The following is a 56810-nucleotide window of genomic DNA, read 5'->3' as shown; positions in this document are numbered from 1 at the left end:
ACCCTGCGGCGAGCGCAGGGTGTCCGGTACGCCGAAGTAGGCCCGGAAGTACAGGCTGGCGGAGTCGAGCAGCATCAGTCGCGGTGCGGTCACGTCACAGATCATGCCGCACCGCGACGACAGGAGGGCGACTTCAGTGCTCGTGCGGTCCGGCGCGGTGGACCGGGCCGTGGGCGTCGGCGCAGTGCTCGGCGTCGACGGCGGGATCGCCGGGGCCGGCGATCTGGAGCAGCGCGCCCGCCTCGTCCTCGCCGACGTGGTCGACCTGGAGCGTGCTGTGGGTGATCCCGTACTCGCCGGCCAGCCGCCCCTGGAGCCGGCGCCGGACCGCGTGGCAGTCGCCGCCGGGGGTGACCAGGATGTGCGCGGACAGGGCGGGCTGGCCCGAGGTGATCTCCCAGATGTGCAGGTCGTGGATCTCCTCGACCAGCGGCTCGGTGACCATCCGGTCGGCCACCGCGTCCGGGTCGATCCCGGCCGGGGCGGCCTCCAGGAAGATCCGCCCGGAGTCCCGGACCAGCGCGATGCCGGCCTTGAGCATCAGCGCGACGACGATCAGCGAGGCGATCGCGTCGGCCCGGGCGAAGCCGGTGGTCACCACGACCAGGCCGGCGACGGCGGTGGCGATGAAGGCGTACAGGTCGGTCAGCACGTGCTGGAACGCGCCCTCGACGTTCAGCGAGCTGCGGTTGGCCTTGGACATGCACCAGGTGGCCGCGAGGTTGACCACGATCCCGATCAGCGCGGTGACCAGCACCAGCGAGCCGGTGACCTCCGGCGGCTCGAACAGCCGGGTGATCGCCTCGTAGCCCAGCCAGGCGGACAGCACCAGCAGGGTCACCCCGTTGGCCTGCGCGGAGAGGATCTCGGCGCGCTTGAGGCCGTAGGTGTAGCCGCCCCTGGCCGGGCGGGCGGCGAGCCGCATGGCGATCAGGGCGAGCACGATCGAGGCGGCGTCGGTGAGCATGTGCGCCGCGTCCGAGATCAGTGCCAGGGACTGCGCGGCGAAGCCGACCACGACCTCGCCGGCCATGAAGACGACGATCAGGGCGAGGGCGCTGAGCAGCCAGCGGCGGTCCGCGTCGGCGGAGACCCCGTGCGAGTGGCCGCCGTGCCCGTGCCCGCCGTGTCCGCCGGACCCGTGCGAGTGCTTGTGGTCATGCTCATGATCGTCGTGCGATTGCTCGTGCCCGGCCATGGAAGTCCTCTCTGGGCGCACGGGTGGGAAAGGGGGCGCGTAACGACCGGCCCGCAACCGAAGTGAACCGCAGAATCGACAAAGATCCAAAGGTTGTACTGGTGACCGTTGTCGTTCCCGTTCGGACGGCCGTACCCGATGCAGCCCGCAGCCGCCCGGCGGGCCGAACTCCCGTGCCCCCGCGCCCAGTTGAGCTATCCCAGCGCCAGTGCTTCGAGCGCCGCCGCGGTGGCCGCCCGGACCAGCGCCCGCATCAGCCGCAGGTCGTCCCCCTGCTCCGGGTGCCACTGCACCCCGAGCGCGAAGCCGGGGCCCTCCACCGCCTCCACCGTCCCGTCCGGCGCGTGGGCGCTCACCCGCAGGCCCGCCCCCACCCGGCCGACGGCCTGGTGGTGGAAGGTCGGCACCTCCAGCTCGTGCTCCGGCAGCAGCCCGCCCAGCAGCGTCCCCGGCACCGGCCGTACCGGGTGCGAGCCGTAGCACCCGGGCGATCCGCCGTGCACGTCCACCGGCACCACGTCCGGCAGGTGCTGCACCAGCGTCCCGCCGCACACCACGTTCAGGATCTGCATCCCCCGGCAGACCGCCAGCAGCGGCATCCCCGTCGTCAGCGCCGCCCGCAGCAGCGCGACCTCCCAGGCGTCCCGCTCGGGGGAGTCCAGCTCGGCCGCCGGATGGGCAGGCTCCCCGTAGTACGCCGGGTCGAGGTCGGGACCGCCCGCGATCACCAGGGCGTCCAGCCGGGCCAGCACCTCGGGCGCGCGCTCGGGGGCGTCCGGCGGCAGCAGCACCGCGATCCCGCCGGAGTCCCGGACCTGCGCCGTGTACCGCTCGGGCAGCAGGGCCACCCGGCGGCCCCGCCAGTCGCTCCAACTCGCGTCCACCAGGTAGGTGCTGACGCCGATCAAAGGCCTGCGATCCATGGCGCGCATTCTCCCCCCGAACCACCTGATCAACCGTCAGCCACGCGCGTCGGCGCGCCATACCCGCCCGCCCTCTTCCGCCCCGCGAGTCGCAGGCCGTACGGTTCGCTGTGACCGCTTGATCTCGAAGAGTGATCGAGGAGGAGGGTTCCGCCGTGCCCGAGAACGCCGCGTCCCGGAAGGCAGCAGCGGGTTCGCCGCCCCGGCCTCCGCTGAGTCTGGACGGGTTGCGCACCCTGGTCGACGCCGGTGAGGTGCACACCGTCGCGCTCGCCTTCACCGACATGCAGGGCCGTCTCCAGGGCAAGCGCTTCGCCGCCCGGTTCTTCCTCGACGAGGTCGCCGAGCACGGCGCCGAGGCCTGCGACTACCTGCTCGCCGTCGACGTCGACCTGAACACCGTGGACGGCTACGCCTTCTCCTCCTGGGCCACCGGCTACGGCGACCTCGCCATGCGCCCCGACCTCGGCACCCTGCGGCTGACCCCCTGGCAGCCCGGCACCGCCCAGGTCACCGCCGACCTCGCCCGGCACGGCGGCCACCCGGTGGACGCCGCCCCGCGCCAGCTGCTGCGCCGCCAGATCGCCCGGCTCGCCGAGAACGGCCTGGCCGCCGACATCGGCACCGAACTGGAGTTCCTGGTCTTCCGCGACACCTACGAGCAGGCCTGGCTGGGCGGCTACCGCGGCCTGACCCCGGCGAACCTCTACAACGTGGACTACTCGATGCTGGGCACGGCCAGGGTCGAACCGCTGCTGTCCCGGATCCGCACCGAGATGGCCGGCGCCGGCCTGGTGGTGGAGTCCGCCAAGGGCGAGTGCAACCTCGGCCAGCACGAGATCGCCTTCCGCTACACCGACGCCCTCACCACCTGCGACCAGCACAGCGTCTACAAGACCGGCGCGAAGGAGATCGCCGCCCAACTCGGCTGCGCCCTCACCTTCATGGCCAAGTACGACGAGCGCGAGGGCAACAGCTGCCACATCCACCTCTCGCTGCGCGACGCCGTCGGCGCCCCCGCCTTCGCCGACCGGGACGGCCGGATGACCGACACCATGCGGCACTTCCTGGCCGGCCAGCTGCTCGCGCTGCGCGAGTTCAGCGTGCTGTACGCGCCGAACATCAACTCCTACAAGCGCTACCGCCCAGGCTCCTTCGCCCCGACCGCCGTCGCCTGGGGCCGGGACAACCGCACCTGCGCCTACCGGGTGGTCGGCCACGGCCCCGGCCTGCGGATGGAGAACCGGGTGCCGGGCGGTGACGTCAACCCGTACCTCGCGGTGGCCGGGATGATCGCGGCCGGCCTGCACGGGCTGCAGCGCAAGCTGGAACTGCCCGCGCCCTGCCTCGGCAACGCCTACGCGGTCGACGAGTACGCGCGGGTGCCCGGGTCGCTGCGCGAGGCGGCCGTGCTCTGGGAGGACAGCGAACTGGCCCGCGAGGCCTTCGGCGACGACGTGGTCGAGCACTACCTGAACATGGCCAGGGTCGAACAGGCCGCCTACGACGGGGCGGTCACCGACTGGGAGCGCTACCGATCCTTCGAACGGATGTGACGCATGACCGACGGACGTGAGCCATGACCGAGCCGACCGCGAGCACCGCGCCCGAGGGCGCCGCGAGCGCCGTCCCCGCGAGCACCGTCCGCAACCCCGCCACCGGCGAGGTGATCGCCACCGTCCCCGACACCGCCCCCGACCAGCTGGCCACGGCCGTCCAGCAGGCGCTGAAGGCCCAGACCGGCTGGGCCGCGCTCGCCCCCGGCGAACGCGCCCGGCTGCTGCGCCGGTTCGCCGACCAGGTCGAGGTGCACGTCCCCGAACTGGCCGCCCTGGAGGTGGGCGAGGCCGGCCACACCGTGGCCAACGCCCGCTGGGAGGCCGGCAACGTCCGGGACCTGCTGGAGTACGCGGCCGGGGGAGTGGAGCGGCTCACCGGCCGGCAGATCCCGGTGGCCGGCGGCCTGGACGTCACCTGCCACGAGCCGATCGGCGTGGTCGGGGTGATCGCGCCGTGGAACTTCCCGATGCCGATCGCCGCCTGGGGCTTCGCCCCCGCCCTCGCGGCCGGCAACGCCGTCCTGCTCAAGCCCGCCGAGGCGACCCCGCTGACCGCCCTGCGGCTGGCCGAACTCGCCCTCGCCGCCGGCCTGCCCGAGGGCCTGTTCCAGGTCGTCCCGGGCGCGGGCGCCACCACCGGACGGGCCCTGGTGGACCACCCGGCCGTCCGCAAGATCGTCTTCACCGGCTCGACCGTGGTCGGCAAGGAGGTCGCCGCCCGCTGCGCCGCCCGCGCCAAGCGGGTCACCCTGGAACTCGGCGGCAAGAGCCCCAACATCGTCTTCGCCGACGCCGACCTGGCCCGCGCCGCCGACCCGATGTCCTTCGCCGACAACAGCGGCCAGGACTGCTGCGCCCGCAGCCGGATCCTGGTCCAGCGCGAGGTGTACGAGGACTTCCTCGCCCTGCTGCTGCCCGCCGTCGAGGCCCTGCGCACCGGCGACCCGACCGACCCGGACACCCAGCTCGGCCCGCTGATCTCGGCCGCCCAGGTCCGCCGGGTGGCCTCCTACCTCACCCCCGAACTGCCGGTGCTGGCCCGCGGCGAGGTCCCGGACGGGCCCGGCTACTGGTACCCGCCCACGGTGATCGCCCCCGAGGACCCGCAGGTCCCGGCCGTCGCCGAGGAGATCTTCGGCCCGGTCGCCGCCGTCCTGCCGTTCACCGACGAGGCCGACGCGCTGCGGCTGGCCAACGCCACCCGCTACGGCCTGTCCGGCTCGATCTGGACCAGGGACGTCGGCCGCGCGCTGCGCCTGGCCCGGGGCGTCCGGGCGGGCAACCTGTCGGTCAACTCGCACTCCTCGGTGCGCTACTGGACGCCCTTCGGCGGCTTCGGCGAGTCCGGGGTGGGCCGCGAGCTGGGCCCGGACGCGCTGCGCCACTTCACCGAGACCAAGAACGTCTTCATCCACAGCGAGGAGTGACAGCCCGATGAGCGAGAAGCACGCCGCGCAGGACGGCATCGTCTGCCGCCGCCTGGTCGGCCGCACCGCCGTGGTCACCGGCGCGGGCAGCGGGATCGGCCTGGCCTCGGCCCGCAGGCTCGCCTCGGAGGGGGCGAAGGTGGTCTGCGCCGACCTGGACGAGGAGACCGGGAAGGCCGCCGCCAAGGAGGTCGGCGGGCTGTTCGTGCACACCGACGTCACCGACCCTTACATGGTCGAGGCGCTGTTCGACGAGGCGTACGAGACCTTCGGCAGCGTGGACGTCGCCTTCAACAACGCGGGCATCTCACCGCCCGAGGACGACTCGATCCTGACCACCGGACTGGACGCCTGGCGCAGGGTCCAGGAGGTCAACCTGACCTCGGTCTACCTGTGCTGCAAGGCCGCGCTGCCGTACATGCGCCGGCACGGGCGGGGCTCGATCATCAACACCGCCAGCTTCGTGGCCAGGATGGGCGCGGCCACCTCGCAGATCTCGTACACCGCCTCCAAGGGCGGGGTGCTGGCGATGTCGCGCGAGCTGGGCGTGCAGTTCGCCCGGGAGGGGATCCGGGTCAACGCGCTCTCGCCCGGGCCGGTGGACACCCCGCTGCTGCGCGAACTGTTCGCCGCGGACCCGGAGCGGGCCGCCCGCCGGCTGGTGCACATCCCGCTCGGCCGGTTCGCCAGGGCCGAGGAGATCGCCGCCGCGGTGGCCTTCCTGGCGAGCGACGACTCCTCGTTCGTCACGGCGAGCGAGTTCCTGGTGGACGGCGGCATCTCCGGGGCGTACGTGACCCCGCTGTAGGGCCCGCCGCGAGGCCGGCGGAGGCGCCCGCAGCGGGTTCTCACCGGAATCTCATCGAAAACTGCGGGAATACCCTGCCGCGCTGATTTCGCGTTTATCCGGATGCCTTTAGATTCTTTGTCGTGAGTGAGCAGATTCCCGCCGGGTGGTACCCGGACCCGAAGGACACCACCGGCGACCCGAGGCCGCAGCGGTGGTGGGACGGCAGGGGCTGGACGGCCGACACCAGGCCCGCCCCCTCGGACGCCCCGGCGCCGGACGCCCGGACGTCGGCGCCGGCCACCCCGGGGGCGGAGCCGACGGCCGCCGCGGACCAGGCGCCCGGTACGGCCGAGCAGCCCAGGGTGCTGGAGGGCGAGGTGCTGGAGAACGGCCCGACCGTCCGCTACCCGGAGCCGCTGCCGTTCGGCACCGCCTACGGCTCGCCCGCGCCGCCGCCGCGCAAGGCCTGGCGCAAGCCCTCCAAGCTCGTGCTGGCGACCGCCGTCGCCGCGCTGCTCGGCCTGGGCGCCGGCTCCGGCGTCACCTACCTCGCGATGGACGGCCACGGGGACCACCCGCAGCGCTCCGCCCGCCCGGCCCCGCAGGGCGGCGGCTACGGGCCGTGGGGCGGCTTCCCGGGCTTCGGCGACCCCGGCAACGGGGACGGCGGCAGTAACGGCGGCAGCGGGGACAGCAAGGGCGGCAGCGGGGGGAACGGCAACGGCGGAAACGGAAGCGGCGGCAGCGGGGGCGGCAAGACCCGCCCGAGCGCCGACAAGGCGGTCGACGTGGTGAACCGCCTCACCGTGCCGGCCCCGTCCGGCTGGGAGGCCGGCACCACCAGCGACGGCTACGCCCTGCTCACCGTCGGCTCCTACACCTGCGCGGGCGGCGAGGGCGACTGCTCCCTCGGCGGCGTGAACACCGGCCGCATCGCCGGCGGCGGCACCGACGCCCAGTCGGCGGCCAAGGCCGACGTCGTCGCGGCGGCCAAGACCTCGTACGGCGACATCACCGGGCACGAGGAGCTCAAGTCGGAGGCCGTGAAGGTCAACGGCCAGGACGGCTACCTGGTCCGCTGGAAGGTGGACGCGCCCAAGGGCAACAACGGCTACGTGCAGAGCGTGGTCTTCCCGTCGGCCGACGGCAAGTCGCTGGTCTCGGTGCGTTTCGGCTTCGACATCGCCGACAAGGCGCCGGACGTCGCGGTGATGGACACCATCGTCAAGGGCATCACCGACTACAAGGGCAAGCTGCCGAGCATCCCGGGGCTGCCCGGGACCGGCTCGGGCTCCGGCGGCGCCGGGGGCACCACCACCTGAGCTCGCGCTCACCCGAGCCCCGCGCTCCTCACACGGCGGCGGGGCCCCCCCGCGGGGGGGGGGCGGGGGGGGGGGGCCCGGGGGCGGGGGGGGGGGGGGGGCCGGGGCCCCCCCCCCCCGCCGCCCCCCCCCCCCCGCCCCCCGCCCCCCCCCCGGGGCGGCCCCCCCCCGGGGGGGCCCCCGGGGGGGGGCCCCCCCCGCCGTTCGCTGTCGCGGGTGGTGCCGCGGGAACCGGACCGGACGGGGGTGTGGCCGGCCCGGTCCCGCGTCCGGCGTCAGGAGTCGTGTCGAACAGCCTCGACGCGACGGCGCCGGAGCACCATGCCGGCCCAGCCGACGCCGATCGCGGCGGCGCCGGCGAGCAGCAGCGGACCGGTGGACGAGGTGCCGCCCACGGCCGCGGAGGCGGTCGGGACCACCTGGCCGGCCGGGGAGTCGGGGTCCCCGCCGTGGCCGTGGTGGGCGACCGTGGACTTGGACGCGTCGGCGGCGATCTGGGCGTCGCTGGGCGCGGCCGGGGCCTGGGCGGCGAGCGCGGACACGGCGGTGGTGGAGGCGCCGAAGTCGACGTCGGAGCAGGCGTAGAAGGCCTCCGGGCTGTCGCTGCGCTGCCACACCGTGTACAGGACCTGGCGGCCGGTGCGCTGCGGCAGGGTGCCGGAGTAGGAGTAGGAGCCGTTGACGGCGTTGCGGTCGACCTGAACCTTGGCCACCGGGGTCGCGTCGAGGTCCGACCACTTGAGCGGCTTGGTCGGGTCGTAGCCCGGCTTGGTGATGTAGACGGTCTGGGTGCCGACGTGCGGCGCGGTGGTGCGGAACTGGAAGGTGAAGGCGCCGGCCTTCACCGCGGTGGCCGGCCAGTCGGTGCGCGGCCAGTCCAGCGCGGCGTACTTGTCGCGGTTGGCCGAGCAGAGCTTGCCGTCCGGGATCACCGCCTGGTGGTTGCCGTTGGCGTTGGCGATGTTGACCTCGTTCCAGTCGTAGAGCGGCTGGGTGCCGCTCGCGGCGACGAGGTCCTTGCAGATCTGGGACACCGGGTGCTCGGGGCCCTCGGCGTAGCAGGCGGCGACCCGGCTCACGGGGTTGGTCATCGTGCCGTGGGCGCTGGCGGTGCCGGCGGTGGCACCGGCCACCGCGAGGACCGCGGCGCCGATCACGCCGACGGACAGGGCACTTCGCTTGATGGACATGGGGTGGGGACTCCTTGACCGTCGTTCCGGGCGTGCGTGGGGGAACGGGCACGCCTGCCCGTTCGGGAGCCGCCGGCCCGGCGCGCGGCCCCCGGCCAGAGCGTAGGATTGGTCTGGACCAGATGGCAATAGCCGCGCGTGCTGTGCTTGTTGACGCACTGTAGGCCCCGGAACAGCGCAAAGGCCCGATGGACGGCAGTGGTTAGCCGTTCCATCGGGCCCAGTTAAGGCTCCGGAAAGGTCAGCTCCCGATGTCGCGGGCCGTGATGGTGCCGGCCTGGATCACGATGCCGCCGCTGACCGTCATGTCCTTGAGCTCGTTGTGCACCACGTTCGGCCGCTCGGCCGGCTTCGGGGCGAACTCGTCGAGGACGGCCTGGAGTTCGGCGACCACGGCCGGGTCGTTGGCCAGCAGCCGGCGCAGCTTCGGCTCCCACTCGCCCTGCACGCTCCGGGCGGCGGACTCGCCGTCGCCCTCCCGCGCCGCGACCAGCTCGGCCCGGGCCTCGTCCAGCTCCTCGGAGACCGAGTCCGCCCTGCGGCCGAACAGCGCGGCGACCCGCGGCCTGACCCGGTCCCAGGCCGAGGTGACCATGAGGCCGGCCAGCGCGGTCGCACCCCTCGTCGCAATCTCCGTGATCTCGGCGTCCATGCCGCTCCCCTCGTCACTGCCGCGGTGTCGGGCACCACGCTAGGGCAGCGGCGGACGAAGCGTCAGAGGAACGTCCTCCCCTCACCCCGGTACGTCGGCACGGTCCGGACGATCCGGTCGCCCTCGACCAGGTGCAGCTCGGCGAAGCGTTCGCACAGCTCGCCCGCCTTGGCGTGCCGGAACCAGACCCGGTCGCCGATCAGCAGGTCGTCCGCGGCCGGGCCGAGCAGCGGGGTCTGCACCTCCCCGGCGCCCTCCATCGGGTCGTAACGCAGCCCGGCCGGCAGGTAGGGGACCGGCGAGCGGTCCGGGCCGGCCGCGCCGGAGGCCGGGTAGCCGCCGCCGAGCACCGTCACCACGCCGAGGCCGGGGCGGCGCACCACGGGCTGGCCGAACAGCGCGGCCGGGCGGCCGCGGAAGGAGCGGTAGTTGTCGAACAGCTGCGGGAGGTACAGCCCGGAGCCGGCCGCCACCTCGGTGACGGCGCGCTCGGCCACGGTGGACTCCACGCTGCCGGTGCCGCCGCCGTTGACGAACTCCAGGTCGGCCACCTGCCGCAGCCGCCGGACCGTCGCCGCCCGCCGCTCGGCCAGCTCGGTCCTCGCCCTGGCCTGCATCAGCCGGATCAGCTGCGAGCGCACCGGCCGTCCCGGCACCCGGTCGCCGACCCCGGCGACGTGCCCCTCGTACGCCATCAGGCCGACCACCCGGAAGCCCCGGCGGCGCTGGACGAGTTCGGCGAAGGCGCCGAGGCCCTCGGGGGTGCGCAGCGGTGAGCGCCGGGCGCCCACCCGGATCCTGCCGCCGAGCAGGTGCAGCGAGGTGTCCAGCTCCAGGCAGACCCGGACCTCGGCGTCGCCGCCCCGGGCCCCGTCGATCAGGTCCAGCTGGGCAGGGTCGTCCAGCACGACGGTGATCTCGCGGGCGGCCTCCGGGTCGGCGGTCAGCTCGGCGAAGCCGGCCCGGTCGGCGGAGGGGTAGGCGAGCAGGACGTCGCGGACGCCGGTGCGGGCCAGCCAGAGCGACTCGTCCAGGGTGAAGCTCATCACCCCGAGGAAGCCGTCCACGGCCAGGGCCCGCTCCAGCAGCGCCCGGCAGCGGACCGACTTGCTGGCCAGCCGGATCGGCTTGCCGCCCGCCCGGCGGACCAGGTCGGCGGCGTTCGCGTCGAACGCGGCGAGGTCCACGACGGCCACCGGACCGTCCAGGTGGGCGGTGGCGCGGTCGTACCGGAGGCGGTCGGAGACCGGGGCGGGCGCGGTCGCGGGCGCGTCGAGGATCACCATGCGCGCAGGGTGCCACACCGCGCTACCGGGGGGTAGGCCCCGCGTGCAGGGAACCGGGGCCGCTCGCGCCCGGTGGCATAGGGTCGGGCGGGTGGACCGCAAAGACTTCTCCAACCCGGCGTTCGTCGGCAAGAGCATCCCGAATCCCGGCTTCTCCGACGACGACGGCACCGCCGACCCGGCGCTCGTCGAGGCGCTCGCCCGCTGGTCGCAGGACCGCGCGGCCGAGCCGGCGGTGCTGGCGGCGCTGACCCCCACCCGGCTGATGGTCCCGATCGTCGCGATCCTCGGCGAGGTCGAGGTGGACGAGCACGGGCACCGGCACGACAAGACCAGCGACATGGCCGTCCCGGTCCTGGAGGCCCCGGACGGGCGCCGCGCGCTGCCGGCCTTCACGTCGCTGGAGGCGCTCGCCCGCTGGCGCGCCGACGCCCGGCCGGCGCCGACGGCGGCCCCGCAGGCCGCGATGGTCGCCTTCTCGGAGCGCGCCGACACCCTGCTGATCGACCCGGCGGGGCCGGTGCCCTTCCAGCTGGGCGGTGCCCGGCTGCGGGCGCTCGCGGAGAACCGCGCGTTCGTGCCGCCGGTCCTGGACCCGGAGGTGCGCGAGGCAGTCCGCGGGCTGCTGGCGGCCGAGCCGCAGGTGGTCAGCGGGCTGCTGGCGGGCTCGGAGGACTCGGACGGGGTGCTCGCGGTGGTGTTCGACCCGGCGCTGGACCAGGCCGGGCTACAGGCGGCCGCGCAGCGGGTCGGGCAGGCGGTGGCCGCCGACCCGGTGCTGCGGGTGCGGCTGGACCGGGGGCTGGACCTCGCGGTGCTGCCGGCGAACGCGGAGCTGCCGGGGGAGCGGCTCTACCAGCGGTAGACGGGAACGGGAGTACCTACTGGCCTAGTAGGTACTCCCGTCCGGAGCCGGCCTCAGGAGTAGACCGGCCCGGTGAACTTCTCGCCCGGTCCGGTGCCCGGCGCGTCCGGGACGATGGAGGCCTCGCGGAACGCGAGCTGGAGCGAGCGCAGCCCGTCGCGCAGCGGGGCGGCGTGGAAGTTGCTGACCTCGGGGGCGCCGGCGGTGACCAGCCCGGCCAGCGCGGTGATCAGCTTGCGGGCCTCGTCCAGGTCCTTGTCCTTCTCGCCGCCCTCGGCGAGACCGCACTTGACGGCGGCGGCGCTCATCAGGTGCACCGCCACGGTGGTGATCACCTCGACGGCCGGGACCTCGGCGATGTCGCGGGTGAGGTCGTCGAAGCCGATCGCGTCGTCGTCCGCGCCGGGGTTCTGGGTGGGCTCGCTGCTCAAGGGGGGCTCGTTCCATCGTGTCGATCGGTCCGTACCCATGGAGCGTACAAGGGGTCCATCCGCACCGGGACACGGCCGTATCCGCGCCGGGAGACGGTCGTGTCCGCGGCCGCGGGGCGGGGCGGAATAGCGTTCGACAGCGTGACCCTGTAAGCTTCGAGACTGACCGGCCGGGATCCCGTATGGGCACCTGGCCAGCAAGTGGAGGCTCCACCGAGGAGGCCCGAGAGGGCAACCGCGAAAGTCTCCCACCTGGTCGGCCTCAGGGTCGACGGGTCCCGGTCCGCGACGGGCGCCTCTGGCGCCGAGTCGCCGCAGCGCCCCTCACCGGGCGTCGCCCCCGGTTGTGTGGAGCCCCGCTTGTACCGAGCGGGGCTTTTTTCGTGTGGCGGTGTACGTACCGGACAGCGCAGCACGAATGAAGCCCCGCCCAGTGGTCGAGTCCACTACGTGCGACCGCCGTCCGACGGCCGCATCGCAGAAGGTGCAACCGAGGAGGCCCCATCAGCACCGAGCCCCGCATCAACGACCGGATTCGCGTCCCCGAGGTGCGACTCGTCGGTCCCAGCGGCGAGCAGGTCGGCATCGTGCCGCTTGCCAAGGCGCTGGAGCTCGCGCAGGAGTACGACCTCGACCTGGTCGAGGTCGCGGCGACCGCCCGGCCGCCGGTGTGCAAGCTCATGGACTACGGCAAGTTCAAGTACGAGTCGGCCATGAAGGCCCGTGAGGCGCGCAAGAACCAGGCGCACACGGTCATCAAGGAGATGAAGCTCCGGCCGAAGATCGACCCGCACGACTATGACACCAAGAAGGGTCACGTCGTTCGGTTCCTCAAGCAGGGCGACAAGGTCAAGATCACGATCATGTTCCGCGGTCGTGAGCAGTCCCGCCCCGAGCTGGGCTTCCGTCTGCTTCAGCGGCTTGCCGACGACGTCCAGGACCTGGGCTTCGTGGAGTCCTCGCCCAAGCAGGACGGCCGCAACATGATCATGGTCCTTGGCCCGCACAAGAAGAAGACCGAGGCGATGGCCGAGGCCCGCGCCCTCGCGGACGCCCGCAAGGCCGAGCGTCAGGGCCGCGTCGCCGGCTCCGACGCCCCTGCGGACGCCGAGGAGGACGACGCCCTGGACGCTGCGATCGAGGCGGATGACGCCCTGGACGCCGCGGCCGAGGCGGACGACGCCGTGACCGAGGCGCAGGACGCCCCGGCCGAGGCGCCGGCCGACGAGGCCGACGCTCCGGTCGAGCAGCCGGCCGCCTCCCAGGGCGCCTGAGCCTTCACCGGCCAGGAGGCCCGGGAGACCGGCCCACAGGGTGACGGGGCGTCCCGCCCGGTCACCGCAGATCCATCCAGTTCGCGCCCGCGTGGCAGCAGCCGCGCGGGCGTGGACGGGACCGACGAGGAGATACGGCGAAATGCCGAAGCAGAAGACGCACAGTGGCGCCAGCAAGCGCTTCAAGATCAGTGGCTCTGGCAAGGTGCTGCGCGAGCGCGCCGGCCGCCGCCACCTCCTGGAGCGCAAGCCCTCGACGCTGACCCGCAAGCTGGCCGGGACCGTCGTGGCCGCCCCCGGTGACGCCAAGAAGATCAAGAAGCTTCTCGGCAAGTGATCGCCCTCCCGCCCGGTGCGAGCCGTCGGCGGGGCAGCTGATCCTTCCCGACCCATTCGAATGACGGACCACGTGAAGTAGTCCGTGGTCCAACCCAAGGAGTAATCAAGTGGCACGCGTCAAGCGGGCAGTCAACGCCCACAAGAAGCGCCGGGTCATCCTGGAGCGCGCCAGCGGCTACCGTGGCCAGCGCTCGCGCCTGTACCGCAAGGCCAAGGAGCAGGTCACCCACTCGCTGGTCTACAACTTCAACGACCGCAAGAAGCGCAAGGGCGACTTCCGTCAGCTGTGGATCCAGCGCATCAACGCTGCGGCCCGTGCCAACGGCATCACCTACAACCGCTTCGTGCAGGGCCTGAAGGCCGCCAGCGTCGAGATCGACCGCAAGATGCTGGCCGACCTGGCCGTCAACGACCCGGGTGCGTTCGCCTCCCTGGTCGAGGTCGCCCAGAAGGCGCTGCCGGCCGACGTGAACGCCCCGAAGGCCGCCGCGGACGCCGCCTGATCTTCCGAGATCGGTTGAGCTCTCACCGGACCCGCAGGCTCTCCTGCGGGTCCGGTTCTGCGTTCTTCCCTCCTCCTCCAGCCTCCGTCAGCTCCAGCCTCCGTCAGCGCCTCCAGAGAACCGAGACCATGCCGAGCACCGAGACCCCCCTGCTCACCTCCCTGCGCTCGCCGCGCGTCGTCGCCGCCCGCCGGCTCGCCAAGCGGAACCAGCGCACCAAGGAGCGCCGCTTCCTGGCCGAGGGCCCGCAGGCCGTCCGGGAGGCCGTCTCCTTCGGCCGGCTGCCGGGGACGGCCGAGCACGCCGTGGTCGAGGTGTACGTGGGCCTGGAGGCCGCCGAGCGGCACGCGGACATCGTCGAGGCCGTCCTGGCCGAGGGGCTGCCGGTGCTGACCGCCACCGACGAGGTGATCGCCGGGATCTGCGACACCGTGACCCCGCAGGGCATCGTGGCGCTCTGCCGCTTCATCGACACTCCGTTCGACGAGGTGCTCAAGGCCCGCCCCAAGCTGGTCGCGATCCTCGCCCACGTGCGCGACCCCGGGAACGCCGGGACGGTGCTGCGCACCGCCGACGCCGCCGGCGCGGACGCCGTGGTGCTCACCGACGCCTCGGTGGACCTCTACAACCCGAAGGCCGTCCGGGCCTCCGTGGGCAGCCTGTTCCACCTGCCGGTGGCGGTCGGCGTGCCGGTCGAGGAGGCCGTCGGCAGGCTGCGCGAGGCCGGTGTCAGGGTGCTCGCCGCGGACGGCGCGGGCGAGCGCGACCTGGACCGGGAGCTGGACGAGGGCACCCTGGGCGCGCCCGGCGCATGGGTGTTCGGCAACGAGGCGTGGGGGCTTCCGGAGGAGACCCGCGCGCTCGCCGACGAGGTCGTGCGCGTCCCGATCCACGGTCACGCCGAGAGCCTCAACCTGGCCACCGCGGCGGCCGTCTGCCTGTACGCCTCGGCGCGTGCGCAGCGTTCGCCCGGCGGCTGCCGCGCGCAGGCCTGACGTACCCGGGGAGGTCGCGGGTGCTCCGCGCCGACCCCGCCTCCGCCAGGCGGCGCACGCGCCCCGGCCGCCCCGGTCCGATCGGACAGGATCCACCCCGCAAGCCCTACTGCGGGCGCCTGGGAGGCGCTAGGGTCTGCCTCTGTGGGGGGAACGGCACGGTGGGTAATCGGGGAGGCAACCCATGGTCGGCAGCGGACCCGAGCTCGACCCGGACGACCTACCGGACGGCCTGGTGGTCGCCGACGCGCTGGGCCGGGTGGTCTGCTTCAACCGGGCCGCGGCCCGGCTCACCGGCGTGCTCCCGAAGGCCGCGCTCGGCGGCGCCCTGGAGGACGTCCTCCCGCTGGAGGACCTGGACGGCCGCCGCTGGTGGCAGCTGACCGACCCGTACGGCGGACTGGCCATCCGCACCCGCCAGCCGGAGCGCAACCTGCTGCTGCCCGGAGGGCGTGAGGTGCTGGTCTCCGCCCGGTACGTCCGCGGCGCGCCCGGCGGGCCGCTGGAGCGCCTGGTGATCGCCCTGCGCGGCACCGAGGCCCGGCGCCGCACCGAGCGCAGCCACGCCGAGCTCATCGCCACCGTGGCGCACGAGCTGCGCTCCCCGCTGACCAGCGTCAAGGGCTTCACGGCGACGCTGCTGGCCAAGTGGGAGCGGTTCACCGACGGGCAGAAGCGGCTGATGCTGGAGACCGTGGACGCCGACGCCGACCGGGTCACCCGGCTGATCGCCGAGCTGCTGGACATCTCCCGGATCGACGCGGGCCGGCTGGAACTGCGCAAGCAGGTGGTCGACCTGGCGGCGGCGGTGCGCCGGCACGTCGAGCGCAAGGTCGCCACCGGCATCCCCGAGGAGCGCTTCGACATCCGGATCGGCGAGCCGCTGACGGTGCTGTGGGCCGACCCGGACAAGGTCGACCAGGTGCTCGCCAACCTGCTGGAAAACGCGGTGCGGCACGGCGAGGGAACTGTCACGATCGAGGTGGCACCGGCCAAGGAGGTCGTCGAGGCGCCCCTCTGGGAGCGCAACGGCACCCCGCCCCGCATCGTGGAAGGCACAGCGGTCACCGTGAGCGACGAAGGCAGTGGCATCCCCGAGGACTCGATGCCGCGCGTCTTCACGCGCTTCTGGCGCGGCTCCAAGCGCGGTGGCACGGGCCTGGGCCTCTACATCGTCAAGGGCATCGTGGAGGCCCACGGCGGCTCGATCCGCGTCGACCGCGCGCCCGGTGGCGGCGCCCGGTTCCGATTTATCCTGCCCGCCGGCGTGCCCGACTTCATGCTCTGAAGGAGCATGAACGACAAGCAGAGCATGTTGTAGGTCGGGGCCGGGCGGGCTTCACGGCAGCCGCGCTACGCGCTGCGACTACACTCGACCTTTGGCGTTGCGCAACGCCCTGCGCGGCTGAGCCGCGGACACCACTCCCGTGAGCCTCCGGCGAACGGCGACCGGCTGCCCGTGCCCCGGCCCCGCCGGGCGTGACGTGAAGGCGACCCCACACCTGAGCACGGACGAGCAGGAGCACGGGAAAGATAGAGATGTCGGCACCCAACAAGTCGTACGACCCGGTCGAGGTCGAGGCACTCAAGCCCGAGGTGGTGGAGCAGGCGCGGGACGAGGCGATCGCCGCGTTCGCCGCCGCCGGCTCCCTGGACGAGCTGAAGCAGGCCAAGGTCGCCCACACCGGCGACCGCTCGGCGCTCTCGCTCGCCAACCGCGAGATCGGCGCCCTCCCCCCGCACGCCAAGGCCGCAGCGGGCAAGCTGATCGGCCAGGCCCGCGGGGCCGTCAACCAGGCCCTCGCCAAGCGGCAGGCCGAACTGGAGGCGGAGCGCGACGCCCGCGTGCTGGTCGAGGAGGCGGTGGACGTCACGCTGCCGTACGACCGCGCCCCGCGCGGCGCCCGGCACCCGCTGACCACCATGGCCGAGCGCATCGAGGACACCTTCGTCGCGATGGGCTACCAGGTGGCCGAGGGCCCCGAGGTCGAGGCCGAGTGGCTGAACTTCGACGCCCTCAACCTGGGCCCGGACCACCCGGCCCGCTCGATGCAGGACACCTTCTTCGTCCAGGCCCCGGACGGCTCCGCCGACTCCGGCGTGGTGCTGCGCACCCAGACCTCCCCGGTCCAGGCCCGCACCATGCTCGACCGCGAGCCCCCCGTCTACGTGGTCTGCCCGGGCCGGGTCTACCGGACGGACGAGCTGGACGCCACCCACACCCCGGTCTTCCGGCAGGTCGAGGGCCTCGCGGTGGACGAGGGCATCACCTTCGCCGACCTCAAGGGCACCATCGAGGTGCTGGTCGAGAAGCTGATCGGCGGCGGCCTGGAACTGCGCTGGCGCCCGTCCTACTTCCCGTTCACCGAGCCGAGCGCGGAGATCGACCTCCAGTGCTTCGTGTGCCGCGGTGCGAGCGTCGGCAACCCGGACCGGCCGTGCCGCACCTGCTCCTCCGAGGGCTGGATCGAGCTCGGCGGCTGCGGCGTGGTCAACCCACGGGTGCTGGTCGCCTGCGGTGTCGACCCCAACCGCTACAGCGGGTTCGCCTTCGGCCTGGGCCTGGAGCGGATCCTGATGAATCGTCACAACGTCGCCGACATGCGCGACATGGTCGAGGGTGACGTCCGCTTCACCCTCCCGTTCGGGATGGAGATCTGATGCGCGTCCCGCTTTCCTGGCTGCGCGAGTACGTCGACCTGCCGGCCGGTGAGACGGGCCGTGACGTCGCGGAGCGCCTGGTCAGGGCCGGCCTGGAGGTCGAGACCGTTGAGCAGCTCGGCACGGACCTCAAGGGCCCGCTGGTGGTCGGCGAGGTGCTCTCCATCGAGGAGCTGGCCGGCTTCAAGAAGCCGATCCGGCACTGCTTCGTCAACGTCGGCGACGCCAACGGCACCGGTGAGCCGCAGGAGATCGTCTGCGGCGCGACCAACTTCGCCGTCGGCGACAAGGTCGTGGTCGTGCTCCCGGGTGCGGTGCTGCCCGGCCCGTTCCCGATCGCGGCCCGCAAGACCTACGGCCACACCTCGGCCGGCATGATCTGCTCCGCCCGCGAGCTGGGCATGGGTGACGACCACGACGGCATCATCGTGCTCCCGCCGGAGTTCGAGCCCGGCACCGACGCCATCGAGCTGCTCCAGCTCGTCGACGAGGTGCTCGACATCGCCGTCACCCCGGACCGCGGCTACTGCCTGTCCATGCGCGGCGTGGCCCGCGAGGCCGCCGCCGCGTACGGGCTGCCGCTGGCCGACCCGGCGCTGCTCGACGTGCCGCCGGCGAACTCCTTCGGCTACCTGGTGAAGGTCAACGACCAGACCGGCTGCGACCGCTTCGTGGCCCGTACGGTCATCGGCGTCGACCCGAACGCCAAGTCCCCGATCTGGCTCCAGCGCAGGCTCCAGAAGTCGGGCATCCGGCCGATCTCGCTGACCGTCGACATCACCAACTACGTGATGCTGGAGGTCGGCCAGCCGCTGCACGCCTACGACAAGCAGCGGGTGGACGGCCCGATCACGGTCCGCCGGGCGGAGCAGGGCGAGACCCTCACCACCCTCGACGGCGTGGAGCGCAAGCTCTCCGCCGAGGACCTGCTGATCTGCGACAACAGCGGCCCGATCGGCCTGGCCGGCGTGATGGGCGGCGCCTCCACCGAGATCCTCGACCCGGCCGCCGGCCCGGGTACCACCGAGGTGATCATCGAGGCGGCGCACTTCGACGCGGTCGCCATCGCCCGCAGCGCCAAGCGGCACAAGCTGCCCTCCGAGGCGTCCAAGCGCTTCGAGCGCGGCGTCGACCCGGACGCCTCCCGCGCCGCCGCGCAGCGCGCCGTCGACCTGCTGGTCCTGATCGCCGGCGGCACCGCCGAGGCCGGGGTCACCGACATCGCGGCCCCGCACCCGGTGCGGACCATCACCATCGCCGCCGACCTGCCCGACCGGGTGGCCGGCACCGGGTACGGCCGCGAGACCGTCACCCGGCGTCTCCAGGAGATCGGCTGTTCGGTCTCCGGTGCCGACGTCCTGGAGGTCACCCCGCCGACCTGGCGTCCCGACCTCACCGACCCGTACGACCTCGCCGAGGAGGTCATCCGGCTGGAGGGCTACGACAACGTCCCCGCCCGGATGCCCGACGTGCCCCCGGGCAAGGGCCTGACCGAGGCCCAGCGGGTGAACCGCCGGATCGGCGTCGCGGTGGCCGGGGCCGGCTACGTCGAGGTCAACAACTACCCGTTCATCGGCGAGGCCGCCTTCGAGGCGCTCGGCCTGGAGGCGGACGACCGGCGCCGTCGCACGGTGAAGCTGGTCAACCCGCTGAACGACGAGGAGCCGGCGCTGCGCACCACGCTGCTGCCGGGCCTGCTCGGCGCGCTGCGCCGCAACGTCGGCCGGGGCAACACCGACCTGGCGGTCTTCGAGACCGGCACGGTCTTCCTGCCCAAGGACGAGCTGTCCGTGGCCCCGCGTCCGGCCGTCGACCACCGGCCCAGCGACGAGGAGCTCGCCGAGCTGGACGCCGCGCTGCCGGACCAGCCGCGCCGGATCGCCGTCGCCCTCGCGGGCGAGCGGCTGCCGTCGGGCTGGTGGGGCAAGGGCGCCCAGGCCTTCTGGGCGGACGCCGTCGAGGCGGCCCGTACGGTGGCCCGCGCGGCCGGCGTCGAGCTGACCGTCCGCCAGGGGCAGCTGGCTCCCTGGCACCCGGGCCGCTGCGCCGAGCTGCTGGTGGCCGGCACCGACCGGGTGGTCGGCCACGCCGGTGAGCTGCACCCGCGGGTGGTCAAGGCGCTCGGGCTGCCGGCCCGCACCGCCGCGATGGAGATCGACATCGACCTGCTCACCGCCGACGGCGCGGCCCGGGTCAACGGCCCGACCGTCTCCGGCTTCCCGGTGGCGACCCAGGACGTCGCGCTGATCGTCGACACCGCCGTCCCGGCCGCCGACGTCGAGGCCGCGCTGCGCTCCGGCGCGGGCGAACTGCTGGAGGCCATCCGGCTGTTCGACGTGTTCACCGGCGAGCAGGTCGGCGAGGGCAAGAAGTCGCTGGCCTACGCGCTGCGCTTCCGCGCGGTCGACCGCACCCTGACCGCCGACGAGGCCACCGCCGCCCGCGAGGCGGCCGTCGCCGAGGCCGTCGCCCGCACCGGCGCGGTGCTGCGCGGCGCCTGACGCGGCAGCGGCTGACGAAGGGCCCCGCCCCGGACCACGAGTCCGGGGCGGGGCCCTTCGTCTTTCCCGGGGTTGACGGATCATCAGTCCGTCGCTTATCTCTTTACCTATGGAAGTAGATAAAGAAGCGGACCAGCCCTCCCCGATCGAGTTCCGCCTGGACCCGGCCTCCGGCGTCCCGACCTACCTGCAACTCGTGCAGCAGGTCGAACAGGCGCTGCGGATGGGCTGGTTGACCGAGGGGGACCGGCTGCCCAGGGTGCGCGAGGCGGTGGCCGCACTGGCGATCAACCCGAACACGGTGCTCAAGGCGTACCGCGAGCTGGAGCACCGCGGCCTCGCGGTCGGCCGCCGGGGCCAGGGCACCTTCGTACGGGGCCTGCCGGCCGGGGTGGTGCCGCTGCGCGAACGGGCCGCGCTGCGCCGGGGGCTGCTGGACTGGATGCGCTCGGCGCGGACCGCCGGGCTGGACGAGGAGGGGATGGCCGCGGTGTTCGAGGACGCGCTGCGCGACCTGCGCGAGGGCCGGGACGGGGTGGTGGCCTGATGGCCGTGGACACGGTGATCGACTGTGCCGGGCTCGGCAAGCGCTACCGCCGCTCCTGGGCGCTGCGGGACTGCCGGCTCGCCGTGCCCGCCGGGCACGTGGTGGCCCTGGTCGGCCCGAACGGCGCCGGCAAGACCACGCTGCTCGGCCTCGCCGCGGGGCTGGCCCTGCCCAGCGAGGGCGCGCTGACCGTCCTCGGCGACCAGGCGCCCGGCTCGCCGCGCGCGTTGGACCGGATCGGCTTCGTCGCCCAGAACGCCGCACTCTATCCGGGCCTGCCCGTCCGCGACCTGCTGGCGATGGGGCGCCACCTCAACCGCCGCTGGGACGGGGGCCGGGCCCGCGCCCACCTGGAGGGCCTCGGCATTCCGCTGGACCGCAGGTACGGCCGCCTCTCCGGCGGGCAGCAGGCCCAGGTGTCGCTCGCCCTGGCCCTCGCCAAGCGCCCCGAACTCCTGCTGCTGGACGAGCCCCTGGCGGCCCTGGACCCGCTCGCCCGGCACGACTTCATGGCCGTGCTGCTGACCGCGGTGGCCGAGGACGGCATGTCGGTGGTGTTCTCCTCGCACGCCGTCAACGAGCTGGAGCAGAGCTGCGACTACCTGGTGGCGCTCGGCGCCGGCCGGGTCCAGGTGGCGGGGGAGGTGGACGACCTGCTGGGCGGCCACCGGATGCTCACCGGTCCCACCGCCGAGGCCGGCGAGGTCGCCGGGCGGCTGCCGGTGGTCCGCGACCGCCGCGCCGGTGCCCAGTCCCACCTGCTGGTCCGTACCGGCGGCGCGGACGCTCCGGTCTCCGGCTCCTGGCGCCAACAGCGTGTCGGGCTGGCGGAGTTGGTGCTCGCCTACCTGCGCGAGCCGGCCGCCTCCGCCCTCCCGGGACCGCGCGGAGCCGTCCCTCCGAACGAGAAGGTGCTGCTGCCGTGACGTCCCCGACCCTCGCGCCGCCCCGCTCCGCCGTGCTGCGGGCGGCCGGGCTGCGCCACCGGCCGGCGCTGGTGACCCTGCTGGCGATGATGGCCGTGGTCTCGCTGGCGCTGCTGGCCCACGGCTGGTACCTGCACGACGGCCTGGAGCGCACGGGCGCGAACTCCTGTGACCCGGCCGCCGACGCCTGCACGGCCGCTTACAAGCAGTTCCTGCGCCAGTACGGCGACGGACTGCAGGAGTTCGGAGCCGTGCTCTACGTCCTCGGCGGAGCCTTCGGGGCCTTCCTCGGAGGGCCGCTGCTGGCAAGGGAGTTCGAGCACGGCACGGTGCGCTTCGCCTGGACCCAGGGCGCCGGGCGGACCCGCTGGACGGTGGGCGGCCTGGTCGTGGGCGGCGCGGCGCTGACCGTCGTGGCGGCGTTGTTCGGACTGGTGCTGCGCTGGTGGAGCGAGCCGTTGACGCTCAGGGACGGGCGGTTCAGCCCGGAGGTCTTCGTACAGACGCCGCCGGTGCTGGTCGGCCGGGTGCTGGTGGCCTTCGGGGTCGCGGCGCTGGCCGGTGCGGTGCTGCGCCGGACGGTGGCCGCGGTGGGGGCCGGCCTGGCGGCCTCGGTCGCGCTGCCGTTCCTCGCCCACGCCGTGCGCGCCCACTACCTGCCTCCGCTGGAGGAGCCGAGGCACTCCATGGTGCCCATGGCGCTGGACGACCGCTGGGTGCTGAACGTCTGGTTCTCCGACCCGGCCGGGAACCGGATCCCCGGCGACGCGTTCTACGGCCTCGGGGACTTCGCCCGGCTCCAGGCCCTGGTGCGGGACGGCGGCTACACCGCCCACGAGGTGTACCAGCCGGCGGACCGGTTCTGGCCGTTCCAGTTCGTCGAGTCCGGCTGGACGGCGGCCCTGGGCGTGGCCGCGTGCGCGGGGGCGGTCTGGTGGGTGAGGCGCCGGGCGTACTGAGCCGCGCGACGGCGCGGGCCGGTCCGCGGCCCCAAGATCTCTTGAAGAGGTTCCGTCAAAACCCTTGCGGGAGTGCGGCCGAGGGCGTTTCCTTCTTCTTGTTAGGAAAGTTTCCTAACCCATCGAGGAATCGGAGCCGTTCCATGCGTTCGCAGCCCCGTCGTGCCCTCCGCATCGCCCTCGCCGCCGCCCTGGTGGCCGCCCCCCTGACCGTCGCGGCCACCACGGCGGCCCAGGCGGCCCCGTCGCCGGCCGCCGCCGTCCGGCTGGCCGCGGCCGGGCTGGACGACCCGCACAAGAAGGACATCGCCATGCAGCTGGTGTCCAGCGCGGAGAACTCGTCGCTGGACTGGAAGGCCCAGTACAAGTACATCGAGGACATCAAGGACGGCCGGGGCTACACCGCCGGCATCATCGGCTTCTGTTCCGGCACCGGTGACATGCTGGAGCTGGTCCAGCACTACACCGACCTGAAGCCCGGCAACGTCCTGGCCAAGTACCTGCCGGCCCTGAAGAAGGTCAACGGCACCGACTCGCACGCCGGCCTCGGCTCCGCGTTCGAGAAGGACTGGGCCACCGCCGCCAAGGACACCGTCTTCCAGCAGGCCCAGAACGACGAGCGCGACCGGGTGTACTTCAACCCCGCCGTCAGCCAGGGCAAGAGCGACGGCCTGCGCGCGCTCGGCCAGTTCGCCTACTACGACGCCATCGTGATGCACGGCCCGGGCACCAGCTCGGACAGCTTCGGCGGCATCCGCGCCGCCGCGATGAAGAAGGCCAGGACGCCTGCCCAGGGCGGCGACGAGGCCACCTACCTGAAGGCCTTCCTGGACGCCCGCAAGGTGGTCATGAAGAAGGAGGAGGCCCACTCCGACACCAGCCGGGTCGACACCGAGCAGCTGGTCTTCCTCAACGCCAAGAACTTCGACCTCAACCCGCCGCTGAAGTGGAAGGTGTACGGCGACAGCTACACCATCAACAGCTGACGCCAGGTCAAAAACGGGGGCCCGGCGACCGGTTCACGGTCGCCGGGCCCCCGTGCCCGGAGGCGCCGCGGGCGTCAGGCGCTCGCGGTGTAGTCGTAGAAGCCGCGGCCGGACTTGCGGCCCAGCAGGCCCGCGTCGACCATCCGGGAGAGCAGCGGGGGAGCGGCGTACAGCGGCTCCTTGTACTCGTCGTACATCGACTCGGCGATCGAGACGATGGTGTCCAGGCCGATCAGGTCGCACAGCCGCAGCGGGCCCATCGGGTGGGCGCAGCCGGCCTCCATGCCCTTGTCGATGTCGGAGGCGGTGGCCACGCCCGACTCGAACATCCGCACCGCGGACAGCAGGTAGGGCACCAGCAGGGCGTTGACGACGAAGCCGGCCCGGTCGCGGGCGCGGATCGGCTCCTTGTCGAGCACCTGCGAGGCGAAGGCCTCGACCCGCTCGGTGGTGGTCGCCGAGGTGGTCAGGGTCGGGATGACCTCGACCAGCTTCTGGACCGGCGCCGGGTTGAAGAAGTGCAGGCCGATCACCTGCTCGGGGCGGGTGGTGGCGGCGGCCAGCTTCACGATCGGGATCGAGGAGGTGTTGGACGCGAGGATCGCGTCGCGGCGCTCGACCACCCGGTCCAGGGTCTCGAAGATCTTGACCTTGATGTCCGCGCGCTCGGCGACGGCCTCGACCACCAGGTCGCGGTCGGCGAAGTCGGACAGCTCGACGGTGAAGGACAGCCGGGCCAGCGCCTCGTCCCGCTGCTCCGGGGTCAGCTTGCCCCGCTTGACCGCGGTGTCCAGGGAGTTGGTCAGCCGGGTGCGGCCGAACTCCAGCGCCTCGCCACTGGCCTCCGCCACCAGGACGTCCAACCCGGCCCGGGCGAAGACCTCGGCGATGCCCGACCCCATCAGGCCGCAGCCGATCACTCCGACGCGCGCGATGTCACTCACTCAGTTGCCCTTCGGTGGAGCTGGGGGTCGCCCAGCTGCGGGGTGGCCCAGCGAGCCGCTGGACGACGGGGCCGGTGTGCCGGAACGGGTGCACCGGGCACCGCCCCGACGACGTTACTACTCCGTACCGGCCAGTAGGTCACCCCCTCCCCGGCGCGGTGCCAGTGTCAGGATTCCCCCGAACGAGTGAGGCGGCGGCCCCGGCTCCGTGTGCCGGAGCCGGCTCCGCCCGGCGGCCGACAGAATGCCGCAGACGGAGGCCGGGGGCGGAGGACGGCAGGGCCGGGGCGGAATCGGACAGGGCCGGGGACGGCGAAGGGAGCACGCGGTGTCGACGGGATCGCTCGTAGGACAGGTCGCCCTGATCACCGGCGCCGGCCGGGGCATCGGCCGGGAGATCGCCATCGGCCTGGCCGCCGAGGGGATGTCCGTCGGCCTGGTCGGACGCACCCACGAGACGCTGACCGACACCCTCAAGGAGTGCGTCAAGCGCGGCTCCCGGGGTGTCGCCGTGACCGCCGACGTGACCCGCCCCGGTTCGGTGCGCGAGGCGGTCCGGGTGGTCGAGCGCGACCTCGGGCCGACCGACCTGCTGGTCAACAACGCCGGCCTGGTCGACCGCGCCGAGGTGCCGCTCTGGGAGACCGACGCCAACCAGTGGTGGCAGGTGATCGAGACCAACCTGCGCGGCCCCTACAACCTGCTGTGCTGCGTGCTGCCCGGCATGGTCGCCCGGCGGCAGGGCCGGGTGGTCAACCTCAACTCCGGCTTCGCGCTGCGCCCGGACGGCAACTACACCGCGTACGCCACCTCCAAGGGCGCGCTGCTCCAGCTCTCCGACAACATGGCGGACTCACTCGCCCGCAACGGCATCGTCGTCCTCGACATCAGCCCCGGCGCGGTGGCCACCGACATGACCGCGGGGATGCCGATGTTCAGGGACGCCACCGCCTGGGGCTCCATTCCGTACATGGTCGCGGTCACGGTGGACGCCGCCCGGGGCCGCTTCGACGGGCTGCACGGGCGGTTCATCCACGCCGGACGGGACGACCTGGAGGAGCTGGTCAACCGGGCCGACGCGATCCGCGACTCGGACGCCCGTACCCTGCGGCTGCGCCCGTACAAGGACGACGACCCGATGGTCTGATCACCGGCTCACGCGCCCCCACACGTCCTCACGCGCAGAGCCGGCTGGCGGTCACCGGCTTGAGCCCGGCCTTCGCCAGGCCGTCCAGGATGGCGGGCAGCGCGTCCACCGTGCACTGGTGGCCCAGGTGCAGCGCCACCACCGAGCCGCCGCGCGCCGCGTTCAGCACCCGGCGCTGCAGCTCGGCGGCCGGGGGGTCGTTGTAGTCGCGCGGGTCGACGTCGAAGGACAGCACGTGCTCGTACCCGACCGCCCTGGCCTGCTCCCGCACCATCGGGGTGGCGTACTGCGCGGCGGAGGGCCGGAACCAGCGGCCGATCGAGCCGGTGAGCCGCTGGAGGCGCTCCGCGCACTGGGCGATCTCGGCGCGCGCCTGGTCCGGTGTCATGGCGGAGATGTTGAGGTGGTTCTGGGTGTGGTTGCCCAGCTCGTGGCCGCCGTCCAGGATCCGCCGGGCCATCTGCGGCTGCTGGTCGAGCCAGCTGCCGACGGCCATCACGGTCACGTTGACGCCGCGCTGCTCGGCGGCCTCCAGCAGCGCGGTGGCCAGCTTCGGGTCACCGCTGCCGTGGAAGGTGAGCGCCACGTTCCCGCCGGTGCGCGGCCCGTACGCGACCTCGACCGGGGTGCCGGGCGCGAGCGGCGGCAGCGCGGGCGGCGCCGGCGGGGTGGCGGGCTGGGCGGCGGCCGCCGTCGGCCCGTCGGCGGCCCGGGGCTCCGCCGAGGCGGTGGGCGTGGCGGAGGCAGGGCCCTCGCCGCCGTTCCAGGCCGGGTCGGTGGTGTGCTGCGGGTCCACGGTGCCGGGGTGCGCGGCGAGCGCCCCCGGGTCGGCCCGGCGGGGCGTTCCGGTGCCGCAGGAGGTGAGGAGGGCACCGGTGGCGGCGAGGGCGGCGAACCTGGCGGTGGTGCGCAGTACGGTGCGGCGGTCGGCAGTCATCGGCAGCCAGCATAGGGACGACGGCCCCGGCGGGCGATCCGGGAGGGGCGGCCGCTCCGGGCTTGACGTGCACACACTCCGTCACCGGGTGTTGCGTAAACCTGAACTCCCGCTGTTTCCACGGTGTGTCCTTGGATACGATCACCGCGCACCGCGTGGACGGGCGGTAGCCGAACGATTCCGGCATGGCGCATTGGGGGCGGACAGGATGTACGAGGACAGCGCGGCGATCGGCCGGACCGCGGACACCGAGTGGGGCTGGGCCAGAGCCGACGACTGGCGGCCGCCGAGCGAGCTGGACACCGGTGTCCCGCACACCGCCCGGATGTACGACTACTACCTCGGCGGCAAGGACAACTTCGAGGCCGACCGCAAGGCCGCCCAGGCCGCGATATCCGCCTACCCGGCGCTGCCCCTGATGGCCCGCACCAACCGCCAGTTCCTCGGCCGGGCCGTCGAGTTCGCGGCGAGCCGCGGCGTGCGCCAGTTCATCGACATCGGCACCGGCATCCCCGCGGTCGGCTCCACCAGCGAGGTCGCCCAGCGGGTCGCCCCGGACGCCCGGGTGGTGTACGTGGACAACGACCCGATCGTCGCCACCCACGCCCGCGCCCTGCTGGCGAGCCACCCGGCCGGGCACACCTCGGTGATCGAGGCCGATCTGCGCGACCCGGCCACGATCCTCGGCCACCCCGCGCTCGCCGGAGCCGTCGACCTCTCCCGGCCGGTCGCGCTGATGCTGGTCGCCGTCCTGCACTTCATCCGCGACGAGGAGGGGGCCCAGCGGATCGTCGGCACCCTGCGCGACGCGCTCGCCCCGGGCAGCGCGCTGATCCTCTCCCACGGCAGCCCGGACTTCGCCTCCCGTGAGAGCGCCGCCGAGGGCACCCGGATCTACAAGAGCGCGAGCGCCCCGCTCGTGCTGCGGTCGCGGGCCGGCGTCGAGCCCTTCTTCGGCGACTTCGAGTTCACCGGCCCCGGGCTCGTCCAGCTCCCGCTCTGGCGCCCCACCGCGGGCCACGTGCCCACCACCGAACTCCCCGAGGGCTGGCAGGACGTCTCGGCGTACGCCGGTGTCGCCTTCAAGAAGTAGCCCCTCCCGGCTCCGTCGGGCCGGTCCGGCACCCCCCTCCTGCGCCGGGACCGGCCCGTCGAAGCCTACGGACCCCCACTGACAAGCCGTCACCGGGCGGGCTACCCTCCGGCCGTGACCACCACCCTGCCGCCGCTGCCCCCCGATGTCGCCGGCCTGCTGCGGGCCGTCGACGCCCCGCCCCGACTGGTCGCCCACCTCGCGCTGGTGCACCAGGTGGCCGAGGAGATCGCCGACTTCTGCGCCCGCGAGGGCCTGGTCTTCGACGGCGGGGCGGTCCGGTACGGCGCCGCCACCCACGACATCGGCAAGACCGTCCACCCCGAGGAACTCTCCGCCCCCGGCTCCCGGCACGAGGCCGCCGGCCACGCCCTGCTGCTCTCCCACGGCGTGCCCGAGCACCTCGCCCGCTTCGCCCGCAGCCACGCGAGCTGGGGGGAACCCGGCGTCACCGTCGAGGAACTGCTGGTGAGCCTGGCCGACAAGGCCTGGAAGAACAAGCGCGTCCAGGATCTGGAGGACCACGTGGTCGACCGGCTCGCCGCCGCCGGCGGGCGGGAGCGCTGGGAGGCCTTCCTCGCCCTGGACGGCCTGCTCACCCGGATCGGCGAGGACGCCCCGCGGCGGCTCGCGGTCCAGGCCGCCCATCCGGTCCGCACCGGGTGAAATCGGCGCGACACGGCGGGCGGGCCGGTGCTAGTTTCCGCGGCATGGAACCCCTGGGTGAGAACGAGATCCGCGCGTCCTTCGTCAACTGCTCCAAGGGCGAGGCCCGCCGGCTCAACCTGCCCCGGGGGCTTGCCGAACTTCCGTGGGAGCAGTTGGACTTCCTCGGCTGGCGGGACCAGGGCGCGCCCGACCGGGCGTACCTGGTGGCGCCGTACGGGGGCGAGCTCGTCGGGGTGACGCTGCGCTCGCCGGTGATCCGGCGGAGCCTGACCAAGACCAACGTGTGCTCGCTGTGCATCACCGCGCACGCCGGGTCAGGGGTCGCGCTGCTCGCCGCCCGCAGGGCCGGGGCGGCCGGGCGCGAGGGCAACACGGTCGGCACGTACATCTGCGCCGACCTGGCCTGCTCGCTCTACGTGCGCGGGCTGAAGAAGTCCACCCTGGTCACCAGGCCCGACGAGTCGCTGCCGCTGGAGCAGCAGATCGACCGGACGGTGGGCAACCTCGGCGGCTTCCTCGCCAGGGTGCTCACCGCCACCACCGCCACCGCGTAACGGACCACCGCGTAACGGACCGCCGCCGTGTGACGGCTCGGCGTCGCGTGACGGGCCGGTGCCGCTCAGTGCCCGCGCAGCTGGTCCAGGTCGCGGCGCTCCCGCTTGGTGGGGCGCCCCGTCCCGCGGTCCCGTGTCCCGGCCGCCGCGACGAACTCGCGCGGCGGCCGCGGCGGGCTGTTGTCGGCCAGGCACTCCGCCGCGACCGAGGCGCCGACCCGCTTGCGGATCAGCTTCCGCACCACCACGACCCGCTCGTACCCCTCCTCGCGGACCCGGACCTCGTCCCCGGGCTTCAGCGCCTGGGCCGGCTTGGCCCGTTCGCCGTTCACCCGGACGTGCCCGGCCCGGCAGGCGGCGGCCGCCAGCGCCCGCGTCCTGACCAGCCGGACCGACCAGATCCAGCTGTCCACCCGCACGCTTCCCTCGTGTTCAGCCATTCCCGGAGCCTACCCAAGGACTCCTCGGGGACCACCCGAGGACTGCACGGCGGCCGGCGCCTCCTGGACCGCCCAGGCGTTCCCGTCCGGGTCGTTGAAGAACACGAAGTTGTTCCACGCCTCGCCGTGCCCGTTCACCCGGCCCCCCGCCACGAAGTGCTGGACCGGGCTGACCTGTACGCCCCGGGCCAGCAGTTCGGCGTGCGCCTTCTCGATGTCCGGCACCACCAGCTGGAGCCCCTTGACCGATCCGGGCGGAGCTTCGGTCATCCCGGTGCCCACGACGATCGAGCAGGGCGAGCCGGGGGGAGTCAGCTGGACCACCCGGTGGCCGTCCCGCAGCCGGGTGTCGTGGTCGACGGTGAACCCGGCCTGCTCCTCGTAGAAGAGCTTCGAGCGGTCGACGTCCGATACGGGGACCACCACGACTGCGAGTTTCCACTGCATCGCCCTCACCCCTCTCGGTCGGGCTCTTCCAGTATCCGTCCGTAACCGTCTCCCTGGGGTCGTCGGATAGCCTGAGAACACGATGAATCCGCAGACCACGCCCGCCGCGACCCCGCCGGACACCTCCCTGGCCACTCCCTGGGGCACCTTCGAGCTCACCCGTCACCCAGCGGATCCGCGCGAGCGGCTGCGGGCCTGGGACGCCGCCGACGAGTACCTGCTGCGCCACCTCGCCGGGGAGGCGGACAGCGCGGCCGGCGCCGCGACGGAGCTGGCCGGCCGCACGGTCGCCGTCCTCGGCGACCGCTGGGGCGCGCTGACCACCGCGCTCGCCGCGTACCGGCCGGTCCAGATCACCGACTCCCACCTCGGCCGCCTGGCCACCCTGGCCAACCTGGCCCGGGCCGGCGCCGCCGTCGACGAGTCCCGGCTGCTGACCACCAGGGACACCCCGCCGGAGCGGATCGACGTGCTGCTGGTGCGCGTTCCCAAGAGCCTGGCCCTGCTGGAGGATCAGCTGCACCGGCTCGCCCCGGCCGTCCACGCCGGCACCGTGGTGGTCGGCACCGGCATGACCACCGAGATCCACACCTCCACCCTCCGGCTCTTCGAGCGGATCCTCGGCCCGACCCGCACCTCGCTGGCCGTCCGCAAGGCCAGGCTGATCCTCTGCACCCCCGACCCGGCGCTCGACCCCGGCCCCATTCCGTGGCCGACCCGCTACGCGCTGCCGTCGGACATCGGTCCGGTCTCCGGCCGTACGGTGGTCAACCACGCGGGCACCTTCTGCGCCGACCGGCTCGACATCGGCACCCGCTTCTTCCTCGCCCACCTGCCCGTCCCGGCCCCCGGTGCCCGGGTGGTGGACCTCGGCTGCGGCAACGGCGTGGTCGGTACGGCCGCCGCGCTGGCCGGGCCCGGTGCGGAGCTGGTGTTCGTGGACGAGTCGCACCAGGCGGTGGCCTCCGCCGAGGAGACCTTCCGCGCCAACCTGGGCCCGGACGCCCCGGCCGAGTTCGTGGCCGCCGACGCCCTGGCCGCGGGTGTGACCGCCCCCGGCTCGGTGGACCTGGTGCTCAACAACCCGCCGTTCCACTCCCACCAGGCCACCACCGACGCCACCGCCTGGCGGATGTTCACCGACTCGAAGCGGGCGCTGCGGCCGGGCGGCGAACTCTGGGTGGTCGGCAACCGCCACCTCGGTTACCACGTCAAGCTGCGCCGCCTCTTCGGCAACTGCCGAGTCGTCGCGGGGAACCCCAAGTTCGTGGTGCTGCGGGCCGTCAAGCGCTGACCGGTTGCACACCCCCGCCACGGCGGGGGTCAGGCGTCGACTCCTTGCATGAATTTTCCGTCACGCGTATATTCATGCCAAGACGAAGGAGGAACGCCATGGCATTGCGAGTCGCCGTCGCCGGCGCGAGCGGGTACGCGGGCGGTGAGGTACTGCGCCTGCTGCTCGGCCACCCCGAGGTGGAGATCGGGGCGCTGACCGGCGGCTCGAACGCGGGCACCAGACTGGGGCTGCTCCAGCCGCACCTGTTCCCGCTCGCCGACCGCGTCCTGGAAGCCACCACCACCGAGGTGCTGGCCGACCACGACGTGGTGTTCCTGGCGCTGCCGCACGGCCAGTCCGCCGCCGTCGCCGAGGAACTCGGCCCGAACGTCCTGGTGATCGACTGCGGCGCCGACTTCCGGCTCAAGGCCGCCGCCGACTGGGAGCAGTTCTACGGCTCCGCGCACGCCGGCACCTGGCCGTACGGCCTGCCCGAACTCCCCGGCCACCGTGCCGCGCTGAAGGGCAGCAACCGGATCGCCGTGCCCGGCTGCTACCCGACGGCCGTCTCCCTGGCACTGTTCCCCGCGTACGCCGCCGGGCTCGCCGAACCGGAGGCCGTGGTGGTCGCCGCCTCCGGCACCTCGGGCGCCGGCAAGGCCGCCAAGCCGCACCTGCTGGGCAGTGAGGTGATGGGCAGCGTCAGCCCGTACGGGGTCGGCGGCGTCCACCGGCACACCCCGGAGATGATGCAGAACCTCACCCCGCTCGCGGGCGAGCCGGTCTCCGTCTCCTTCACCCCCACCCTCGTCCCCATGCCGCGCGGCATCCTCGCCACCTGCTCGGCCAAGGCCAGGCCGGGCGTGACCGCGCAGAGCCTGCGCGCCGCGTACACCGAGGCGTTCGCCGACGAGCCCTTCGTCCACCTGCTGCCCGAGGGGCAGTGGCCGCAGACCAGCAGCGTCTACGGGGCCAACACCGCCCTGGTCCAGGTCGCCCTGGACGCCGCCGCCGGGCGGATCATCGCGATCAGCGCGATCGACAACCTGGTCAAGGGCACCGCCGGCGGTGCGGTGCAGAGCATGAACATCGCCCTCGGACTGCCCGAGGAGCTCGGCCTTCCCGTGAACGGAGTCGCACCGTGAGCAAGAGCACGAACGTCGGAGTGACCGCGGCCAAGGGCTTCCGTGCCGCCGGGGTGACCGCGGGCATCAAGGCCTCCGGTACCCCCGACCTCGCCCTGGTGGTCAACGACGGGCCCTCGCTCGCCGCGGCCAGCGTCTTCACCGCCAACCGGGTCAAGGCCGCGCCGGTGCTCTGGTCCGAGCAGGTCCTCAAGGGCGGCCGGGTCTCCGCCGTCGTCCTCAACTCCGGTGGGGCCAACGCCTGCACCGGCCCGCTGGGCTTCCAGGACACCCACGCCACCGCGGAGCGGGCCGCCGTGGACCTGGGGCTCAACGCGGGCGAGGTCGCCGTCGCCTCCACCGGTCTGATCGGCGTACGGCTGCCGATGGACATCCTGCTGCCCGGGGTCACCCTGGCCGCGGGCGAGCTGAGCGGGACCGGCGGCGAGGCCGCCGCGATCGCCATCAAGACCACCGACACCGTCCACAAGACCGCCCAGTACACCAGCCCGGCCGGCTGGACGGTCGGCGGCATGGCCAAGGGCGCGGGCATGCTCGCCCCGAGCCTCGCCACCATGCTGGTGGTGCTCACCACCGACGCCGACCTGGACAGCGCCGCCCTGGACACCGCGCTGCGCGGCGCCACCCGCACCACCTTCGACCGGATCGACTCCGACGGCTGCATGTCGACCAACGACACCGTGCTGCTGCTCGCCTCCGGCGCCACCGGCACCACCCCGGACGAGGCCGAGTTCGCCGAGGCCGTCCGCCAGGTGAGCGCCGACCTCGCCCGCCAGCTGATCGGCGACGCCGAGGGCGCCGGCAAGGACATCCGGATCGACGTCACCGGCGCCGCCACCGAGGACGAGGCGGTCGAGGTCGCCCGGACGATCAGCCGCAACAACCTGCTCAAGTGCGCCATCCACGGGGAGGACCCCAACTGGGGCCGGGTGCTGGCCGCCATCGGCACCACCTCCGCCGCGTTCGACCCGGACGAGCTGGACGTCGCGATCAACGGCGTCTGGGTCTGCAAGGCCGGCGGCGTGGGCGAGGACCGCGACCTGGTGGACATGGCCGGCCGGGAGGTCGTCATCAGCGCGAACCTCAACGCCGGTACGGCGAGCGCCTCGGTGTGGACCAATGACCTGACGGCCGACTACGTCCACGAGAACAGCGCCTACTCCACGTGATCCGGCCCGGTTCCAGCTGATCGGGCCTCATTCCACCTGATCCGGCCTGACTCCAGCTGATCCGGCCTACCCCACCCGATCCGGCCTACCCCACCCGATCCGACAAGGACACCGGAAACCGTGCAGATCGCACCCAAGGGCGAACAGGCCCGCAACAACACCGCGTTGCCCAAGGCCATGACGCTGATCGAGGCGCTGCCGTGGCTGGAGCGCTTCCACGGCAAGACCGTCGTGATCAAGTTCGGCGGCAACGCCATGGTGGACGACAGCCTCAAGGCCGCCTTCGCCCAGGACGTCGTCTTCCTGCGCTACGCCGGCCTGCACCCCGTCGTGGTGCACGGCGGCGGCCCGCAGATCAGCGCCCAACTCGACAAGCTGGGGCTGGAGTCGAGCTTCACCAACGGCCTGCGGGTCACCACCCCGGAGACCATGGACGTGGTCCGGATGGTGCTGGCCGGCCAGGTGCAGCGCGAGCTGGTCGGCCTGCTCAACGGGCACGGCCCGTTCGCGGTCGGCATGACCGGCGAGGACGCGCACACCATGACGGCGGTCAAGCGGTACGCGGTGGTGGACGGCGAGCAGGTCGACATCGGCCTGGTCGGGGACATCGTCAACATCGAGGCCGGCGCGGTGAAGGCGATGATCGCCGACGGCCGCATCCCGGTCATCTCCTCGATCGCCCGCGGCACCGACGGCCACGTCTACAACATCAACGCCGACACCGCGGCCGCCGCCATCGCGGTCGCGCTCGGCGCCGAGATGCTCGTCGTCCTCACCGACGTCGAGGGCCTCTACAAGGACTGGCCGGAGTCCGACGACGTGATCAGCCAGCTCACCGCGAGCGAGCTGGAGGAGCTGCTGCCCGGTCTGGCCAGCGGCATGCTCCCCAAGATGGAGGGCTGCCTGCGCGCCGTCCGCTCCGGCGTGGGCACCGCCCGCGTGCTGGACGGCCGGGTCCAGCACAGCCTGCTGCTGGAGATCTTCACCGACGAGGGCATCGGCACGATGGTCGTGCCGGACGACGAACCGACCGTGACCGGGGGACTGGCATGAACGGCGTGACCGCAGTGACGCACAACGAGCAGCTCGCCGAGCGGTGGCAGCACTCCTTCACCGACAACTACGGCACCCCCCGCGTCCCGCTGGTGCGCGGCGAGGGCAGCACGTTCTGGGACGCCGACGGCAAGGAGTACACCGACCTGCTCGGCGGCATCGCCGTCAACGCCCTCGGCACCGCCCACCCGGCGGTGGTCGAGGCCGTGACCCGGCAGATCGCCACCCTCGGCCACGTCTCCAACCTCTTCATGGCCGAGCCCACCATCGCCCTCGCCGAGCGGCTGCTGCGGCTGGACGGCCGGCCGGGCGGCCGGGTGTTCTTCTGCAACTCCGGCGCCGAGGCCAACGAGGCCGCCTTCAAGATCAGCCGGCTGACCGGCCGCACCCACCTGGTCGCCCTCCAGGGCGGCTTCCACGGCCGCACCATGGGCGCCCTCGCGCTGACCGGCCAGCCCGCCAAGCAGGACCCGTTCCGCCCGCTGCCCGGCGACGTCACCCACGTCCCGTTCGGTGACGTGGAGGCGTTGCGCGCGGCCGTCACCACCGAGACCGCCGCCGTCTTCCTGGAGCCCGTCCAGGGCGAGAACGGCGCGATCCCGCTGCCCGAGGGTTACCTGCGGGCGGCCCGCGAGATCACCCGGGCCACCGGCACCCTGCTGGTCCTGGACGAGATCCAGACCGGCATCGGCCGCACCGGCCACTGGTTCGCCCACCAGGCGGACGAGGGCGTCGAGCCGGACGTCGTCACCCTGGCCAAGGCGCTCGGCGGCGGCCTGCCGATCGGCGCGGTGCTGGCCTTCGGCCCGGCCGCCGACCTGTTCACCCCGGGCCGGCACGGCACCACCTTCGGCGGCAACCCGGTGGCCGCCGCGGCCGGGCTCGCGGTGCTGGACACCATCGAGTCCGAGGGCCTGCTGGAGCACGCCCGCAAGCTCGGCGAGCGGCTGCGCGACGGCGTCGAGGCGCTCGGCGACCCGCTGGTCTCGCACGTGCGCGGGGCGGGTCTGCTGCTCGGCGTCGTGCTCACCGAGCCGGTCGCGGCCGAGGTCCAGGCCGCCGCGCAGGAGGCGGGCTTCCTGGTCAACGCGGCCGTCCCGGACGCCGTCCGGCTGGCCCCGCCGCTGGTGCTGACCGAGCAGGAGGCGGACGCGTTCCTGGCCGCGCTGCCGGGCATCCTCCGGGCGGTGCGCGAAGGCGCCCCGGCCGATGCGAGTTGACCGTTCTCCGGGAGAATAATCACATGACCGCATCCCACTCCGGCCCGTCCGTCACCGGCCCGACGCCGCAGGTCCCGCAGACCCGCACGGCGCGCCACCGGCGGATCGTGGACCTGCTCACCCGCCAGCCCGTGCGTTCGCAGAGCCAGCTCGCCAAGCTGCTCGCCGACGACGGCCTGGTGGTCACCCAGGCCACCCTCTCCCGGGACCTGGACGAGCTGGGCGCGGTCAAGATCCGCAACCGGGACGGCGCGCTGATCTACGCCGTCCCGGCCGAGGGCGGCGACCGCACGCCGCGGGCGCCGATGGGGGAGTCGGCCAGCGAGGGCCGGATGGCCCGGCTGGCCGGCGAACTCATGGTCTCCGCGACGGCCTCGGGCAACCTGGTGGTGCTGCGCACCCCGCCCGGCGCCGCCCAGTTCCTGGCCTCGGCGATCGACCAGGCCGAGGTGTTCGAGATCATCGGCACCATCGCCGGCGACGACACCGTGCTGCTGATCAGCCGTGATCCGGCCGGCGGCCAGGCGCTCGCCGATCACCTCATGCAACTGGCCCAGGCCAAGGCCCAGTAGGGCCTTCCCCGGGACGACCCCGGCCGACGGAGACAGCGATCGGCCGGGGTTTTGTGTTTCATACGGCCTGATGCATACTTATGCCACCTACTGCACATGCATGAAGGAGCCACCGCGATGACCGTCCAGCAGTCCGCCGACGTCCGCCTCTGGGGCGCGCGCTTCGCCGACGGCCCGTCCGAGGCGCTGGCCAAGCTCTCGGCCTCGGTCCACTTCGACTGGCGCCTCGCGCCGTACGACATCGCCGGCTCCAAGGCCCACGCCCGGGTCCTGCACAAGGCCGGCCTGCTCTCCGACGAGGAACTGGCCGGCATGCTGGCCGGCCTGGACCTGCTGCTCGCCGACGTCGAGGCGGGCACCTTCACCGGCACCGTCGCCGACGAGGACGTGCACACCGCGCTGGAGCGCGGCCTGTTGGAGCGCCTCGGCCCCGACCTCGGCGGCAAGCTGCGGGCCGGGCGCTCGCGCAACGACCAGATCGCCACCCTGTTCCGGATGTACCTGCGGGACCATGCCAGGACCATCGGCGGCCTGCTGCTCGACCTCCAGCAGGCCCTGGTCGGCCTCGCCGAGGCGCACCCGGACACCGCGATGCCGGGCCGCACCCACCTCCAGCACGCCCAGCCGGTGCTCTTCGCCCACCACGTCCTCGCGCACGTGCAGGCCATCGGCCGGGACGCCGAGCGGCTGCGCCAGTGGGACGCCCGCACCGCCGTCTCGCCGTACGGCTCCGGGGCGCTGGCCGGCTCCTCGCTCGGCCTCGACCCGCAGGCCGTCGCCGCCGAACTCGGCTTCGAGGGCGGCTCGGTGGGCAACTCCATCGACGGCACCGCCTCGCGCGACTTCGTCGCCGAGTTCGCCTTCGTGACCGCGATGATCGGGATCAACCTCTCCCGGATCGCCGAGGAGGTGATCATCTGGAACACCAAGGAGTTCGGCTTCATCACGCTGCACGACGCCTTCTCCACCGGCTCCTCGATCATGCCGCAGAAGAAGAACCCGGACATCGCCGAGCTGGCCCGCGGCAAGTCCGGCCGGCTGATCGGCAACTTGACCGGCCTGCTGGCCACCCTCAAGGCGCTGCCGCTCGCCTACAACCGGGACCTCCAGGAGGACAAGGAGCCGGTCTTCGACTCCTGCGACACGCTGGAGGTGCTGCTGCCCGCGTTCACCGGGATGATGGCCACCCTCACCGTGCACCGGGAGCGGCTGGAGGAGCTGGCCCCGGCCGGCTTCTCGCTCGCCACCGACATCGCCGAGTGGCTGGTCAAGCAGGGCGTGCCGTTCCGGGTCGCGCACGAGGTGGCCGGCGCCTGCGTCAAGGTCTGCGAGGCCGAGGGCATCGAACTGGCCGACCTGACGGACGAGCAGTTCGCCGCGATCTCGGGGCACCTGACGCCCGAGGTGCGCTCGGTGCTCAGCGTCCACGGCGCCATCGCCTCCCGCGACGGGCGCGGCGGTACGGCCCCCTCGGCGGTCGCGGTCCAGCTCGCCGAGGTGAAGGCGGACCTGGCGCGGCAGCGGGAGTGGGCACAGGGCTGATCCCCGACGGAGGGGCCGGCCCCGGCGAGGGCGTCGATCCCTGACGTCACGGGGGAGGGGCGCGGCGGTCCGACCGGCGCGCCCCTCCCGCGTCCGCGCCCCGGCCCGGGCGTAACCGGCCCCGCCCGGCGCCGTCATGCACGGTGTGTGCACCGCCATCCCACCCGTCCCCTCCGCCGAGGACGTCTACCTCGCCGAGCGCCGCCGCCGTGTGGTCCGCGAGACCGTGGCCGCCCTGCCCGGCCGATGTCCGCAGCTGATCGCCGCCCTCGCCGAGGACCCGCCGCCCACGTACCGTGAGCTGTCCGAGCGGCTCGGCATGCCGCGTGGCTCGATCGGCCCCACCCGCTCCCGCTGCCTGGCCTGCCTGCGGATGCTGCTCCACGCGGAGCGGTACCCCTGAACGGCCCGGGAACGGCCGTACGGAACCCGTGCGGCACCCGGGGTGACCCTCCTCACGTATGCCCCCCGGAAGGTTGAGGGAAGCTGACGCCCGGGTAGAGCGCTGGCGAACGCAGCCCTTGACGGTGACGCGATCACTCGGATACTGAGCGTGAGCGCGCCACCCTCTGCGCGCCGCGCACGACGACTGGGGAGGCCCCTCCACATGGGCAAGAGCGTGATCATCTCGGCCGCGGAGGTCGAGGACGCGGAGCAGATCCTCAAGCTCCAGTACCTCGGCTACCAGCCCGAGGCCGAGCTGTACGGCGACTGGGCGATCGAGCCCCTGACGCAGAGCCTGGAGAGCCTGCGCGCCGAACTGTCCGAGCAGCACGTCCTGGTCGCCCGGCTGGGCGGTGAGGTGGTCGGCACCGTCCGCGGCCACGTCGGCGCCGACGGCGTCGGCCGGATAGGGCGCCTGGTCGTCCATCCGCGGATGCAGCGCCACGGCCTCGGCGGCCGGCTGCTGGACGCGCTGGAGCGCCGGATGGCCCAGGACGGCCCGGTGAACGCCTACGAGCTGTTCACCGGCCACCGCAGCCTCGGCAACCTGCGGCTGTACGCCCGCCAGGGGTACTGTCAGACCCGGGTCGAGCAGGTCGACGGCCGGCTGAGCTTCGTCCACCTCGCGAAGCCCGCCATGACGCCGCTCGCCGCGACGGCCTGAGCCCGCGGTCCCGCGCGCGTTCCCGGTGCCGCCGCCATCCGGACCAACGGTGGCGGCGCCGGGCCGTCTCCGTACTGGTGGCGGCGATGCATGTCCGCATTGCGGACAGCTCCGCCAAATGATTGGGCGGATATCGACCCATCTGTTTTACTGGCTCACATGACTGCGACGACGAACTGGACCCCCACCGGCACCCTGCCGGCAGGTGAGCGTGCCATGTGTCGTCGAATGTGTCACTGCTGAGGGCCACCGCCCCCGGCGCCCCCCTGAGGGCGCCTTCCCCTCGCGCCCCGAAGCGAGAATCCGGCGCCGCTCCCGCCCGTGCGAGCGCGCCCCTCCTCCCGGACTCCTCCCCCTGCCGTGCCCGCGGGCCCGGCCGTCCGACGGCCACGCCGTCGCGCGGCCCGGCCGTCCAACGGCCACGATCAAGGGGTGGCGAGCCCGGATCCCCCCGGCGCAGCGCCGTGACGATGCCGCCGACCGCACCCCGGTCGGGCGGTCGTCCCGCGCCGCCCGCGCCCCCGACCCACGGAAAGCCGCTGTGATCACCACCACGGACCTGACGAAGGTCTACCGTTCCCGAGGCCGCGAGGTGACCGCCCTCGCCGGCGTCGACCTGCACGTCCGCCCGGGCGAGGTCTACGGAGTCGTCGGCACCAGCGGTGCCGGCAAGTCCACCCTCATCCGCTGCGTGAACATGCTGGAGCGCCCGACCTCCGGCACGGTCACCGTGGACGGGGTCGAGCTCACCGCGCTGTCCGGCGGCGAGAACCGGGCCGGCCGCGAGCTGCGGGAGGCCCGCCGCCGGATCGGCATGGTCTTCCAGCACTTCAACCTGCTCTCCTCGCGGACGGTGCAGCAGAACGTCGAGCTCCCGCTGGAGATCATCGGCCTGGACCGCACCGAGCGCCGCCGCAAGGCCGCCGAGCTGCTCGACCTGGTCGGCCTCGGCGACAAGGCCCGCAGCTACCCCACCCAGCTCTCCGGCGGTCAGAAGCAGCGCGTCGGCATCGCCAGGGCACTGGCCGGCGACCCCAAGGTGCTGCTCTCCGACGAGGCCACCTCGGCGCTCGACCCGGAGACCACCCGTTCGATCCTCAAGCTGCTGCGCGACCTCAACCAGCAGCTGGGCCTCACCGTCCTGCTGATCACCCACGAGATGGACGTCATCAAGTCCGTCTGCGACTCCGCCGCCCTGATGCGCGGCGGCCGGGTGGTCGAGTCCGGCGAGCTCACCGACCTGCTGGCGCGGCCCGGGTCGGAGCTGGCCCGCGAGCTGTTCCCGCTCAGCGAGTTCGGCACCGGCCACGCCGGCTCCACCGTGCTGGAGATCACCTTCCAGGGCGACAGCTCGGCCCAGCCGTTCGTCTCCCAGCTCGCCCGCACCTACCAGATCGACATCAACATCCTCGGCGCCGCGGTGGAGACCATCGCCGGCCGGATGGTCGGCCGGATGCGGGTCGAACTCCCCGGCAGCCACCAGGACAACGTGGTGCCGATCGGCTACCTGCGCGAGCAGGGCCTCCAGGTGGACGTGGTCGACGCGGCGAACGGAGCGGTGGCATGACCTGGGACCAGATGCAGGAACTGATGTGGCCCGCCACCCAGGAGACCTTCCAGATGGTCGGGGTCTCGACCCTCTGCACCGTCCTCCTCGGGCTGCCCATCGGCATCCTGCTGGTGCTCACCTCCAAGGGCGGGGTGCTCCAGAACCAGCCGGTGAACAAGGTGCTCGGCGCGATCGTGAACCTCACGCGCTCGATGCCGTTCATCATCCTGATGATCGCGCTGATCTCCTTCACCCGCTGGCTGACCGGCAACTCCCTCGGCTGGCAGGCGGCCACCGTGCCGCTGACCGTCGGCGCGATCCCGTTCTTCGCACGGCTGGTCGAGACCTCCGTCCGCGAGGTCGACCGCGGCCTGATCGAGGCCGTCCACGCGATGGGCGGCGGCACCTGGACGCTGGTCCGCAAGGTGCTGGTCCCCGAGGCCCTCCCCGGCATCGTCGCGTCCGTCACCACCACGGTCATCGCGCTGATCGGCTACTCCGCGATGGCCGGCACGGTCGGCGGCGGCGGTCTCGGCGACCTCGCCTACCGGTACGGCTACCTGCGGTTCGAGACCTCCTTCATGTGGATCATCGTGGCGGAGATCGCGATCATCGTCACCGTGATCCAGCTGGCCGGCGACTACGCCGTGCGCCGGCTGGCCGGCCGGGGCCACGGCGGTGGACGCACCCGCCTGCTGCGCCCGCGTCCCGCCACCACCGCCGACGAGGACCTCGGCGCCCACTAGACCTCCCCTCGTCCGACCCCGGACGCGGCTCCCCGTTCGACGCAGAAAGGCACTTTTCGTGCGCAACGCCCTGAAGTTCACCAGCATCCTCGCCACCGCCGGCATCGCCCTCTCGCTCGCCGCCTGCGGCAGTTCCGGGTCCTCCTCCTCGGACCCCAACGCGCCGCTCAAGGTCGCGGCCACCCCCACCCCGCACGGCCAGATCCTGAAGTACGTCAAGGACAACCTCGCGGAGAAGGCGGGCCTCAAGCTCGAGATCAAGGAGGTCACCGACTACGTGACCCCCAACACGGCGGTGCAGGACGGTTCGGCCGACGCCAACTACTTCCAGCACCTGCCGTACCTGGAGGACTTCAACAAGAAGAACGGCACGGACATCGTCTCGGTCGAGACCGTGCACCTGGAGCCGCTGGGCGCCTACTCCAAGAAGGTCAAGTCGCTCGCCGACCTGCCGGACGGCGCCACCGTCGGCCTGCCCAACGACGCCACCAACGAGGGCCGCGCGCTCAAGCTGCTCGCCGACAACAAGCTCATCACCCTCAAGGACGGCGCCGGAACCGCCGCCACCCCGGCCGACGTCACGGGCAACCCGAAGAACCTCAAGTGGAAGGAGCTGGAGGCCGCCCAGCTGCCCCGCTCCATCGCCGACCTGGACGCCGCCGTCATCAACGGCAACTACGCGATCGAGGCCGGCCTGAAGCCGACCACCGACGCCCTGGTGCTGGAGAAGGCCGAGGGCAACCCGTACGCCAACATCCTCGCCGTCAAGAAGGGCAAGGAGAACGACCCGCGGGTCAAGAAGCTGGCCGAGCTGCTGCACTCCGACGAGGTCAAGAAGTACATCGAGGACACCTTCCAGGGTGCGGTCATCCCGGCGTTCTGAGCCGCGCCCCCGCCCGACGCCCCGATCCCGACCGGGCCCCCGCCGCACCTCGGCGGGGGCCCGGTCGGGCAGTATGCACCAGGGACACTCCGGCCGGCCGCGATCTGACGTACCGTCGTGCGGGCGGCGCACCGCGTGGCATCCGGGGCACGACGGAGGCGTACGGTGTTGTGTTCACGACCCGGCGAGGAGAGACGGCATGGCAGCGAGCTTCCCCGAGACCGCCATCAGCACCGAACGGCTGCTGCTGCGCCCCCTGGCGGAGGACGACGCCCCCGGCCTGGCCACGATGATGGCCGACGACCTCGTCCTCGCCTGGACCGACCTGCCGCAGCCCTTCACCGAGGAGTACGCGGCCGAGCTCGCCCGCACCCTCGCCCCCGGCCACCGGGCCGCCGGGCGCGGCATCGTCTTCGCCGTCACCGAGCACCTGACCCAGCGCCTGGTCGGCCTGGTCGAGCTGCGCAACACCGACTGGCGGCTGCGCAGCACCGAGATCTCCTACGTCACCGCCGTCTGGGCGCGCGGCGAGGGCTACGCCCCCGAGGCCGTCCTCGGCGTCGCCCAGTGGCTGTTCGAGGACCGCGGCTTCCTGCGCCTGGAACTGCGCACCGCCGCCGGGAACACGGCCGCCCAGCAGGTCGCCCAGAAGGTCGGCGGCATCAGCGAGGGCGTGCTGCGCAGCGCCTGGATAGTGCGCGGGGAGTCCGGCGAGGTGCCGGCGGCACCTCCCGGCCACCGGACCGGGGGAGAGAGCCGCAGCGACCTCATCCTGTGGAGCCTGCTCCCCGAGGACCTGGAGTCGCCCGAGCTGCACCGCGCGGGCTGGCACGGCGACCACCGCTACGTGCTGCGCGACTGAGGCGCGCGGGCCGTTCACCCAGCGCGGACATGTGTGCGAGTTGTCGGGCTCCGGCCGAACGCACCCGGTAGCCTCGGCTCCGGCACCGCACGACGGCGGATCGAGTGGCGCACCGAGTCGAGGGAGAACGGCCGCAGATGGCTGACCGGATCACGGTCATCGGGTGGGACGGCACCCCGCTGACCGAGGCCGCCGGCGCGGCCCTGGCCGCGGCGACCCTGGTGGCCGGCGCCCCCTACCAACTGAACGCCCTCCCGGTGCCGGAGGCCGCCGAGCGGCTCACCCTCGGCAGCATCCGGGAGGCCGCCCGCAGGATCGCCGAGCACCGCGGCGCGGCCGTCGTGGTCGCCGAGGGCGACCCGGGTTTCTTCGGCGTGGTGCGCACCCTGCGCCGCCCCGAGTTCGGCCTCGAACTGGAGGTGCTGCCCGCCGTCTCCTCCGTGGCCACCGCCTTCGCCCGGGCCGGCATGCCCTGGGAGGACGCCCAGGTGGTCAGCGTGCACGGCGGACGGCTGCGCCGCGCGGCCAACATCTGCCGGGCCCACCCCAAGGTCGCGGTGCTCACCGCGCCGGGCGCCGGGCCGGCCGAACTCGCCCTGATGCTGCGCGGGGTGCACCGGACCTTCGTGGTCTGCGAGGCCCTCGGCACGCCGGACGAGGACGTCACCGTCCTCACCTCCGACCGGATCGCCGACCACGTGTGGCGCGACCCCAACGTGGTGCTGGTGATCGGCGGCGCCGCCCAGTCCGCGGTGACCGAGGCGGCCGGCTGGCTCGCCGGGCGCCCGGTCGGCTACCCCGGCGCGGAACGCGGCTGGGCGCTCCCCGGTGACGCCTATGCGGGCGCCGGGCGCGTGGAGGGCGCACCGGGCGCACCGGGCGCGCCGGAGTCGCTCCCCGCCCATGTGCGCGCCCTGGTGCTGGCCCGTCTGGGTGCCCGTCCGGGGGACCTGGTCTGGTCGGTCGGCGCCGGCAGCGGCGCCCTCGCGGTGGAGGCGGCCAGGTTCGGCGCCGCCGTGGTCGCGGTCGAGGGCTCCCGCTCGGCCTGCGCCCGGCTGACCGTCAACGCCCGCCGCTACGGCGTCGAGGTGGAGGCGGTGTACGGGAGCGGCCCCGAGGTGCTGGGCGGCCTGCCGGAGCCGGACGCGGCGGTGGTGGAGTCCGGCGGCCTCGACGTGGTGCGCGCGGTGCTGGCCCGCCGGCCCGAGCGGTTCGTCGCGCTGCCCCGGACCCTCGCCGAGGCGGAGGAGGTCCGCCGGGCGATCGACGGGGCCGGCTACCGGGCGGACGGCGCGCTGCTCCAGGCGACCCCGCTGCGGCCGGTGGGGGAGGGCGACGGGCTGGCGCTGGGAGCGGCCGGAACCGGCGCGCTGGTGCTCTGGGGTGAGCAGATCGTGTGAAGGCCTCGGGCCCGTCCGGCGGATCCCCGGCGGGCGGGCCGGGGGCGTGCACCGGGACCGTCCGCGGGCGTGGACGGTGATCCAGGTCGCATCCGGACACCTATTCGAGAGGTGACCGCGCCGTGCCGGTAGTGTGACGTCCTGGGCGGCTGCATCGGTCGGCGACCCACCCGATTCAGTCGGTTTGTCACCTTTTTGACGCGGTGCAACCCGGTTCCGTTCGGAGTGTGGGCAATTCGACGGGCCTCGTGCCGGACCTGGAGAATGCCGTAGGGTCCGGTGCGGTCGTGCCGGTTGCTCCGGGTTGTCGTTGTTTCAGACGACGTGCCGTCCCGTACGGGAGGTGCACCGGGCCGGGTGCCGCAGTGCGCCGGAAGGACTTGGGCCGCAGCGCCACGGCGCGGCGGCCACATGTAATGAGGGGCGGGTCGGTGCTGGTTCGGCCCGCGCGGATGGGCGCTGCGATCGGTGATCGCGTCGCCGAGGGCGCGGCAGCGGCCTGGAAGGAGCTTTGACAATGACCGATGGCGGCCACGTCCCGGGCGAGGGAATGCCGGAGCACCTGCACGCCGGGCCCGACGGGCTCGGCGGACCGGAGGGCGTCGCGGGCGTTGCACCCCTCCAGGGCCTCGTGACGGACGGCGGTGTGATCCCGAACCCGGCGGCCCCGATCGGCGGCGTGTCCGGTGTGATGCCCCCGGGCGCGGGCGTCATCCCGCCGCAGGGCCAGCACGGCTACGGCGTTCCCGGGATGCCCCAGCCCGGCCACCCCGGCGAGGGCTGGGCCGTCGACCAGGGCGCCCCGCGCCCCGCCTTCCACTTCCTCGACCAGCCCGACACGCCGGACGGCCTGGACGACGATGACGACGTGCTGCTGATGCCGGGACCGCAGGGCTCCTGGGGCGAGCCGCTGGCGGCCGTCCCGGCCGAGCAGGTGCCGCTCGCGCCGCAGCAGGACGGCACGCCGGTCGAGCCGTCCTGGCCGCCGGTGGACCCGCCGGTGCTCGGCGCCGAGCACGGCAGGCATCCCGTCCAGACGCAGCCGCAGGTGCAGCAGCCGATGACGCAGGCTCAGCAGCCGCGCCGCCCGCTGCACGCCGGGCCGCCGATCCCGGACCCGTCGCTGATGACCGGCCAGGTGCCGGTCCGCTCGCTGGCCGACCGCGGCCCCTCGCAGGGCGGCACGCCCGCGCACGGCATCCCGGTGGTCGGCCGTCCGCCGGTGGCCGAGGCCGTCGCCCAGGCTCCGGTCGCCGCGCCGCAGGCCGTCCCGGTGGCGCCGGTCGCTCCGGGCGTTCCCGTCGTGGACGGGCAGCAGCCGGCGCAGGCGCCGGACTTCCACCAGCCCCAGCAGGCGCAGCAGGTCCAGCAGGTGCCGCTGCACGCGTACCCGGTCGAGGCCGTGCCGTCCGTCGAGACGGTCGGGGCGATCGAGGTGATCGAGGTCGTCGAGATGCCGGAGGTCGTCCAGGCCGCCGCGGTTCAGGACGTCCAGGACGTCCAGGACGTCCAGGCCGTTCAGGCCGTTCGGGAGGGGACCGTCCCCGAGGCCGTGGTGGAGGCCGTCGCGGTCGCTCCGCAGGCCGTCGTGGCGGAGCCGGCCGAGGCCGTGCCGCCGGTGGCCGAGGCGGCCGGCGTGCCCGCCGTCGAGGCCGTCGTCGTCGAGCCCGCCGTCGCCGAGCCCGTCGTCACGGAGGCCGCCGCGGTCGAGGGCGCTGCCGCCGACGGCGCCGCGCTGCCCGCCGAGCAGCCCGAGGCCGCGGCCCCGGCCGGTCAGCCGCGCCGGATCTCCGCCTTCCTCGCCGCGCCCACCCCGCACGGCCTGCCCAAGGTCCAGGCGCCCGCGCAGGCTCCGGCCGTCGAGGAAGCGGCCCCGCAGCAGCCCGCGCCCATAGCGGCCGCCGACGCGCCGCAGGCCGCCGGGCCGGCCGAGGCCGTCCATGCCGTCGAGGCCGCTCAGCTCGTCGAGGCCGTGGCGGGCGCCGAGTCCGCTCCGGCCGCCGAGCAGGCCCAGCCGGCCGGGACCGCGCCGGAGGCCGTCGAGGAGCCCGTGGTGGAGCCGGTCGCCGAGACCGCCGCCGGCACCGGCGAGATGCCTTCGGGCCAGGCCGTGAACGAGCCCGTCGCCGAGGCCGAGCAGCCGCAGCAGGAGGCCGCGGCCCCGGCCGAGGCGCCCGCCGAGCCGGTCGCGGAGCAGACCGCCGAGGTGCCCGCGGCGGCTGACGCCACCGTCGCCGCCGAGCCCGTCGCGGAGGTGCCGGCCGAGGCCGCGACCGAGGCCGCCGCCGGGACGGAGCCGGCGCAGCCCGCCGAAGCCGTCGCGCCGGAGGCCACGGCCGAGCAGCAGCCCGCCGCCGACGCCGCCGCCCCTGCCGAGGCCGCCGAGGCCGTGGTACCCGCCGAGGCCGCCGCCGGGCAGCCGGCCGCCGCTCCGGAGGCCGAGGCCCCCCCGGAGCAGGCGCAGGCCCCGGCCGGGACCGAGCCCGTCGCCGTCGCGGAGCCCGTCGCCGCCGAAGCCGTGCAGGCCGCGGGGCAGGGCGCCGAGGCTCCCGCCGAAGCCACCGAGCAGCCCGCCACCGAGGTCGCCGAAGCCGTCGAGGTCGCCGAGACCGCCGAGGCCGTCGAGCAGCCCGCCGCCGAGCAGCAGGCCCAGCAGCCCGAGCAGCCCGCCGCCGACGAGGAGGGGGAGCAGCCCGAGCCGCAGCCCGAGGAGCCCGCCGAGCCGCGCGGCCCGGCCGCCCCCGGCTACGACGAGGCCGGCCGCGAGGCCGTCCACCAGGTGATCCGCGAGCGCCGCGACGTGCGCAACGGCTTCCGTCCGGACCCGATCCCGCACGAGGTGCTGATCCGCGTCCTGGAGGCCGCCCACACCGCGCCCAGCGTCGGCTACTCGCAGCCCTGGGACTTCGTGGTGATCCGCTCGGCGAAGACCCGCAGGCGGATGCACGCCCTGGCCGAGCACCAGCGCGAGGCGTACGCGGACTCGCTGCCCAAGGGCAGGGCCAAGCAGTTCAAGGAAATCAAGATCGAGGCCATCCTCGAAACCCCGGTCAACATCGTGGTGACCGCCGACCGCACCCGAGGCGGCCGGCACACCCTCGGCCGGCACACCCAGCCGCAGATGGCCCCGTACTCGGCCGCCCTGGCGGTCGAGAACCTCTGGCTGGCCGCCCGCGCCGAGGGCCTGGGCGTCGGCTGGGTGAGCTTCTTCGACGACGAGGCACTGGTCCGCGAGCTCGGCCTGCCCGAGCACCTGGAGGTCGTCGCCTACCTGTGCGTCGGCTTCGTCGACGAGTTCCCGGACGAGCCCGAGCTGGAGCAGCAGGGCTGGGCGAAGAAGCGCCCGCTGTCCTGGGTCGTCCACGAGGAGCAGTACGGCAACCGCGCGCTGCCCGGCGAGGAGCCGCAGAGCCTGCTCGCCGAGACCCTGCGCGGCATCCGCCCGCTGGACGCCAAGGCGCTCGGCGAGGCCTGGGACCGGCAGAAGCGGATGACCAAGCCGGCCGGCTCGCTCGGCATGCTGGAGATCATCTCGGCCCAGCTGTGCGGCCTGTCCCGCAAGTGCCCGCCGCCGATCCCGGAGCCCGCCTGCGTGGCGATCTTCGCGGGTGACCACGGCGTGCACGCCCAGGGCGTCAGCCCCTGGCCGCAGGAGGTGACCGCCCAGATGGTCGACAACTTCCTGGCCGGGGGAGCGGTGGTCAACTCCTTCGCCAAGCAGATCGGCACCGAGGTCTGCGTGGTCGACGTCGGCGTCGCCGCCGAGCTGCCGGACGCCGTCCAGCAGGGGCGCGCCACCGGCCTGCTGCCGCGCAAGGTCCGTCCCGGCACCGCCGACATGACCCAGGGCCCGGCGATGACCCGCGAGGAGGCCCTCAAGGCCATCGAGGTCGGCATCGAGACCGCCCGCGACCTGGTCGCGGCGGGCAACAAGGCGCTGGTCACCGGCGACATGGGCATCGCCAACACCACCGCCTCGGCCGCCCTGATCTCGGTGTTCACCGGCCTCGACCCGGCCGAGGTCACCGGCCGCGGCACCGGCATCGACGACGAGACCCACGCCCGCAAGATCGAGGTCATCCGCGCCGCGCTGGCCCTCCACCGGCCCGACCCGAGCGACCCGGTCGGCGTCCTCGCGGCCGTCGGCGGCCTGGAGCACGCCGCGCTGGCGGGCTTCCTGCTGGGCGCCGCGTCGCTGCGCACCCCCGTGGTCCTGGACGGCGTCATCGCCGGTTCGGCCGCGCTGGCCGCCAAGGCCATCGCCCCCGAGGTGCTGGCCGCCTGCATCGCCGGCCACCGCTCCGCCGAGCCCGGCCACCAGGCCGCGCTGGCGAAGCTCGGCCTGCGTCCGCTGATCGACCTGGACCTGCGGCTCGGCGAGGGCACCGGTGCCCTGCTGGCCCTGCCGCTGGTGCAGAGCGCGGCCCGGGCGATGCACGATGTAGCCACCTTCGACTCCGCCGGGGTCACCGAGAAGGCCTGACGCACCCCGTCACCGCTCCGTGGACCGGCCCGAGGGCGCGCCGGACCGCGGAGCGGTGTCGTGCCGTACCGTCCCCACACCCTCCCCCCGATCCAGGAGCACCGCCGATGACCGCGCCCACCCCGCACCCGAGCACCGAGGGCCGTACCCCCTACCCGGTCGGCCTGCTGCTGGCCGGCCGCCGCGTCGTCGTGGTCGGCGGCGGCCAGGTCGCCCAGCGGCGGCTGCCCGCCCTGATCGCCTCCGGCGCCGAACTGCACCTGATATCGCCGGTCACCACCCCGGCTGTCCAGGCCATGGCCGACACCGGTGAACTCACCTGGCACGCCCGCCCGTACCGGGACGGCGACCTGACCGGTGCCTGGTACGTCCTGGTCGCCACCGACGACCAGGCCGTCAACACGGCGGTCAGCGCCGAGGCCGAGCGCGAGCGGGTGTTCTGCTCCCGCAGCGACGACGCCGCCGCGGCCACCGCCTGGACCCCGGCCAGCGGCCGCGACGCGGGCGCCACCGTCGCCGTCCTCACCGGCGACCCGCGGCACTCCGCCGCCCTGCGCGACACCATCGTGGACGGCCTGCGGGACGGCTCGCTCGCCGCCCGCCAGTACCGCGCGCACGGCGCCGGCGTGGCCCTGGTCGGCGGCGGCCCCGGCGACCCCGACCTGATCACCGTGCGCGGCCGACGTCTGCTCGCCGACGCCGACGTGGTGGTCGCCGACCGGCTCGCCCCGCGCGAGCTGCTCGCCGAACTGCCCGAGCACGTCGAGGTGATCGACGCCTCCAAGATCCCGTACGGCCGGTTCATGGCCCAGGAGGCGATCAACCGCACCCTGGTCGAGCACGCCAAGGCCGGCAAGTTCGTGGTCCGGCTCAAGGGCGGCGACCCGTACGTCTTCGGCCGCGGCGGCGAGGAGCTGCTGGCCTGCGTCGAGGCCGGACTGCCGGTCACCGTCGTCCCGGGCATCTCCAGCTCGATCAGCGTCCCGGCGGCGGCCGGCGTCCCGGTCACCCACCGCGGCATGACCCACGAGTTCACCGTGATCTCCGGCCACGTCGGCCCGGACGACGAGCGTTCGCTCACCAACTGGGAGGCCGCCGCGAAGATGAGCGGCACCCTGGTGCTGCTGATGGCCGTGGACAAGATCGGCGCGATCGCCGCCCGGCTGGTCGAGTACGGCCGGCCGGCGGACACCCCGGTCGCGGTCGTCCAGGAGGGCACCACCGCGGCCCAGCGCCGGGTGGACGCCACCCTCGGCACCGTCGCCGCCGTGGTCGAGGCCGAGGGCGTGAAGCCCCCGGCGGTCATCGTGGTCGGCGACGTCGTCAACGTGCTGGCCGCCGCCTTCCGGCCGTAGGCCGGCCCGGGGCAGGAGGCCGGCCGGAGCGGGAAGCCCGCCCGGCCGGCCTCCCGCCCCACGGCTACTCCAGCGGCTGCTCCGTCCAGATGACCTTCCCGGTGGCCGTGTAGCGCGTCCCCCAGCGGTCCGCGAACTGCGCGACCAGGAACAGCCCGCGCCCGCCCTCGTCCTCGGTCGCCGCGTACCGCAGGTGCGGCGAGGTGCTGCTGCCGTCCGAGACCTCGCAGATCAGCGAGCGGTCCCGCAGCAGCCGCACCCGGATCGGTCCGGAGCCGTACCGGATCGCGTTGGTCACCAGCTCGCTCAGGATCAGCTCGGTGACGAACGCGGCCTCGGCCAGCCCCCAGGCCGTCAGCCGCTCCGCGACCGCGGCCCTGACCTCGCCGACCGCCGCCGGGTCCGAGGGCACCTCCCACTGCGCCACCTGGTCCGGCGCCAGCACCCTGGTCCGCGCCACCAGCAGCGCGATGTCGTCCTGCTGGTGCACCGGCAGCATCGCCCCGAGCACGTCCGCGCAGGTCTGCTCGGGCGTGCGGGGCGATCCGGCCAGCGCGGCCCGCAGCAGCTCCAGCCCCTCGTCGATGTCCCGCTTCCGGTCCTCCACCAGCCCGTCCGTGTACAGCACCAGCCGGCTGCCCTCGGCCAGCTCCAGCTCGGCGGTCTCGAACGGCAGCACCGCCAGACCCAGCGGCGGCCCGGTCGGCAGCTCCGGGAACACCACCCGGCCCTGCGGGTCCACCACGGCCGGCGGCGGGTGCCCTGCGGTGGCCAGGGTGCAGCGCCGCGACACCGGGTCGTAGATCGCGTACAGGCAGGTCGCCCCGGCCAGCTCCGCGCGCTCGCCGCCCGCCGCCTCGTCCTGGTCGATCCGGTTCACCAGCTCGTCCAGGTGCCCCAGCAGTTCGTCCGGCGGCAGGTCCAGGGTCGAGAAGTTGTGGATCGCCGTGCGCAGCCGGCCCATCGTCGCCGCCGCGTGCAGTCCGTGCCCGACCACGTCCCCGACCACCAGCGCCACCCGCGCGCCCGGCAGCGGGATCACGTCGAACCAGTCCCCGCCCACCCCGGCCTGGGCCGGCAGGTAGCGGTGCGCCACGTCCAGCGCGGTCTGCTCGGGCAGCCTGCGCGGCAGCAGGCTGTGCTGGAGCGTCACCGCCATGGTGTGCTCCCGGGTGTAGCGGCGGGCGTTGTCGATGCACACCGCCGCGTGCGCCACCAGCTCCTCGGCCAGCGCCAGGTCCTCCGGCTCGAACGATTCCGCCCGCTGCGCCCGCCAGAACCTGGCCACCCCCAGCAGCACCCCGCGCGCCCGCAGCGGCACCCGGACCAGCGAGTGCACCCCGTACGCCAGCACCTGCGCCGACCGCTCCGGGTCCTGCTCCCGCCACCGGGTGGCCTCCGCCAGGCGCGGCTCCATGCCGGGCTCCCCGCTGTTCAGCGCCCCGGCCAGGGGGGGTCGAGGGCACCACGTCCAGCACCGTGCCGACCGGGTAGAACGGCGCGTCGTCCTGTACGCCGGCCAACGCGGCGCGGCGCATCCGCCCCAGCGAGGGGCCGGGCGGCGGTTCCTCCCCGGCCGGCACCTGGTCCGCCAGGTCCACCGTGACGAAGTCCGCGAACCGCGGCACCGCGACCTGCGCCAGCTCCTCCGCGGTCCGCGTCACGTCCAGCGTGCTGCCCACCGTCACCCCGGCGTCGTACAGCAGCCGCAGCCGGCGCTGGGCGCGATCGGCCCGGCCGGACAGCGCCGCCAGCTCGGTGGAGTCGCGCAGCGTGGCGACGCAGCCGGGCCGGTCGCCGGGCCGGTCGATCAGCCGGACGTTCACCGCCAGCAGCCGCTCCCCGGACGGCACCACCTCGTCGGTCACCGGCCGGCCGGCGGTCAGCAGCTCCAGCGGCGCCTGCTCCAGGCCCAGTCCGGTCACCGGCCTGCCCTCGGCGTCCGGCGGCAGGTCCAGCAGCCGGCGCGCCTCGTCGTTGCAGAGCAGCAGCCGCCCGTCCCCGCCGACGATCATCACGCCCTCGCGCACCGCGTGCAGCACCGCCGCGTGGTGCTCGTACATCCGCGTCATCTCGACCGGTCCGAGCCCGTGCGTCTGGCGCCGCAGCCGCCGGCTGATCAGCGCCGTCCCGAGCGTGGCCAGCCCCACCGCGGCCGCCGCCGCGCCCAGCACCACCGGCAGCTGCCGCTCGCTCGCGCTGCTGACGCTGCTGAGCGTGACACCCGCCGCGACCAGCCCGACCACCGAGCCGTCCGGCGCGTACACCGGCACCACCGCCTGCACGAGCGGACCAAGCGTCCCCGCGACCTCCTCCGACACCACGTGCCCCCGCAGCGCGGGCTGGTAGGTGCCGACGAACTTCTGGCCGATCCGCTCCGGGTTCGGGTGGGTGTAGCGGATGCCCTGGTTGTTCAGCACGACGATGAAGTCCACGCCGGCGGAGATCCGGGCGGACTGCGTCCTCGGCTGCAGGATGGCCGTGGGGTCGGGGGAGCGCAGCGCGTCGACGATGCCGGGGGAGCCGGCGAAGGTCTGCGCCACCGCCATCGAACGGTTGCGTGCCTCGTGCTCGGTGTCGTTGCGGGACTGCACCACCAGCGCCACCGCGGCCGCGACCACGAGCAGCAGTACGACCAGGACCTGGAGCGCGAACACCTGCCCCGCCACCGAACGGTGCCACACCGACCACCGCCGCTTCGCGTGCGGCAGCTGCGGCCGACCGTGTGGGCGCCCACCGGAGGAGCCGGCGGTGCCAGTGGCGGCAGAGGCCGACGGAGCCCAGGATCGGCCCGAATTTCGGGCCATACGGTCATATTTGCACTACGGCTAGCCGGGGACCACCCCGCTCCCCGGCCGTTTGGCCTTCCCCGGCAGGGCTTGGCAAGATCACAGGGTGTCCGAACCCCGCACCATCACCGATCCGGCCGACCCGCGCCTCGCCGACTACACCGGCCTCACCGACGTCGAGCTGCGCCGACGCCGCGAGCCCGCCGAAGGCCTCTTCATCGCCGAGGGGGAGAAGGTCATCCGCCGCGCCCTCGCCGCCGGCTACCGGATGCGGTCGATGCTGCTCACCGCCAAGTGGCTGGAGGCGATGGGCGACGTCATCGCCGAGGCCGACGCCCCCGTCCACGTGGTCGAGCCCGGGCTCGCCGAGGCCGTCACCGGCTACCACGTGCACCGCGGCGCCCTCGCCTCGATGGAGCGCAAGCCCCTCCCGGACGCCGCCGACGTGCTCGCCGGGGCCCGCCGGGTCGCCGTGCTGGAAGGGCTGGTCGACCACACCAACCTCGGCGCCATCTTCCGCAGCGCCGCGGCCCTCGGCATGGACGCCGTGCTGCTCTCGCCCGACTGCGCCGACCCGCTCTACCGGCGTGCCGTCAAGGTCTCGATGGGCGCCGTCTTCGCGGTCCCGTACGCCCGTCTGGACCCCTGGCCCGCCGCCCTGGACGCCGTCCGCGAGGCCGGCTTCACCCTGCTCGCCCTCACCCCCGCCGACACCGCCGTCGACCTCCGCACCCTCACCCCGGACCGCCTCCCCAAGGCGGCCCTGATGCTCGGCGCCGAGGGCGACGGCCTCACCCCCCACGCCATCGCCGCGGCCCACCACCCGGTCCGCATCCCGATGGCCCACGGCATCGACTCGCTCAACGTCGGCGCCGCCGCGGCCGTCGCGTTCTACGCCGTCAGTACCGCCACCCCGTAGTCCCTCCACCCGCGCCGGGGCACGAGAAGTCGGCCGGTCCGACGTCTCGTGCGTGTTCGCTGCGCCTTCGGAACCGCCCCGCGCCGGAAGCGGCCAGCCGGAAACCCGCCAGCCTGAAGCAGGCCTGCCCGACGTCGCGCGGTCAGCCCGTGGGGGCGGTGGGCGGGGCCGGGGCGGCGGCGGGGGGCGGAGTGGTGGCGCCGGGCCAGGATTCGTCGAGGGTGCCGTCGGCGCGGACGGTGTAGCGGGTGGAGGTGACCGCGCCGGTGGCGGCCGCGTGCTCCTCGCGGACGACCGTGCTGCCCTCCAGCCGCCAGCTGGCCGCCGCCTGCGGGTCCGCCACCGAGGTGCGGGAGGCGGCGGCGACCGGGGAGTCCCCGGCGAAGGTGTAGAGCTGGACGAGGTCGACCGGCGCCGAGCCGTCGGCCCGCCGCAGCACGACCACCGCGGCCGGCAGGCCCTTGTACCTCGCCGGCAGCACCGCGCTCAGCGCGACCTGCGGCCCGCCCGCGGCCGAGTGCCCGTTCTGCAGCACGATGGCCGGCCCGCCGGCCCAGTCGGGGTAGCTGCGGTTCGGCCAGTCCACCGCCGGCACCGGCACCTGCGGGGACGTCAGTCCGCCGTCCGCACCCGCGCGGGCGGCGGCCGGGAGCGGCGCGGCCGAGGACTGCGGCACGACGTCGGCGGACGTCCCGGGCACGGCCTGCTCGCCGCCACCCGCGGCGGTCTTCGCGCCGGAACCCGCGCTCGTGACCACGCCGGTGGGCGGCCGCACGCTCTGGTTGCCCCGGTTCTCGCACCCCTGCGCCGCCGCGATGGCCAGCGCCACCCCGATCGTCACCGTGACGAAGACCACCAGCCGCTGCCGCAGCAGCCGCTGCCGCGCGGTGCCGGGCCGACCGCCGGGGGCCGGAGTGTGCTGACGGTCCCGGGGACGCGCCCGGTCGCGGGGACCGGGCCGGGCCGGGGGAGGGGTCTGCGACCGGTCCGGACGGGCCCGCAGCGGGCGGGTCACCGGCGTCGCCTCGGGCCGGGGGAGCGGAGCGGTCGGCCCCTGCGGGCGCCGCCCGGCGGCCCCGGCCGCCTGCGCACCGGGGCGGCCGGCAGCCGCCCGGGGCCGTGCCGCGCCCGGAGGCTCGGGCGAGCGTCCGGGCGCCGGAACACCCTGCCGGCCCCCCTCCTGCCGGGCCGGTGCCTGAGGCGGAGCCGCCGCGGCGCCGCCCCGCCCGGGACGTGCCCCGCGGGCCCCGCCACCGGCGGCTCCCATCGCCGCGCCGCGTGACGCCAGTTCGGTGAGCCGTTCGTGCAGTGCGGCCGCCCCCGGCCGCTCGGCCGGCTCCTTGGCCAGGCAGGCCCGGATCAGCGGCGCGAGCTGCGGCGGCACCGCCGACAGGTCGGGCTCCTCGTGGACGACCCGGTACAGCATCACTTCGGAGGACGCCCCTGACCCGAACGGGGTGTCCCCGGTGAGGGAGTACGCGAGCGTGGCCCCGAAGGCGAAGACGTCGGTGGCGGGGGTGACGGCGGCCCCGCGGACCTGCTCGGGCGCGAGGAAGCCGGGGGAGCCGACCGCGGTGCCCACGTGGGTGAGGGTGCTGGCGCCGCGCGACCACGCGATGCCGAAGTCGATGATCCGCGGACCCCGGGGGGAGAGCAGGATGTTGGAGGGCTTGAGGTCCCGGTGGACCACCCCCGCCTCGTGCACCTTGACCAGCCCGTCGGCCAGCGCGGCCCCGATCCTGGCGGCCTCGGGCCAGCTCATCGGCCCCTCGTCGCCGACCCGCTTGTAGAGCGAGGGGCCCGGCACGTACGCGGTGGCCAGCCAGGGCCGTTCGGTCTCGATGTCCGAGCCGACCACGCGTGCGGTGCAGCCGCCCCGGATCCGGGAGGCGGCGGCGATCTCGCGGGCGAAACGGGTGCGGAACTCCAGGTCCTCGGCGAGTTCGGCGCGGATCAGCTTGAGGGCGACGCGCTGCCCGCGGCGGTCGGACCCGAGGTACACCACGCCCATGCCGCCGGCGCCGAGTCGCCGGTGCAGGCGGTACGGCCCGACGATGCGGGGGTCCTCACGCCTCAGCCGCATCATCGCCATGTTCCGTTCCCCGTCAGCCTGTGGGTGAGGCCCCGTCGGTTGGGCCATCGTCAGTTCCTGTCTGGCACAGCTTACGGACTGCCTGCTGCGGTGTGCTGATACGCAACACCTGAAGCCACCATGCGATTGTCCGATCTTGCACGGTCTCGCAGGTCACGGAGTCGCCGGAGGGTTTCTCGGGGTTGCCCCTCAGGGTTCCCTCGGGGGTCGGATGAGCCTTCCCTCCCCCTGCGGTAGTAGGTCCCGGGACCGCTCGTCATCCTCCGGTACGTCCGAGGAACAGTACGACGGCATGACGCCCGGAAGGCCCCCTGACCAATAGCGTTGTGTTCAGCGGTGGACGGGGAGCTCGTCCCCCGAGGTAAGCCGTTCACCGCGCCAACTCGACCGGATCAGGAGCAAGGACATGCCACCGCAGCTCACGGGAAACCCCCACCGCCGCCGGCAGGCCTTCGTCCAGTCCCGGTCCACCGAGCAGCCCACGCGGCACCCCGCCGTGGCGCTGGCCATGGCCCTGCCGTGCGCCGTGCTCCTGATGCTGCTCTTCGGCGGGTGGGACCAGATGGCGAACCAGGCCCAGGCCGTCGCCGAACTGATCACCCGCTGAGCGGGAGGAGCAGCAGGAAGAAGGAAGGACACCGGCTCGGAGGGGCCGGCCGAAGACTGACACCGAACCCCTGGGGACGGGGAACGGTGTCGCCGGGGAGGGCCGCGGCCGCGACGACTCGCGGACGGGCGAGAGCGGTGCGCAGAGCGCCCCGGCAGGCGGAGATGCCGCGTGCGGACGTCGGTGAGGGCGTCCGTGCGCGGCTCTTCTCCTTTTCCGGCCCTTGCCGGAGAAACGCAAAAGGACCGGGGCCGCGATCCTCACGGATCACGACCCCGGTCCTCACTGTGCGCGATACTGGGATTGAACCAGTGACCCCTACCGTGTCAAGGTAGTGCTCTCCCGCTGAGCTAATCGCGCCTGATGTGGCGGTCTCGCAGCAGGCCTCGAAGGGCCTGACGTGCGCGATACTGGGATTGAACCAGTGACCCCTACCGTGTCAAGGTAGTGCTCTCCCGCTGAGCTAATCGCGCGT

The 56810-nt window shown here is 73.9% G+C and carries 49 protein-coding genes, 2 tRNA genes and 2 pseudogenes (1 of these 53 only partly in view); 38 read left to right on the top strand and 15 right to left on the bottom strand.

The window, feature by feature from the left end:
- The 3 genes from ACIQOW_RS22515 to ACIQOW_RS22505 all read right to left on the bottom strand — a co-directional run.
- On the bottom strand, positions 1–75 hold the 5' end (the start) of the coding sequence (locus ACIQOW_RS22515) for a 5'-3' exonuclease H3TH domain-containing protein (protein WP_401087750.1). The gene continues 828 nt to the left of window position 1, outside the view; only the first 75 of its 903 coding nucleotides appear in the window; the start codon lies at positions 73–75; the stop codon falls past the left edge of the window.
- A 58-nt stretch (positions 76–133) separates the two neighbouring features.
- Positions 134–1198 carry a cation diffusion facilitator family transporter gene (locus ACIQOW_RS22510; protein ID WP_401087598.1) on the bottom strand — a complete coding sequence of 355 codons (1065 nt, stop codon included), beginning with the start codon at positions 1196–1198 and terminating at the stop codon, positions 134–136.
- A 194-nt stretch (positions 1199–1392) separates the two neighbouring features.
- Positions 1393–2121 carry a gamma-glutamyl-gamma-aminobutyrate hydrolase family protein gene (locus tag ACIQOW_RS22505; protein WP_401087596.1) on the bottom strand — a complete coding sequence of 243 codons (729 nt, stop codon included), beginning with the start codon at positions 2119–2121 and terminating at the stop codon, positions 1393–1395.
- A gap of 212 nt (positions 2122–2333) precedes the next feature.
- Between ACIQOW_RS22505 and ACIQOW_RS22500 the strand changes: the two genes are divergently transcribed.
- The 4 genes from ACIQOW_RS22500 to ACIQOW_RS22485 all read left to right on the top strand — a co-directional run bounded on the left by ACIQOW_RS22500 (position 2334) and on the right by ACIQOW_RS22485 (position 7219).
- On the top strand, positions 2334–3677 hold the full coding sequence (locus tag ACIQOW_RS22500; RefSeq protein ID WP_401087748.1) for a glutamine synthetase family protein: 1344 nt from the start codon (positions 2334–2336) through the stop codon (positions 3675–3677).
- 23 nt (positions 3678–3700) lie between these two features.
- On the top strand, positions 3701–5107 hold the full coding sequence (locus ACIQOW_RS22495; protein WP_401087594.1) for an aldehyde dehydrogenase family protein: 1407 nt from the start codon (positions 3701–3703) through the stop codon (positions 5105–5107).
- 7 nt (positions 5108–5114) lie between these two features.
- Positions 5115–5915, top strand: a complete 801-nt coding sequence (locus ACIQOW_RS22490; RefSeq protein ID WP_401087593.1) for a 3-oxoacyl-ACP reductase — start codon at positions 5115–5117, stop codon at positions 5913–5915.
- 122 nt (positions 5916–6037) lie between these two features.
- Complete coding sequence (locus ACIQOW_RS22485) at positions 6038–7219, top strand: DUF2510 domain-containing protein (protein ID WP_401087591.1); 1182 nt, start codon at positions 6038–6040, stop codon at positions 7217–7219.
- A 275-nt stretch (positions 7220–7494) separates the two neighbouring features.
- Here ACIQOW_RS22485 and ACIQOW_RS22480 read toward each other — a convergent pair whose 3' ends face one another.
- The 3 genes from ACIQOW_RS22480 to ACIQOW_RS22470 all read right to left on the bottom strand — a co-directional run bounded on the left by ACIQOW_RS22480 (position 7495) and on the right by ACIQOW_RS22470 (position 10347).
- Positions 7495–8409 (bottom strand): lytic polysaccharide monooxygenase, encoded by a 915-nt coding sequence (locus tag ACIQOW_RS22480; protein ID WP_188299326.1) that lies wholly within the window; start codon positions 8407–8409, stop codon positions 7495–7497.
- Positions 8410–8650: 241 nt separating this feature from the next.
- Positions 8651–9061: a hypothetical protein gene (locus ACIQOW_RS22475; RefSeq protein ID WP_401087589.1), complete on the bottom strand. Its 411-nt coding sequence runs from the start codon at positions 9059–9061 to the stop codon at positions 8651–8653.
- A 62-nt stretch (positions 9062–9123) separates the two neighbouring features.
- Positions 9124–10347, bottom strand: coding sequence for an amino acid deaminase/aldolase (locus tag ACIQOW_RS22470; protein ID WP_401087587.1), 1224 nt, complete (start codon positions 10345–10347; stop codon positions 9124–9126).
- A 91-nt stretch (positions 10348–10438) separates the two neighbouring features.
- Here ACIQOW_RS22470 and ACIQOW_RS22465 point away from each other — a divergent pair, with 91 nt between their 5' ends.
- Positions 10439–11212, top strand: coding sequence for an SseB family protein (locus tag ACIQOW_RS22465; protein ID WP_401087585.1), 774 nt, complete (start codon positions 10439–10441; stop codon positions 11210–11212).
- Between the two features lie 53 nt (positions 11213–11265).
- Here the strand turns inward: ACIQOW_RS22465 and ACIQOW_RS22460 are convergent, their stop codons facing one another.
- Positions 11266–11682, bottom strand: a complete 417-nt coding sequence (locus ACIQOW_RS22460; protein ID WP_401087583.1) for a DUF1844 domain-containing protein — start codon at positions 11680–11682, stop codon at positions 11266–11268.
- A gap of 464 nt (positions 11683–12146) precedes the next feature.
- On the opposite strand from ACIQOW_RS22460, the gene infC reads away from it, so the two are divergent.
- The 11 genes from infC to ACIQOW_RS22405 all read left to right on the top strand — a co-directional run bounded on the left by infC (position 12147) and on the right by ACIQOW_RS22405 (position 23334).
- On the top strand, positions 12147–12917 hold the full coding sequence (gene infC, locus ACIQOW_RS22455; RefSeq protein ID WP_401087746.1) for a translation initiation factor IF-3: 771 nt from the start codon (positions 12147–12149) through the stop codon (positions 12915–12917).
- A gap of 142 nt (positions 12918–13059) precedes the next feature.
- Positions 13060–13254 carry a 50S ribosomal protein L35 gene (rpmI, locus tag ACIQOW_RS22450; RefSeq protein ID WP_188299331.1) on the top strand — a complete coding sequence of 65 codons (195 nt, stop codon included), beginning with the start codon at positions 13060–13062 and terminating at the stop codon, positions 13252–13254.
- Between the two features lie 109 nt (positions 13255–13363).
- Positions 13364–13759 (top strand): 50S ribosomal protein L20, encoded by a 396-nt coding sequence (rplT, locus tag ACIQOW_RS22445; RefSeq protein WP_030055649.1) that lies wholly within the window; start codon positions 13364–13366, stop codon positions 13757–13759.
- Between the two features lie 128 nt (positions 13760–13887).
- Positions 13888–14754, top strand: a complete 867-nt coding sequence (locus ACIQOW_RS22440; protein ID WP_401087580.1) for a TrmH family RNA methyltransferase — start codon at positions 13888–13890, stop codon at positions 14752–14754.
- A 184-nt stretch (positions 14755–14938) separates the two neighbouring features.
- A complete protein-coding gene (locus ACIQOW_RS22435; protein ID WP_401087578.1) occupies positions 14939–16042 on the top strand; it encodes an ATP-binding protein in 1104 nt (367 codons plus the stop codon).
- A gap of 251 nt (positions 16043–16293) precedes the next feature.
- Positions 16294–17415, top strand: a complete 1122-nt coding sequence (gene pheS / locus ACIQOW_RS22430) for a phenylalanine--tRNA ligase subunit alpha (RefSeq protein ID WP_188299334.1) — start codon at positions 16294–16296, stop codon at positions 17413–17415.
- Positions 17415–19916, top strand: a complete 2502-nt coding sequence (gene pheT / locus ACIQOW_RS22425) for a phenylalanine--tRNA ligase subunit beta (RefSeq protein ID WP_401087577.1) — start codon at positions 17415–17417, stop codon at positions 19914–19916. Before pheS ends, pheT begins: the two co-directional genes overlap by 1 nt.
- A 109-nt stretch (positions 19917–20025) precedes the next feature.
- Positions 20026–20463, top strand: a complete 438-nt coding sequence (locus ACIQOW_RS22420; protein ID WP_401087575.1) for a GntR family transcriptional regulator — start codon at positions 20026–20028, stop codon at positions 20461–20463.
- Positions 20463–21389, top strand: a complete 927-nt coding sequence (locus ACIQOW_RS22415; RefSeq protein WP_401087573.1) for an ATP-binding cassette domain-containing protein — start codon at positions 20463–20465, stop codon at positions 21387–21389. Before ACIQOW_RS22420 ends, ACIQOW_RS22415 begins: the two co-directional genes overlap by 1 nt.
- Complete coding sequence (locus ACIQOW_RS22410) at positions 21386–22348, top strand: hypothetical protein (protein ID WP_401087572.1); 963 nt, start codon at positions 21386–21388, stop codon at positions 22346–22348. Before ACIQOW_RS22415 ends, ACIQOW_RS22410 begins: the two co-directional genes overlap by 4 nt.
- Positions 22349–22491: 143 nt before the next feature.
- Positions 22492–23334: a chitosanase gene (locus ACIQOW_RS22405; RefSeq protein WP_188299339.1), complete on the top strand. Its 843-nt coding sequence runs from the start codon at positions 22492–22494 to the stop codon at positions 23332–23334.
- 74 nt (positions 23335–23408) lie between these two features.
- Here the strand turns inward: ACIQOW_RS22405 and ACIQOW_RS22400 are convergent, their stop codons facing one another.
- Positions 23409–24278 (bottom strand): 3-hydroxybutyryl-CoA dehydrogenase, encoded by an 870-nt coding sequence (locus tag ACIQOW_RS22400; RefSeq protein WP_188299340.1) that lies wholly within the window; start codon positions 24276–24278, stop codon positions 23409–23411.
- Positions 24279–24606: 328 nt separating this feature from the next.
- On the opposite strand from ACIQOW_RS22400, the gene ACIQOW_RS22395 reads away from it, so the two are divergent.
- On the top strand, positions 24607–25425 hold the full coding sequence (locus ACIQOW_RS22395) for an SDR family NAD(P)-dependent oxidoreductase (protein ID WP_401087569.1): 819 nt from the start codon (positions 24607–24609) through the stop codon (positions 25423–25425).
- 28 nt (positions 25426–25453) lie between these two features.
- Here the strand turns inward: ACIQOW_RS22395 and ACIQOW_RS22390 are convergent, their stop codons facing one another.
- On the bottom strand, positions 25454–26362 hold the full coding sequence (locus ACIQOW_RS22390; protein WP_401087567.1) for a polysaccharide deacetylase family protein: 909 nt from the start codon (positions 26360–26362) through the stop codon (positions 25454–25456).
- A gap of 208 nt (positions 26363–26570) precedes the next feature.
- On the opposite strand from ACIQOW_RS22390, the gene ACIQOW_RS22385 reads away from it, so the two are divergent.
- The 3 genes from ACIQOW_RS22385 to ACIQOW_RS22375 all read left to right on the top strand — a co-directional run bounded on the left by ACIQOW_RS22385 (position 26571) and on the right by ACIQOW_RS22375 (position 28678).
- A complete protein-coding gene (locus ACIQOW_RS22385) occupies positions 26571–27455 on the top strand; it encodes an SAM-dependent methyltransferase (protein ID WP_401087566.1) in 885 nt (294 codons plus the stop codon).
- A gap of 114 nt (positions 27456–27569) precedes the next feature.
- Entirely contained in the window at positions 27570–28121 is a 552-nt protein-coding gene (locus ACIQOW_RS22380; RefSeq protein ID WP_401087564.1) for an HDIG domain-containing metalloprotein, read from the top strand.
- A 44-nt stretch (positions 28122–28165) separates the two neighbouring features.
- Positions 28166–28678, top strand: coding sequence for an FBP domain-containing protein (locus ACIQOW_RS22375; RefSeq protein ID WP_401087562.1), 513 nt, complete (start codon positions 28166–28168; stop codon positions 28676–28678).
- Between the two features lie 65 nt (positions 28679–28743).
- Here the strand turns inward: ACIQOW_RS22375 and ACIQOW_RS22370 are convergent, their stop codons facing one another.
- Both ACIQOW_RS22370 and ACIQOW_RS22365 read right to left on the bottom strand, forming a co-directional pair.
- The gene (locus ACIQOW_RS22370) at positions 28744–29118 is read right to left on the bottom strand and encodes an RNA-binding S4 domain-containing protein (RefSeq protein ID WP_401087560.1); all 375 of its coding nucleotides are present in this window, start codon (positions 29116–29118) and stop codon (positions 28744–28746) included.
- Between the two features lie 9 nt (positions 29119–29127).
- Positions 29128–29565 carry a VOC family protein gene (locus ACIQOW_RS22365; protein ID WP_401087559.1) on the bottom strand — a complete coding sequence of 146 codons (438 nt, stop codon included), beginning with the start codon at positions 29563–29565 and terminating at the stop codon, positions 29128–29130.
- Between the two features lie 127 nt (positions 29566–29692).
- Between ACIQOW_RS22365 and ACIQOW_RS22360 the strand changes: the two genes are divergently transcribed.
- The 16 genes from ACIQOW_RS22360 (at position 29693) to cobA (ending at position 49928) form a co-directional block, all read left to right on the top strand.
- Positions 29693–30859, top strand: a complete 1167-nt coding sequence (locus ACIQOW_RS22360) for a methyltransferase (RefSeq protein WP_401087744.1) — start codon at positions 29693–29695, stop codon at positions 30857–30859.
- A gap of 98 nt (positions 30860–30957) precedes the next feature.
- Positions 30958–31986, top strand: coding sequence for an N-acetyl-gamma-glutamyl-phosphate reductase (argC, locus tag ACIQOW_RS22355; RefSeq protein ID WP_188299348.1), 1029 nt, complete (start codon positions 30958–30960; stop codon positions 31984–31986).
- Complete coding sequence (gene argJ, locus ACIQOW_RS22350) at positions 31983–33155, top strand: bifunctional glutamate N-acetyltransferase/amino-acid acetyltransferase ArgJ (RefSeq protein ID WP_401087558.1); 1173 nt, start codon at positions 31983–31985, stop codon at positions 33153–33155. Before argC ends, argJ begins: the two co-directional genes overlap by 4 nt.
- Before the next feature lie 177 nt (positions 33156–33332).
- Positions 33333–34208, top strand: coding sequence for an acetylglutamate kinase (argB, locus tag ACIQOW_RS22345; RefSeq protein ID WP_401087742.1), 876 nt, complete (start codon positions 33333–33335; stop codon positions 34206–34208).
- Positions 34205–35428 (top strand): acetylornithine transaminase, encoded by a 1224-nt coding sequence (locus ACIQOW_RS22340; protein WP_401087556.1) that lies wholly within the window; start codon positions 34205–34207, stop codon positions 35426–35428. Before argB ends, ACIQOW_RS22340 begins: the two co-directional genes overlap by 4 nt.
- Before the next feature lie 23 nt (positions 35429–35451).
- Complete coding sequence (locus ACIQOW_RS22335; RefSeq protein ID WP_188299350.1) at positions 35452–36000, top strand: arginine repressor; 549 nt, start codon at positions 35452–35454, stop codon at positions 35998–36000.
- Positions 36001–36117: 117 nt separating this feature from the next.
- Positions 36118–37542 (top strand): argininosuccinate lyase, encoded by a 1425-nt coding sequence (argH, locus tag ACIQOW_RS22330; RefSeq protein WP_401087555.1) that lies wholly within the window; start codon positions 36118–36120, stop codon positions 37540–37542.
- Between the two features lie 145 nt (positions 37543–37687).
- Complete coding sequence (locus ACIQOW_RS22325; protein ID WP_401087553.1) at positions 37688–37945, top strand: winged helix-turn-helix domain-containing protein; 258 nt, start codon at positions 37688–37690, stop codon at positions 37943–37945.
- Between the two features lie 204 nt (positions 37946–38149).
- Entirely contained in the window at positions 38150–38650 is a 501-nt protein-coding gene (locus tag ACIQOW_RS22320; protein WP_401087551.1) for a GNAT family N-acetyltransferase, read from the top strand.
- A gap of 541 nt (positions 38651–39191) precedes the next feature.
- A complete protein-coding gene (locus tag ACIQOW_RS22315) occupies positions 39192–40217 on the top strand; it encodes a methionine ABC transporter ATP-binding protein (RefSeq protein ID WP_401087549.1) in 1026 nt (341 codons plus the stop codon).
- Entirely contained in the window at positions 40214–40945 is a 732-nt protein-coding gene (locus tag ACIQOW_RS22310; protein ID WP_401087547.1) for a methionine ABC transporter permease, read from the top strand. The genes ACIQOW_RS22315 and ACIQOW_RS22310 overlap by 4 nt, the downstream gene beginning before the upstream one ends.
- A 58-nt stretch (positions 40946–41003) precedes the next feature.
- On the top strand, positions 41004–41828 hold the full coding sequence (locus tag ACIQOW_RS22305; protein ID WP_401087544.1) for a MetQ/NlpA family ABC transporter substrate-binding protein: 825 nt from the start codon (positions 41004–41006) through the stop codon (positions 41826–41828).
- 199 nt (positions 41829–42027) lie between these two features.
- The gene (locus ACIQOW_RS22300) at positions 42028–42690 is read left to right on the top strand and encodes a GNAT family N-acetyltransferase (RefSeq protein WP_401087543.1); all 663 of its coding nucleotides are present in this window, start codon (positions 42028–42030) and stop codon (positions 42688–42690) included.
- Positions 42691–42827: 137 nt separating this feature from the next.
- Positions 42828–44090: a precorrin-6y C5,15-methyltransferase (decarboxylating) subunit CbiE gene (cbiE, locus tag ACIQOW_RS22295; RefSeq protein WP_401087542.1), complete on the top strand. Its 1263-nt coding sequence runs from the start codon at positions 42828–42830 to the stop codon at positions 44088–44090.
- Positions 44091–44607: 517 nt separating this feature from the next.
- Positions 44608–48573, top strand: a complete 3966-nt coding sequence (gene cobT, locus ACIQOW_RS22290; protein ID WP_401087540.1) for a nicotinate-nucleotide--dimethylbenzimidazole phosphoribosyltransferase — start codon at positions 44608–44610, stop codon at positions 48571–48573.
- Positions 48574–48680: 107 nt separating this feature from the next.
- The gene (gene cobA / locus ACIQOW_RS22285) at positions 48681–49928 is read left to right on the top strand and encodes a uroporphyrinogen-III C-methyltransferase (protein ID WP_401087539.1); all 1248 of its coding nucleotides are present in this window, start codon (positions 48681–48683) and stop codon (positions 49926–49928) included.
- Between the two features lie 64 nt (positions 49929–49992).
- On the opposite strand, the pseudogene ACIQOW_RS22280 reads toward cobA, so the two are convergent.
- A pseudogene (locus ACIQOW_RS22280) lies at positions 49993–52735 on the bottom strand (SpoIIE family protein phosphatase).
- An 88-nt stretch (positions 52736–52823) separates the two neighbouring features.
- On the opposite strand from ACIQOW_RS22280, the gene ACIQOW_RS22275 reads away from it, so the two are divergent.
- Positions 52824–53636 (top strand): TrmH family RNA methyltransferase, encoded by an 813-nt coding sequence (locus tag ACIQOW_RS22275; RefSeq protein WP_401087537.1) that lies wholly within the window; start codon positions 52824–52826, stop codon positions 53634–53636.
- A gap of 715 nt (positions 53637–54351) precedes the next feature.
- On the opposite strand, the pseudogene ACIQOW_RS22270 reads toward ACIQOW_RS22275, so the two are convergent.
- Positions 54352–55728, bottom strand: a pseudogene (locus ACIQOW_RS22270) (serine/threonine-protein kinase); the annotation flags it as partial.
- 406 nt (positions 55729–56134) lie between these two features.
- Between ACIQOW_RS22270 and ACIQOW_RS22265 the strand changes: the two are divergent.
- Complete coding sequence (locus tag ACIQOW_RS22265; RefSeq protein WP_188301493.1) at positions 56135–56335, top strand: hypothetical protein; 201 nt, start codon at positions 56135–56137, stop codon at positions 56333–56335.
- Between the two features lie 288 nt (positions 56336–56623).
- Here ACIQOW_RS22265 and ACIQOW_RS22260 read toward each other — a convergent pair.
- Positions 56624–56695, bottom strand: a tRNA-Val gene (locus ACIQOW_RS22260).
- 41 nt (positions 56696–56736) lie between these two features.
- Positions 56737–56808 (bottom strand) — tRNA-Val (locus ACIQOW_RS22255).
- Positions 56809–56810 lie beyond the last annotated feature (2 nt).

Source organism: Kitasatospora sp. NPDC091335 (assembly GCF_044757205.1).
Taxonomy (GTDB): Bacteria; Actinomycetota; Actinomycetes; order Streptomycetales; family Streptomycetaceae; genus Kitasatospora.
Note: the sequence above shows the minus strand (reverse complement) of the source record. Positions and strands in the feature narration are given on the sequence as shown.

What these genes read in the sequence shown, in the direction of transcription:
- ACIQOW_RS22510 (WP_401087598.1), bottom strand. Translation starts at nt 1,198, where the DNA reads ATGGCCGGGCACGAGCAATCGCACGACGATCATGAGCATGACCACAAG.
- ACIQOW_RS22505 (WP_401087596.1), bottom strand. Translation starts at nt 2,121, where the DNA reads ATGGATCGCAGGCCTTTGATCGGCGTCAGCACCTACCTGGTGGACGCG.
- ACIQOW_RS22495 (WP_401087594.1), top strand. Translation starts at nt 3,701, where the DNA reads ATGACCGAGCCGACCGCGAGCACCGCGCCCGAGGGCGCCGCGAGCGCC.
- ACIQOW_RS22490 (WP_401087593.1), top strand. Translation starts at nt 5,115, where the DNA reads ATGAGCGAGAAGCACGCCGCGCAGGACGGCATCGTCTGCCGCCGCCTG.
- ACIQOW_RS22480 (WP_188299326.1), bottom strand. Translation starts at nt 8,409, where the DNA reads ATGTCCATCAAGCGAAGTGCCCTGTCCGTCGGCGTGATCGGCGCCGCG.
- ACIQOW_RS22475 (WP_401087589.1), bottom strand. Translation starts at nt 9,061, where the DNA reads ATGGACGCCGAGATCACGGAGATTGCGACGAGGGGTGCGACCGCGCTG.
- ACIQOW_RS22470 (WP_401087587.1), bottom strand. Translation starts at nt 10,347, where the DNA reads ATGGTGATCCTCGACGCGCCCGCGACCGCGCCCGCCCCGGTCTCCGAC.
- ACIQOW_RS22460 (WP_401087583.1), bottom strand. Translation starts at nt 11,682, where the DNA reads ATGGGTACGGACCGATCGACACGATGGAACGAGCCCCCCTTGAGCAGC.
- rpmI (WP_188299331.1), top strand. Translation starts at nt 13,060, where the DNA reads ATGCCGAAGCAGAAGACGCACAGTGGCGCCAGCAAGCGCTTCAAGATC.
- ACIQOW_RS22440 (WP_401087580.1), top strand. Translation starts at nt 13,888, where the DNA reads ATGCCGAGCACCGAGACCCCCCTGCTCACCTCCCTGCGCTCGCCGCGC.
- ACIQOW_RS22435 (WP_401087578.1), top strand. Translation starts at nt 14,939, where the DNA reads ATGGTCGGCAGCGGACCCGAGCTCGACCCGGACGACCTACCGGACGGC.
- pheS (WP_188299334.1), top strand. Translation starts at nt 16,294, where the DNA reads ATGTCGGCACCCAACAAGTCGTACGACCCGGTCGAGGTCGAGGCACTC.
- pheT (WP_401087577.1), top strand. Translation starts at nt 17,415, where the DNA reads ATGCGCGTCCCGCTTTCCTGGCTGCGCGAGTACGTCGACCTGCCGGCC.
- ACIQOW_RS22420 (WP_401087575.1), top strand. Translation starts at nt 20,026, where the DNA reads ATGGAAGTAGATAAAGAAGCGGACCAGCCCTCCCCGATCGAGTTCCGC.
- ACIQOW_RS22415 (WP_401087573.1), top strand. Translation starts at nt 20,463, where the DNA reads ATGGCCGTGGACACGGTGATCGACTGTGCCGGGCTCGGCAAGCGCTAC.
- ACIQOW_RS22405 (WP_188299339.1), top strand. Translation starts at nt 22,492, where the DNA reads ATGCGTTCGCAGCCCCGTCGTGCCCTCCGCATCGCCCTCGCCGCCGCC.
- ACIQOW_RS22390 (WP_401087567.1), bottom strand. Translation starts at nt 26,362, where the DNA reads ATGACTGCCGACCGCCGCACCGTACTGCGCACCACCGCCAGGTTCGCC.
- ACIQOW_RS22385 (WP_401087566.1), top strand. Translation starts at nt 26,571, where the DNA reads ATGTACGAGGACAGCGCGGCGATCGGCCGGACCGCGGACACCGAGTGG.
- ACIQOW_RS22375 (WP_401087562.1), top strand. Translation starts at nt 28,166, where the DNA reads ATGGAACCCCTGGGTGAGAACGAGATCCGCGCGTCCTTCGTCAACTGC.
- ACIQOW_RS22370 (WP_401087560.1), bottom strand. Translation starts at nt 29,118, where the DNA reads ATGGCTGAACACGAGGGAAGCGTGCGGGTGGACAGCTGGATCTGGTCG.
- ACIQOW_RS22365 (WP_401087559.1), bottom strand. Translation starts at nt 29,565, where the DNA reads ATGCAGTGGAAACTCGCAGTCGTGGTGGTCCCCGTATCGGACGTCGAC.
- argC (WP_188299348.1), top strand. Translation starts at nt 30,958, where the DNA reads ATGGCATTGCGAGTCGCCGTCGCCGGCGCGAGCGGGTACGCGGGCGGT.
- argB (WP_401087742.1), top strand. Translation starts at nt 33,333, where the DNA reads ATGACGCTGATCGAGGCGCTGCCGTGGCTGGAGCGCTTCCACGGCAAG.
- ACIQOW_RS22340 (WP_401087556.1), top strand. Translation starts at nt 34,205, where the DNA reads ATGAACGGCGTGACCGCAGTGACGCACAACGAGCAGCTCGCCGAGCGG.
- ACIQOW_RS22335 (WP_188299350.1), top strand. Translation starts at nt 35,452, where the DNA reads ATGACCGCATCCCACTCCGGCCCGTCCGTCACCGGCCCGACGCCGCAG.
- argH (WP_401087555.1), top strand. Translation starts at nt 36,118, where the DNA reads ATGACCGTCCAGCAGTCCGCCGACGTCCGCCTCTGGGGCGCGCGCTTC.
- ACIQOW_RS22320 (WP_401087551.1), top strand. Translation starts at nt 38,150, where the DNA reads ATGGGCAAGAGCGTGATCATCTCGGCCGCGGAGGTCGAGGACGCGGAG.
- ACIQOW_RS22310 (WP_401087547.1), top strand. Translation starts at nt 40,214, where the DNA reads ATGACCTGGGACCAGATGCAGGAACTGATGTGGCCCGCCACCCAGGAG.
- ACIQOW_RS22300 (WP_401087543.1), top strand. Translation starts at nt 42,028, where the DNA reads ATGGCAGCGAGCTTCCCCGAGACCGCCATCAGCACCGAACGGCTGCTG.
- cbiE (WP_401087542.1), top strand. Translation starts at nt 42,828, where the DNA reads ATGGCTGACCGGATCACGGTCATCGGGTGGGACGGCACCCCGCTGACC.
- cobT (WP_401087540.1), top strand. Translation starts at nt 44,608, where the DNA reads ATGACCGATGGCGGCCACGTCCCGGGCGAGGGAATGCCGGAGCACCTG.
- cobA (WP_401087539.1), top strand. Translation starts at nt 48,681, where the DNA reads ATGACCGCGCCCACCCCGCACCCGAGCACCGAGGGCCGTACCCCCTAC.
- ACIQOW_RS22265 (WP_188301493.1), top strand. Translation starts at nt 56,135, where the DNA reads ATGCCACCGCAGCTCACGGGAAACCCCCACCGCCGCCGGCAGGCCTTC.